The sequence below is a fragment of the Flavobacterium sp. GCM10023249 genome (genome assembly GCF_042653365.1).
Lineage (GTDB): Bacteria > Bacteroidota > Bacteroidia > Flavobacteriales > Flavobacteriaceae > Flavobacterium.
The window spans coordinates 519043-576713 of sequence record NZ_JBHSHZ010000006.1; the positions used below are offsets into that span (position 1 = coordinate 519043).

Sequence of the window (57671 nt, forward strand, 5' to 3'; positions counted from 1 at the left end):
CAAAGCCAAAGCTCTAATCTTAGACATATGGACATCTTTATCTTGATGATGCTTGTTCTGGCTTACCAATTTCACATATCCGTCCTGTTCTGATTTTTGAATGTATTTTACTGTAACATACTCTTCACCTCCCATATCGATACTCAACAAGTACATTTCGCCCCAGAAAATCTCATTCTGCACATCATTTACTTGTTTGTACAAAACAATATCGCCACTTTTCAACAACGGATACATACTGTCACCAGTCACATAAACCGCTCCATCGCATTTTGGCAAATGCGGAATCGAAATATGATCCAAAGGTTCTTGTGCTTTGGAATCTTTAAACAATGGTACTAAACCAGCAACAGCCTCAATATCATACAATGGAATTTGTTGACTTTCCATGTCGTGATCAGTCTTTAGTCGGTACGTATCCATACTTGCAGTGGAGGTCGGAGCAGTATCCGAAACCAACATCTCACCTTCACCAGTCAATAACCAAGTAGGATTCAAATCAGTATACTTTGTAAGAATATTTTCCAACATATTGGAACCAATACTCTTCCCTTCTTTTACCGCTTTAGAAATACTTCCCCTACCAGCATCTAAACTGTTTTCAAAGGCATAATAGCTAATTCCTTTCGCATCTAAATATTGCCCTAAACGTTCTGAAACCATGATAATCAAATTTATAAAGCCAAAAGTATGAATATTTTCTTTATATACAAGCTTTATTTCTAACAAAATCAAAACATTGTGAAATAATTCATCTTTTAAAAGAATATTTTCTTCTTTTCATTTGCATATTAGATTATATTCTTATATATTTGCATTGTAATTATTCCGAAAGACATTTTTACAAGAATATATTCTTCTATTGATGCAGATGCGCAACTCATCAATACCAAAAAATCATTTATACAAAAACATTTTTATGAGTACAAACAATTCACAAACATTATTCAGATTTACAAGCATTCGTAACCCACAGTTACCTGCATCTGACACACAAACCAATTTAGGCTTTATTTATAGACCATCCGGAATTTCTGGAATTTTCGATGACGCATTGGGCGATTGGAACGGAAAAAACGGTACAAAAATAGAATTCCTAGAAAAAGCCGCCAAAAATATTCAAGCAGCTCCACCTTCAATTCTTGAATTCAAACAATTGAAAACCGTTGAGGAAATCAAAGCTATCTATGCTAATTATTTAGCTATCGGAGAAAGTCTTGCTCAAAACAAAACCATCAATCTAGAGGATGCATTGTTAGTTGATAATGCAATAGAACTAAGCAGAATACCGGCTCAAGTAGATCCTATTGAAAACTTATGGAGCAATCTAGTGTTCCAGATGCTCACTCAGGCTGATTTTTACGTAAAAGAAGCTATCATTCAGACACTAAAAGGAATTCATTATGCAGATAATCATACAGAATCCAATGAGGAGATTCTAAAAAACGCAAAAGTGGTATTACCTGCACATTTATTTCTAGATGATGTAAATCCAATTGCTTCAGGTGAAACGCTAAACAACACTTTGCAAATTCTTCCTGAAAATTTGGAAAATTCTATCCCAGCATTAACGGAATACACAACTTTAGAAAAACCAACATCAAAGCAAGATAAAAAAATGATGGAGGTGGCTGCTGCTGAGTATACCAAAAAAAGATTAGAAGCACTAAAAAGTGAGATGGACAAACTTTCTAAAAACTATAAGGAAAGTTATGCGGCAGCTTATGAAACCGCACAAAGAGAACATCAAGCGGCCATCAAACCTATTCTAGATCTATATGAATCGAAACTCTTAGAATTAGAAGCCACTTTCACTGAAGATGTTAGTGAAGCAAAAAGGGACTTAGAGAGAAGTAGAATTGAGAAACCTGTTATTCCAGAATTCGTATTCAACTACCAACAGGAAATCGATCTTGCCGAATTACAAATACGATTATCTGAATCATCAAGAGAGTTATTCGAAACACTCTTCGTAGAAGGTCCTAGTATAAGACCTAGTGATGACATCATAACTGAAATGCGTTTTATCGACGAATTACCAACAGTAAGAACTGAATTTCAAACGTATAGTGCCATCGAAAACTATCTAGGCGAAAAAATTACAGATTCAGCGAACAGCATTTTCACCAATAGCACAATGGAGAAAGAGGAATTCATGAGTCTAGGAGGTGTAATCGTTCCAGTAGTAAACAGTGGAAGCGCTTTACCCAATTTTACTTGTAAATTAACTCCAAGAAGAACCCTTTTACTAGCTGACATAGATAGAGCCGATGGGTTAACACAAAATTTAGTTGATTCGCCAATTTCAACTACAGCAAAATATAACTTTAGCTTGTCTATAGAAATCGCTGATCCAAATTATCAAATTGCCAGCATTGAGTATGAAGCAAAAGAATTAATAACAACTCATACCGGAACCAGCTATACTGAAATGATAAGTGGAACTACACATAACCTGAATAATTTATTCGGTCAAGGTTTCACTTCTGCTGAGTTACGTGCTTTGAAGACGGTTTCCGCTGTTATCCGTTTTGAAAATGGTCAAGTAGCAAGGGTGGCTTTCAACCCAACAAGCTTAAGCTTTGTGGTAGGAACTACTTATCAAAACACTTTGGTATTCGACATCTTAGATACGGGAGGAAATTCAACCCCAATTTTAGTTCCACTTCAATATACTTTGTGTCCTGTAAATGTATCGCAAGGCACGCATAAATTGGAATTGACGTTAAACATGCCTGATCCAAATTGGGAAGTAACATCTATGACCTATACCCTATCTAAACCCAACAGTATAGCTATGATAGATGATTATTATGTGTTGACTAAATCTGGAAACCAATTACTCTTCAAAGATTTATTTGGAACAGGACTACCGGACACATCACTTATCAATGGAATTGTAAATTTCTCTATTGTATTTAATAACGGTAAAAAAATTACTTTTAAAACGGCTACGATCAATTTAAATGCTTGTATTAACGGAAATTTTATAGTGATTGACAACCCTGGTAGCGGATCTTCAGGTTCCGGAACAACTTCGGGCACAGGTAACACTGCAACTACACCAAAAAGCTTCATTCCTAAAGGATTTGGAATAAAGAGATTGGGTATTGCTGATTATCTTAAAGTAGAACAAAGTATCCAAGGGTATGTTGAAGGTGAAGTAGCACATATTGAAAATGTCATGGCTAGGGAACGCAGAGAAAAATCAACGCGTAAAACTACAAAAAGCGAAATTTCATCATTAGAATCTACAGATACCGAAAAAGAACAATTACGAGATACGGCTTCTACAGACAGATTTGAAATGCAATCTGAAATTGCTAAAGCGATACAACAAACGAAAGACATGAATATTTCGGCTCATGTTGACGGTTCGTATGGCCCAATTAGCTTTGGTGTTGCCGGAAGTTATGCTACACATTCTTCTAAAGAAGAAAACACCAAACAAGCGCTAACGCAAGCGAAAGAAGTAACACAAAAAGCGTCTGATAAAATCGTAACTAAAGTTCACAAAGAGCGAACAGAAAAAATGATCGACGAATTTGAAGAGAATAATCTTCATGAATTCGACAACAGAAAAGGAGACAAACACGTCGTGGGTGTTTATCGATGGGTAGATAAAGTATTCAAAAACCAAATTTACAATTTCGGGAAACGCATGATGTTTGAATTCATGATTCCAGAACCCGCTAAATTACACAAACTGGGCATGGAGGTTTCACAAAAAGACAGTAAATCGTTCTTGGTGAAACCAGTCGATCCACGTACTGAAGGATTATTCCGCTTGAACGATTATACAGATGTTTCTGATCCAAACAAATTAAAACATTGGCTGAAAGAGTACAATGTTAAAATTGAAGATATGTTGGAAAACAACATTACTGTTGGTGCTTCAATGAAAATGAAGTACGAAGGGAAATCCATCGGTAATTATGAAGGAAACTCAGATAAAATTGAAGTCGAAATCCCAAAAGGGTATAAAGTAAAAAAAGCAGTAGGAAACGTATTTGCTGCAAAAGATTATGATGCTGCAGTTTTCAGTGGTGTGAATGTAACTCTGGGAGCCAAAAGTTATATGATTGCTCCGAAAAGTCACTATGCGGTTACGCAAACCACACACGGTTGGTGGATATTCAGTCATACGCACTATAATGTAATTTATTATACGGATGGAAATGTGCAAATGACATTTGAAAATGTTGATTCAACCAATTATAACACTACGTTCCCTGTATCGTATACAATGTCGAATTTCTTCGATGGAAATTTAAATATTGAATTGTACTGTGAATTAACACCAGAAGGAAAAATCCAAGAACAACAACGTATTTTCAATTTAATCATTGAAGGATATGAAAAAGCATTGGCAAAATACGAACAAAAAGTAGCCGCTGAAGAAGCTAAAGGAGTTCGAATTTCAGGCGAAAATCCAGGGTTTTACCGCCAAATTGAAAACATGGTTTTACGAAAAAACTGTATTTCTTACTTGATTTCTCAAAATCAAAATGACGATTTGACCTTTGGAAAAGACCATTATTACAACCAAAACAATCAATTGGTGGAAAGTTTTACCGGAACCGATATTAAAGTAACCGACAAATTGGATCAATATGCTGAATTGGTAAAATTCATGGAACAAGCCTTTGAGTGGAACATCATGAGCTACTTCTTCTATCCTTATTATTGGGGTAACAGAAACAATTGGTCCAAAATGTATCTAAATGACAACAATGATCCAATTTTCCGTTCCTTTTTACAAAGTGGAATGGCTAGAGTAATTGTAACCGTAAAACCTGGATTCGAAAATGCAGTACAACTGTACTTAGCTACGGGTAAATTATGGAATGGTGGTGAAGTGCCGGTAATTGGAGATCCAATGTACTTATCTATTGTTGATGAATTACGTGAACCGGAAGGCCAAAAACAAGGAAAAGCGTGGCCAACGAGAATCCCAACTACGTTGACTATTTTACAAGCGGAAAGTATCGGATTAAAGGTCGAAAAAGCATTGCCTTTCAATGAAGATTTATCTGATTTTGAGAACCCGGCAGCAGTACCTCAAGGTAGTAATTTCATTCTGAATGACGCTCAAATCGGTCAAAGCGAGGAAATGACCGGAAAGAAAATACAGTTTGCTTTCAAAGGATGGGATAGTTACCAAACCATAGAAGAATTCGACGCTGATGTGTCCTTCCCTATAGTTTATGAATGTATGGGTGAAACGATTGAAGTAGATCGCGATGCAGCCTGGTTATCAAGTAGCTCTTCTCAGGTAATTTATCAGGAATTGGCAGAACAGCTTTCCGGTATAGATGGTGTAAAGGCAGATGCCTTGCCGGAAAACCAAAACGGTATTTTATTCACTGTTGATACCGATAAAATCAAAACTTTTCAATTCCGAAAACCTGGAGGTAATGATGCTTTCGATTTCTTAAAGATTGTGACCGATGGCAAAAGCTATGTGAAATTAATCTCACCGAACGATACACAGTACATTAACGTGAGATTGACAGACAAATTCGGACAACATTTAGTGGCAAACGAAATCAACAAACCTTTGAACTTCAACCGTTTTGCAGTTTAATTCTAACAAAAATCCCTATGAGTACAATAAAAAGGGAGTTTATATGGCAGCACGATCAAGTGCTGCCGTATATTCTTCATGACTTAAAAGAAGAAATAGAAAAAATCACTCCAATAGAAAAAATTTACCTTTTTGGAAGCCGCGCCAGAAAACCATTCGAAGAATGGAATACACTGGAAGGCAAAGACTGGGACATCATCATACAAACAAAATACAAAATCATCAATACTGCAGTTTGGACTTCCGCAAGAAACTACCACATTGATTTGTTTGTGCTCAATGAAAATGATACAAACCGTCTTTTGAAAAGTTCCAAATGTTGCAAAGAACTTTATCCTAAATACGAATTGGAGGTAACCTTAAACACCGAGAAACATGGCAACAATTGATAGAATCGACTTATATACACTCAATTCCAATTCCCCATTAAATCATATCATCTATCCGGTTGTCAAAAAATTTGACGCCAACAAACACCGAATTCTTTTGCGAGTGGAAAATATAATTTATGATGTTTTGGATAATAATTCATCCAAAAAAATATACCTCCCAATGGATTCCAAAAAAGGATTCCAAAACGCCATGAGTTTTAGTAAGCCGGAATTGAAAACTGTCACCATTTATGCACAGTTGTACGATTATCAGAAGGATGTCATTTTAGACACCAAAAAACAGGATTTTACTGAAGCGTCCTTCTTCAAAATATACAATAAGACTGGAGTAATCACATCCACCTTAGCCAACACTTTCAGCACCTACTGGAATAAAACACGCAGAGTCGAAAAAGTGGAAGGTCCTTTCACAACAGCTGAATGCACCACTTTGGCCACCGATATCAAAACGGATGTCAAATACTATTTTGCCGCAACTCCCAAACAGTATTTAAATCCAACGGAATTAGTATTGATGAAATGGCAATACCGCTATGATGATGGGGAATTCACAGATTTCAATTATGCTATTGAAACCCAAAACGGCCTTAAAAATGTAATGAGTTGTACCTTTCACAAAAATCCCTCAAAAATTCAGGTATACGCGTTCTTTAAGAAACCGAGTAATGATGTGTCAATCGCATTAAACGTAAGTAATTCACAAAATACAGAAACTCAAAACCAGAACACAGGCAATGAGGCGTCTGAAAATCAAGAAACTCAAAATTCAGGACAAGCCATTAAAATCACAGAAGAACTTCTTGATCTATTCATGTCTAAAACAGGACACGGGAGTATTAACAAAAAGAGTCCTTACAATAGACGAATACCGTCTTATATTGAATATCTAAACTTATATATGCAAAAGTTTGGTTTGAATGAAAATAATTTAAGAAAAGCACATTTCTTGGGTCAGATAGCAAAAGAAACCAAATTCTGGAGTTATAAAGAAGATTTCATTTACAAAAAAAGCGCTTTACCAAAAACTTTCAAAAATTTCAATTCTACAGAAGGCCTACAAAAAGCAAATCTTTTAGGTTATGAAACCAATAAAAATGCTGTAACAAAGTCAATGCAAATTCAAGTAGCTAACTACGCCTATGCTACAGGCGCAAAAGCTGGCGAATTGGGTAACACAACCTGTCCTGAGAACAAACTCTCCGACCCGCTTCAAGACGGTTATAATTATAGGGGAAGGGGGTTATTACAGGTAACAGGAAAAAGCCATTATAAGCTTTTTCAAAAATGGTATGACAAACAACGAGAAGAGTTACAATTAGAAGAAGTTGACTTTGTTGGAAATCCCGACAAAATATTGGAACCAAAATTTATTGTACTATCAGCAATATATTTCTGGGATTCAAACAAATTGAATGAACTGGCAGATAAGGGAATAGAAAAAAGTCATATATTAGCCATATCGAATATAATCAACGGGAATGAAGACAATACCAAAAAGGTAATCCGAAGAGACTATGTTCTAGCCGCCTATGATGTATTAAAAGCCACAGCAACAGAAACATCAAGGAGCCAAGTAACTTCAGGTACATGGCATGAACCTGTAGATAATCCAATCTGTACCCTTCATACACAGAATGGTTATGGAGGAAAAGGGACTGAAGGTGAATATTGGGGCTTATTTGGCAATACTAGAAACGGTGGCCCTCATCAAGGGCTGGATTTATTTGCGAAGCCGGGCAGTAATATTTATGCATGTGTTAAAAGTGAAGTTCATGAAATAGCACGATATAATGGTTATGGAAATACCATAACATTAAAAGTTCTAGACAAAGAAGCATTTCTTGCACATAGAAGAGATTATGTTGTAGACTATAGTGCAAAAGGTGAAATTGTTCAAGGTGAAGGTTTTGATAAAACAAATGATATTTACCTTTTTTACGGGCATTTAAGCAATGTTTTAGTTGAAAAAAAAGACCCTAATGGAAATCCAACGGTAGTAGATTCTGGAAAAGTGATTGCAGAAAGTGGTGTGTCTGGTATTAAAAATAATGGAACTTGTGCCCCTCACTTACATTTCGAAATATTTACAAGTCCAACAGCAATAGGTAAAGGACTAAAATACAGATGTAATCCCGGATTTTATGTGCATTTCAAAAAAGCAAACGAACAAAATAATGATGACATTGACAAACAAAAGAAAACAGCTCAAGCTGGAAGAATTAAAGAATAGGTTAATAACTGTTTTATTGTTATTCGTTAACCTTTGTTTTTCACAAAGCAAGATGAATCAGACAGAATTTAAACAAATTGTATCCAAATATGAAAGCGATTACTCAAATGAATCTATAAAAAGTCTAAATATCAAGTCAAATGATAAAACTTTTTTAATCAGATACATCGGGGAAGAGGCATACATTGCTTTAATTAAAAATGGAAAAAAACTAATGGATTGGCAGAGAATCGTGATAAATTTCACTTACGACTCGAGTTATGAATTTGCTGAGAAAAAAATAAAAATTTTCTACAATCAAGAACAAAGTGTCGGCTATATTGTAACACCTTCCTTCACAGAAGGATTACCGCGATTCAACCTCTATCACTTGTCATTAAAAGGAATGGAAGATCTTGGTGAATATTATATCCCTGAAACGAAAGAAATGTTCGGGATAGGATCTTTTGAGGGTTATAATCTAAATATTTTGAACACAGGCTCAACTATACAACTGGTTTACATTAAAAATAAATCCGTGATACCACTTGAAAAAGATACGGCTCCAGTGAGTGTAAACGAAAAAAAAATACCTTTAAAACAATTAACGGATTCAGAGAAAATTTAACTTCGAGGATGCCCCCGATAGCGCGGATTTGCACTCGAGCGTAGCGACAGCCGAAGGAATCCGTGCTCATTAAAACAAAAAAACCTTGCAACTAACAATTGCAAGGTTTTTTTATCATGAAATCTGTTTCAATATCTCCCGTTCCGAATGCCGTACCAAAAGCTTGAATTTCTCATACCATTCCTTCCAGGCCTGCGCACTCATTTCCCGCGCTAAATCAGTCTCAAAAGCCGCCAATGACGCATAAGGCGATTCCAGTATAAATCGGTACCCTTCTCCCGTAAAATCCGTCAAAATCCTACCACCAGTAGGCAATACAATCAATCCCACTTTGGTAGCTTCATCTACTAAGGCTTTGGCCTCTTTGAAACGGCCAAACTGCAAATAAAAAATTTCCCGGACTATAAACATGGTGCTAAAAATTAAGTGAACAAAAAAAGAATGGCAACCAAACGGCGCGAAATGTATCCGTAAATTTACGGATAAAACACTTTAAATCAATGACTTAATTTAAATCAAGAAAAATAAAGTATTGCATCACGCAACCTTTTTCATTTTTATTTACTTAATCGTATAACCTTTAAACTATAAAAATGAAAAAAATCCTGACTTGTTTCATCACACTTATAATCGCTTCCTGTTCTTCCGAAGATTCCGGAAATCAAGAAAGTGAATTAATTTCCATATCCAGAAATTATTATTCTGGAAGAAGCCAACAGCCCTACTATTTCCATAAATTGAACTTTTGCAACAATAAACTAATGAACATTCAGGAAAAAAACGGTGACCACACTGATTTTGAATACAATGACCAAAACCTGGTTTCAAAATACCAGTCGTTCAACGCTAATCCCGATTTACAGGAAACCAGAACATACCAATATGATGAGCGGGGAAGAATAACAGCCATAGACCGGAAAACACAATATCAAAACCAACATTACACCACCAATTTTGAATTCATCTATGAGCCAAACCGAATAATGATATTCCGGGACGGTGAAGCGGTAAATGAACTGGGGCTAGACAAAAACTACAACATCATAACTAATAAATTACTATCAATAAACTTAAACTATCACACCGTTTTTTCATACACTAACGGTAACTTGATGCATTTTGAACCGAATACCGAAGTTTCTCCAAACCTGATTCCTTCAACATGTACCTATTCTTATACCAAACACAAAAACAATTTCAACTATCAAAAATACCTCTTCGGAAAGGAATGGAAAAAAAACGTTTGCCTTGATTATTTCACCGGAACCAATAACATTACACAACTCCTTGACACCACTTCTGATAATGCAATAGCTGAATCCCTTTTGACAATTGGACAAACTTGGCACAAAAATAAATACTCCTATTATTTTAAAAAAAACGGGGAAATACTGAAAGAAATAACCGAAACAACCTTAAGTTTTGGCCCGATTGTACGAACCGAACTGACCTACGAATACAAATAAATAAAATAATGTCTGTACAGCCAATTATAAAACGCTATTGGTCTGTATTGACGACTTGTTCATAAAACTTAGTTTTCAATAAGTTTAAAAGCTGCCTGAGGGTGGCTTTTTTTGTAATACCACTTACAACTTTGGCAACAAACAGTGAAAAGTAAATAGTAACTATTGCAAACCCTCTCAAACATAAAGAATCAATATAAATAAGATTATTTTCTTAATATATAATTGTAAATAAGATTATTTTCAATTATATTTGTATTGTAAATGCGAAGAACTGGTAAGAAAACCCAATATACTCTAAGAAAAAAATCACGTTATGAAAACATTATTTAAAATTACTGCCGTCTTTTTGATCCTTACCTCCTGCCAAATCACAAAAATAGCAGCATACGACAGTTACTCGCACCAAAAGACAGTGGCGTTAAAAGTCAGGACCTATCAACTAATTTCGAAATCACAGGAAAACTATGCAATCCATCAAACCGAAGCCACAGCTTTATTACTGGAACTGCAACAACAGTATGCCTACGAAAAAAGTAAACCCAACAATGCTATTACGGTTGCCATGTGGTCTAGAGTCATAGGAAGCGAAAAAACATTGCTGTCACAATTATTCGCGCTCTGGCATCAAAAAGAAAAACTCCATCCTGATTTTTCCAAAGAAGCCGCAAAACAAATCAACGAAACTTTCGATCAAATCATCACCCTTGAAACTCAAAAAATAAAATAAGCCATGCACACTCATCCATTTATCGCCGAAATTAAAACAAATATTTTACTGTCATTTGACGAAAATCATCTAACTTTTCCTCCAAAAATTGAAAGGGAAATCAACCGCTATTTGGAACAGTCGGAAGATAAACTCAACAAATGGCAGGCGTTGTACCAAGAAGGTCTATTGTCTTTGGAAGAAATCGAATGGTTAATCATCAGCCAAAAGGAATTGATCAACCTCGAAGCCTTGAAAGAAGCAGGATTGAGCCAAATTAAAATCAATGCGATACAAAACAGTATCCTTAAAATTATTTTAAAATCGATTATTATTAGAATATAAACATGACTAAAAAAATCAGAATATTAAGTTTGGATGGCGGTGGTATCCGGGGAATTATCACCTGCGTCATCCTAAAATACATCGAGGAACAACTCCAGCGAATCGACAATCCCAATGCTAAAATTGGCGATTATTTCGATTTGGTGGCAGGTTCCAGCACGGGCGGACTCATCACTGCTCTTATACTCTTCCCGGACAATAATAAAAAAGCGAAATACTCCATCACCGAAGCGCTTGAATTGTATGCTAAAAAAGGGGATTCTATCTTCAATGTTTCGTTCTGGGAACGATTAATCAATCCTTTTGGTTTATTCAATGAAAAAATTTCCCAAAAGAACCTCGAAAAACAACTCGATGAGGTATTTGGTCAATTGGAGCTTAAAGACCTTATAAAACCCTGTTTAATTACGTCATACGACATTAGTTCGCGCAAAGCCAAGTTCTTCTGTAGCCATGAAGCAAACGCACCTTTGGAAAATTTCTACATCAAGGATGTTTGTCGAGCAACCAGCGCCGCGCCAACCTACTTTGAACCTGCCAAAATCAAATCGCTTTACGGCCAAGAATACACTTTCGTTGATGGCGGTGTCTACGCCAACAATCCTGCAATGTGTGCTTATGCTGAAGCTAGAAAAATTCCGTTTTCGAAAAAAATACAGGAAAGTGACAAACCCGACTACCCGAGTATCAAAGACATGATCATAGTTTCCATTGGAACCGGACAGGTATTAAAACCTTACTCTTTTAAAGAATTTGAAAATGCCGGAAAAATCAAATGGGTGTCTCCGTTAATTGATATCTTACTAACCGCCAATGCCGAAACCGTAGACTATTACCTCACCAAAATGGCACAGACTTTAGGGCCAAGAAACCGTAAAAACTATTACCGTATCATGCCAGATCTAAAAAATGCTTCTTCGGAAATGGATGATACTTCCAAAAAGAATATTTACGAACTCATTCAGGCTGGCTTGTTTTATATCGATAACAACAGAGAACAACTCAATGAAATCGCAAAGAAACTGGTTAAAAACAAATAAGAGGCTCAATTGAGCCTCTTATTTTTAAAGTAATTTAATACCTCTGATCGTATAAAATACGCGGTACGTATTTGTTTTGTTATCGAAGAAAGTCTCTTCAGCAAAAGAAATTTCAACTTTATCGCCTTTGGCCACTTTGTTTTTCAATAGTAAAGAATCTCCTTCAAACTGTGTCAACCAAATGAAATCTCTAGACATATTGCTTTCATCTTTCAATTTGATGGTTTTAAATTCATTCGCAACTACGTCTTCAATTACTCCTGAAGCAGTAAAAGTAGAAGCTCCTCCATCTTCAAAAAGAGGCTTTCCTTCATCATCTTTCATGTTTTTAAAAACTTGAGGACATGTTAATGCCATCTCGATACCCACACCTTCAGCAATTTTTTCAATGGATTCCATTTTTTTGTTAGGGTTGATTCCCATGATTTTTTGCTCTTTCTCATCCAAAGTACCTACCGCTTCGAAAATACAAAGCCCTAATTCCATATCACCGATATTAGGTCCTTTCTTAATGGAACAATCACACGTTTTCTCTGCTAATTTTTTATAGATAGCGTCTTTCTTTTGAGCTGAAACAGTTAAAGAAAATAAAGCCACCACTACTCCAAGTACAACTTTTCTCATAAATATATTTTTAATGTTACGAAAATAGAAATTTAAATTCGGCAATTCCTTTTTTCCATAAAAAAATTTTCAAATGAATAGTTACCTTTGCGGTAATGAAAAACACTTACCCCAAACACGAAAAGCTGAAAAGCAAAAACACGATCGACTTACTTTTCTCGGAAGGAAAGTCGGTATCAAAATATCCTTTGCGTTTGGTGTATGCAGCAACTCCACTAGAAGACGGTGCCAAAATTAAGATGGGCGTATCCGTATCTAAAAAACATTTCAAAAAGGCAGTAGATCGAAATTATTACAAACGTGTCTTACGTGAAACGTATCGCTTGAATAAACAAATCATTATAGAGAATTTGGACCAATCGTATGCCGTCATGTTTTTTTATCAAACCAAAGACCGATTGACCTACCAGGAAATCAATGAAAAAACAATCCTCTTATTCGAAAAATTTATTGCGGAAATCAAAAAGGAATAACGTTGAGGTTCGCAATCGATTCCTTTATCCTAAAACTAAAGAACTAGTATAAAAACAAAAAAGAGTTGCCTTATGAGCAACTCTTTTTCTAACAATAATAATAACCGTATTATAATTGCGGTCCAGCTTTAACTAAGCTTTGACCTTCTTCATTGTCAGTATATTGAACGAAGTTCTTAATAAATCTTCCAGCAAGATCTTCTGCTTTTGCATTCCATTCAGCAGCATCTGCATAGGTATTTCTCGGGTCTAGAATGTTAGTGTCTACGTTCGGTAATGCAGTCGGTACATTAAAATTGAATACCGGTACAATAGCTGATTCTGCATTTTCAATAGAACCATCCAAAATCGCATCGATAATCGCACGGGTATCTTTAATGGAAATACGTTTTCCAGTACCGTTCCAACCTGTATTTACCATATAGGCTTTTGCATTGTGCTCTTCCATTTTCTTCACTAACTCTTCACCATATTTGGTAGGGTGTAATGATAAAAACGCCTTACCGAAACATGCTGAGAAAGTAGGCTCTGGTTGCGTTACACCTCTTTCTGTTCCAGCTAATTTAGCTGTAAATCCAGACAAGAAATAGTATTTGGTTTGCTCTGGTGTCAATTTAGAAACCGGAGGCATAACTCCAAAAGCATCTGCCGTTAAGAAGATTACTTTCGTTGCATGTCCCGCTTTCGATACCGGAGTCACAATATTATTAATGTGATGAATTGGGTAAGAAACACGAGTGTTTTGAGTAACCGAACCGTCTTTGAAATCAATTTTACCATTCGCATCAACCGTTACGTTTTCTAGCAACGCATCTTTTTTAATGGCTCCGTAAATATCAGGCTCGTTTTCTTTACTTAAATCAATTGTTTTCGCATAACAACCACCTTCAAAGTTGAAGACACCATCATTGTCCCATCCGTGCTCATCGTCACCAATCAATTCACGTTTAGGATCTGTTGATAAAGTCGTTTTTCCTGTACCAGATAATCCGAAGAATACTGCTACATCACCATCTTTACCTTTATTTGCCGAACAGTGCATTGAAGCCATTCCTTGTAATGGCAAGTAATAGTTCATCATTGAGAACAATCCTTTTTTCATCTCACCACCGTACCAAGTACCACCAATCAATTGGATTTTTTCAGTAAGATTGAACGCAATATATACTTCCGAATTCAATCCGTGATTTTTAAAATCTGCAAACCCTTTTTTCGAAGCATTCATTACCACGAAATCAGGCTCACCATATGATGCTAATTCAGCTTCTGTCGGACGGATGAACATGTTTTTAACGAAATGCGCCTGCCAAGCTACTTCAACAATAAAACGCACTTTCAAGCGGGTGTTTTCGTTAGCACCACAAAAAGTATCTACAACAAATAATCTCTTTTCAGACAATTGCGATACTGTGTTTTCTTTTAATGCATTCCACGTATCCGTAGAAATGGGTTTGTTATCGTTTACTGCTTTTTCAGAAGTCCACCAAATCGTGTTTTCTGTAACGGCATCTTTAACAATGTATTTGTCTTTTGGGGAACGACCAGTAAATTCTCCAGTCATTACATTTACAGCACCAAGCTCGGTTAACTGTCCTCTTTCAAATCCTTCTAAGTTAGGATTTAGTTCTTCCTGATATAATAGCTCGTATGAAGGATTATATACAATTTCTTTAACGCCTTTGATTCCGTACTTTTCCAACGAAATCGTTTTCGTAGTTGGGGTGTATGTTTCCATAAATTACTAGTTGTGTTGCACTATAATATTTGCGCAAAAGTATAAATTTATTTTTAATGCTTAACAGATTACGCTCTTTTTGTGATAATGTAATAGAAAAGCATTGACCATGAAAGGATTAACAATAATCCGCCAATAGGCGTAATCGGACCCAAGAACTTTAAATTCAAACCTGTTATTGCTGTTGTAGAAAGTAAGAAAATAGACACAGAGAAGAACAAAACGCCAAACAAGGTCAGTGTAAATACTATGTTTTTTTGTTCCGGTAAAATCAGTTGTGTGGTACCCAAAAACAACAAAAACAAAGCATGGTACATCATATAACGTACGCCTACTTCAAAAGAGTTCAATTGATCTGCATTCAATACTTTTTTTAAAGCATGCGCCCCAAAAGCACCCAATACAATCGAAACCATACCAAAAACCAAAGCGGTTAATACAATCTTCTTTTCCATTAAGATATTTTTCTTCAAAAATACGACAGGATCATTAATTTATTTGCTTTTCTAACAACAATACTTTCATAAATATAACATTTTGCTACTTTTGTGTGATTTTTTATAGCAACCAACCATGAGAAACGTATTAATTATTGGAGCAGGACGCTCGGCGTCGTCGCTTATTAAATATCTTTTAGAGAAGTCGGAAAGTGAAAACCTACATCTTACCATTGGCGATTTGTCACAAGAATTGGCCTTACGCAAAACAAACGGTCACAAAAATGCCACTGCCATTGCATTGGACATTAACAATGAATCACAACGTCAAGCCGAAATCCAAAAAGCCGATATCGTAATATCCATGCTTCCGGCTCATATGCATATTGAAGTAGCTAAAGATTGTATTACTTTCAAAAAACATATGGTCACTGCATCATACATCAGTGATGCCATGCAAAGTCTGGATGAAGCAGCCAAGGAAAACGGATTGGTTTTTATGAATGAAGTCGGTCTTGATCCAGGTATAGACCACATGAGCGCCATGAAAGTATTGGATGAAATCCGTGAACAAGGCGGAAAAATGATTTTATTCGAATCTTTCTGTGGCGGTTTAGTGGCTCCTGAATCTGACACTAACCTTTGGAATTATAAATTCACGTGGGCGCCACGAAATGTAGTACTGGCAGGACAAGGTGGTGCTGCGAAATTCATTCAGGAAGGTACTTACAAATACATCCCGTACAATAAATTATTCCGAAGAACAGAATTTCTTGAAGTGGATGGTTATGGCCGATTTGAAGGGTACGCCAATCGCGATTCGTTAAAATACAGAAGTGTGTATGGTTTAGACGATGCGTTAACCGTTTTCAGAGGAACCATTCGCCGTGTTGGCTATTCTAAAGCATGGGATATGTTCGTACAACTTGGAATGACTGATGATACGTATGTTATCGATGATTCTGAAAACATGAGCTACCGCGAATTCATCAACTTGTTCCTTCCCTATCATACCACGGATTCTGTGGAAATCAAATTACGCCACCAATTGAAAATCGATCAAGACGATGTAATGTGGGACAAATTAGTCGAATTGGACATCTTTAACCCGAATAAGACACTTGGCCTGAAGAATGCCACTCCAGCGCAAGCTCTCGAAAAAATCCTAACCGATTCGTGGACATTACAACCGAATGACAAAGATATGATTGTGATGTACCATAAATTTGGGTATGAAATCAATGGTCAAAGAAAACAAATAGATGCCACTATGGTGTGTATTGGCGATGATCAAACCTATACAGCCATGGCCAAAACAGTAGGTTTACCGGTAGCAATGGCAACTCTGCAAATCCTCAATGGAACAATTAAAACTCCGGGTGTACAACTGCCAATCAAAAAAGAAGTATACCAAACTATTCTGGATGAATTGGAAGACTATGGTGTCGTTTTCCACGAAAAAGAAGTACCATACAAAGGATACAATTAATAAAAAAGCCTATTTCAAATGAAATAGGCTTTTCTTTTATGAGGCATTCAATGCTTTGCTATTCTTTTGCTTATTAATCTCATCTTGTAACAACCGACTTATTTTCTGTTCTCTTTCAATCGATTTCTGCTTGTAGTTTTGGTATTCTTCTTCCAATTCGGCTAAAACACTTTTTGAGTGCGCGGTAACTGCATTCGATTTTTTGTACCGTAACGCAAAAAACAACACCAAGGCTACCGACCCGAAAAGCAACAGTGCAAATGTCGTGGCAAAAACTTTCTGATTGAATTCAATGCCCAAAAAGGTAACTGTAGGACCAGCATTCGTATAGGTCGAAAGTGCAGCATTCAAACTTGTCATTTTTGCTTGTAAACTTTGAATTTGACTTTGCTGTTCAGACAGCGTGGTTTTGGAACTATTCAATTCCGTTTCAATTTTTGAAAGAGATCCCAACACATCCCGTTGTAAACTCTCAATCAATTTTCGCTTGACAATTTTTAAATCCTGATAACTCTCCGATTTTTGCAAGATATAGTCAAACTGAGTAGCAATGCGATTAGATGTGGCATTCTCCTGTCCGTGTGCCATTGCAATTCCTATAAAGGAAACCGCAAAAAGCAATAGTTTTTTTAGTGTATTCATTTCTTTTTGATTTGAAGATTAAACATAGTAGGTTGATTATGAAACGTTAACCTATTTCTTTTTATTGCTTTATTGCCAATTTTAACACAATTCACGACTTTCAATACTACATTATCAATTCAAACAAAATTTGTACTTTTAACTATCAAATTTTAAATCATGAAAATAAATCACTTACAGATTGAAATTGACGATTTGATATTAAGAGGAGAATGTCCAGTGGACATTCGGTAAATATTTAATCATAAAATTGCTTTTAATTTATTCCTATGAAAATAAATCATCTACAAATAGAAATTGACGGTATAGATAAAGAGATTCTTCGCTACCTGATGGATGATGCTCGAAAACCCATTTTACAAATCGCCAACAAGATTGGTATTTCGGGGGCTGCCATTCATCAAAGACTACGCAAACTGGAAGAAGCCAAAGTAATTTCCGGTTCAAAATTTACGGTAAACAATAAGGTTTTGGGTTACAGCACCATGGCTTTTGTGGGTATTTATCTTGACAAGGCCGCACGTAATCCTGAAGCGGTTCGTGAGTTGAAAAAAATTCCCGAAGTATTGGAATGTCACTACACCACTGGAAATTGGAGTATTCTAATTAAAATCATTTGTAAGGACAATGAACATTTAATGAACTTGCTCAATACAAAAATTCAGGCGATTGAAGGTGTTTCCAGAACCGAAACCTTTATCTCCCTTGACCAACAAATTGAGAGACAAATACAATTATAAAGTGTCCAAAAAAAATCCCAAACTCCATTCTTGGAATTTGGGATTTGTATTCGTATTTGTATTTGTATACGTTTAAAATTAATCGCGTCGGCCGAAAACTTGCATCGCCCAATACAACATCGAAGCCACTGCACCAATAGCCGCTACCAAATAAGTTCTCGCAGCCCATTTCAAAGCATCTTCAGCACCGGCATATTCTTCCTGACCTAACATATGTTTGTTTTTCAACCAAGCCAAGGCACGATTACTAGCATCGTACTCAACAGGTAATGTTATCAATGAAAAAGCCGTAGCTACACCCATTAAAACCAAACCGATAACGGCAACTATATAACCTAAATTCAAACCTTGAGAAGCAATTCCCAATATCAAACCACCCATAATCAACCATTGTGACAATGTTGATGATACATTCACCAAAGGTACCAATTTCGAACGCATCGTTAACCAGCTATAAGCAGTAGCATGTTGAACGGCGTGGCCACATTCATGGGCCGCAACCGCAGCCGCAGCCGCATTGCGTTGATTGTAAACCGCTTCCGACAAATTGACTGTCTTATCCACAGGATTATAATGGTCCGTCAATCTTCCTGGTGTCGAGATTACTTTAACATCACGAATCCCATGATCCGCGAGCATTTTTTCAGCTATCTCCGCTCCACTCATCCCATTGCGTAATGCTATTTTGGAATAATGATCAAATTTACGCTGTAAACGATTACTCACTAACCAACTTAACAAAGCAATTCCTCCGATTATAATATAATATCCTAACATAATAAAATTCAATTAATTAATACTAAAGCTACAAATTTTGAACCAATTTTAAAACATGTCATTATGACATTTTTACTGTCCTTTTTTAGATAATTTATAGATTTGCATTCAAAACAATAAAAAACCTACGTAGCCAAAAATGAGGAAACTATTATACCTGACACTTATACTACTTTTTTCAAACCTAACTCTTGCCAATACAATCTTCGTAAACAATGCTGCAACAGGAAGCAATAATGGTACTTCTTGGATCAATGCCTATACCGATTTGCAAAACGCAATAAACAATGCTGCTGACGGTGATGAAATTTGGGTTGCCAAAGGAACCTATTTCCCAACACGACCCGCCGATAATTTAAATACCGTAGATCCCAACAATAGAAAAAATTCATTTACTGTTTTAACGAATGTAAAATTATACGGAGGATTTATTGGTAATGAAACACTACTGAATCAAAGAGATTGGAATACAAATCAAACGATTTTAGATGGAGATATTGGTAATAACTCTAATCTAGACAACTGCTACCATGTTGTAATATTGGGAAACACTTCTGCAACCCTCGATGGATTTATAGTTCAAAACGGAAGGGCAGACGACTTTAGCAATAGCTTTATTCTAATTCGTTCAACAGCATTATATGCTGATGAAGGTGCCGGAATAGCATCCTATGCAATTGTTAATTCGTTTAAAAATCTTATCGTTCGAAAAAACTATTGTGTTAAAAGAGGAGGTGGAATCTATAGCCATGGAGCAGCAGATAATAACTTTGATAACCTAGTGGTTGAGGAAAATATTTCCAACAGTGGAGATGCGGCCGGAATCTTTGATGATGCTTATTCTTCAAGCAATTATTCCAATCTTAAAATCATTAACAATACTTCCTACAGAGATCCTGGTGGAATCTATATTTTCCAAAGATTTTCTGGTAATCGGTATTTGAGAAACTTAATTGTACAAGGAAATACAGGCGGGATTTATATTGATGCTCCAAGTGCCACGATTTCTAACTCACTATTTACAGGAAACATGGGTAGTGCAATCTATTCTGACAATGCCAATATTACCTTATCCCATATTACAGTCACTGGAAATAATAGCAATTCAATGGGAGCTGTCCATTTATTTGGAAATTCACACAAAGTATACAACTCGATACTTTGGGGAAATTCTTATCCTGATATTACTGTATATGTGACTTCGACTATAGATTATAAAAACAACACTATCAATTTTGGATTACCCATTACAGCGACCAATAGCAATCAAAATCCGTTATTTATCAATCCATTACCCATCGGATTAAATTCTGGAGGAGATTACCGTCTTTCTTGCGGAAGCCAATGTATTGATGCAGGTAATAATGCTTACATCATCAGTGGTACTGTAACCGATTTGGACAACACCAATAGAATTTTAGGTAGTGCTACTGATATGGGTGCTTATGAGTTCAATGGGACCAGCAAACCTATTACACCTAACCCTTTTCCTTTCTATTGTCAAAACGAAATTGCCTCGGCACTGTCTGTTTCGGGAACCAATGTTTTATGGTATACTACACCAACCGGTGGCATAGGATCTACAAGTGCACCAACACCCAACACTTCTATTACAGGAACAACCACCTATTATGTCTCACAAACCGTAGCAGGTTGTGAAAGCCCGAGGACTGCAATATCCGTTGAGGTAAAAGCACCGTCTGCAATGCCAAAAGTAACACCTAGCGTCAACTATTGTCAAAACCAAACGGCTTCAGCTTTATCGGCTACAGGAACTACACTTTTATGGTATACAACATCTGCGGGAGGAACGGGAACTGCAATTGCTCCAATACCTGATACTTCCATTGCCGGAACCACAACGTATTATGTATCCCAAAACACGAATGGTTGTGAAAGCGCCAGAGCAGCTATCAACGTAATTGTTGACAACGCACCTGTAGCTCCTTCTGTTACGCCGCAAATCACTTATTGTCAAAATGAAACTCCTTCAACACTGACCGCTTCGGGAAACAGCTTGTTATGGTATTCAACACCTACTGGAGGATCAGGTAACACAACGGCTCCAATTCCTAATACATCAACTTCAGGAACCACCACCTATTACGTAACGCAAACCGTGGGTTGTGAAAGTCCAAGAAGTGCTATCACAGTTACTGTAAATGCTCAACCGCAATCACCGGCTGCAACATCTTCTTTAAGTTATTGCCTTAATGAAACGTCCAATATAGTAACTGCAACAGGAACGAACCTTTTATGGTACACTACACCAACCGGTGGCACAGGAAGCACTATAGCTCCAACTCCGTCTACTACGACTGCAGGAACTACCGTGTATTATGTTTCTCAAACTATTGCAGGTTGTGAAAGCCCGAGGACTGCAATATCCGTTGAGGTAAAAGCACCGTCTGCAATGCCAACAGTAACACCTAGCGTCAACTATTGCCAAAACCAAACGGCTTCAGCTTTATCGGCAACAGGAACTACACTTTTATGGTATACAACATCTACCGGAGGAACGGGAACCACAATTGCTCCAATACCTGATACTTCCATTGCTGGAACTACAACATATTATGTATCCCAAAACACGAATGGTTGTGAAAGTGCCAGAGCAGCTATCTCCGTAATGGTTGGCAGTGCTCCATCAGCACCAGTAACTACTTCAACTGTAAGCTATTGTCAAAATCAATCTGCTTCTCCGCTAACAGCTACCGGATCCAACCTATTATGGTATTCGACACCTACCGGTGGAACAGGAAGTACAACAGCTCCAACACCCAATACTTCTAATCCAGGAGTGACTACGTACTACGTAACACAAACCGTGGGTTGTGAAAGCCAAAGAAGTCCAATTGCAGTAACCATTGTACCACTCCCAAAACCAATTTTGGCTGGCGGTAGTATCTGCAAAGACAAAAACAATGCTCTAGTTCCATTCGTTATCAATACCTATTTGGATCCTGCTACCTATTCCTTTCAATGGTATTCGATTCAATCGGGAATTGCGACAATTATTCCCAATGCAACGCAAAACAACCTTTCAGTAACACTTCCTGCCGAATACGGTGTAATTACAAAAGACAGGAGCACAACACTCGGATGTGAATCTGATATGAGCAAAACAATCGTGAACCTTGAAAACGAACCTATTGCCATAGCCGTAACACAATCCGATTATTTCGCTCAGCAAACTTCAATTAAAATTGAAGTGCTACCTGCAGGAAATTACAATTACCAACTAGACAATGGTGCACCACAGTCCAATAATGTATTTACCAATGTAAAACCAGGTGAACATATAATTACAGTAACCAATGCTTGTGGAAGTATAACGGAAAACGTTTTATTGGTTGACTACCCTAAATTTTTTACTCCCAACGGGGATGGTTTCACCGAAACTTGGAACATAAAAGCACTCCAAGACCAACCGGAAAGTAGAATCGAAATCTTTGATCGTATGGGTAAACTTTTAAAAGTGATCCAACCAAGTGGATTAGGCTGGGACGGTACCTACAATGGAAAAGAATTACCTTCGACCGATTACTGGTTCGTAGTACATTATTCCGACGCGAACGCAATCCCGAAAACCTTCAAAGCGCATTTCACCCTGAAACGCTAAAAAAAGAAATCCCAAATTCCCGATCTCTGATCTTGTCAGAATGGGAATTTGGGATTTTTATAGTAAATAGAAAACCTATCCTACTAAATTGATAATCTTTCCAGGAACGATAATCACTTTATTAGGAGTTCTTCCTTGTAACTGATTTTGAGTTCGTTCATCGGCCATAACGATTGCTTCAATTTGAGCCGCTGTCAAGTCCAATGGCAATTTAATCGTGAAACGCATCTTCCCATTGAAAGATACCGGATATTCTTTTTCAGATTCCACTAAGTATTTTTCTTCAAATTGAGGAAAAGCCACGGTCGAAATCGATCCTTCATGACCCAAAGCACTCCACAGTTCTTCAGCAATATGCGGCGCATAAGGTGAAACTACAACAGCCAACGGTTCTAAAATAGCTCTGTGAATACACTTTTGCTGCGCCAGTTCGTTTACACAAATCATAAACTGTGATACTGAAGTATTGAAAGAGAAATTCTCGATATCTTCAGTTACCTTTTTGATGGTTTTGTGTAACGATTTGTACATCTCAGCAGTCGGTTCGTCATTAATGACTATCAAACCATTATCATCGAAGTACAAACGCCATAGTTTTTTCAGGAATCCTGAAACTCCGGTAATACCAGCTGTATTCCATGGTTTCGCTTGTTCCAATGGTCCCAAAAACATTTCGTACAAACGCAACGTATCGGCTCCGTACTGTTCGCAGATATCATCAGGATTAACTACGTTGTATTTTGATTTGGACATTTTCTCGACTTCACGGCCTACTATGTATTTTCCGTTTTCCAATACAAATTCTGCATTGGCATAATCCGCATACAATGGATGTGCCTTGAATTTCTCGATATCCAATTCATTCGTAATATCATTGATTACTGATAAATCAGCATGGATTGGGGTAAAATATTTCCATTCCAACGGTGAACTTACAATAACCTTATGAGTCGATATTAATTCGGAGTGAAATTTATTTGCTTGTTCGTTTAAATCATCAAACATTAAATTTTCTTTAACTGCTTTTTCGATTAAATTTTTAGATACAAAAACAACTTTTCTCTTTTGATTTTCGGCTTCTATTCCAATTCCATATTCATATCTATATACAAACGCACTATTCCCCAAAATCATTCCCTGATTGATCAGTTTTTTGAATGGTTCTTCCGTAGGCGCAAAACCTTTGTCTTTTAAGAATTTATTCCAGAAACGCGAATACAACAAGTGGCCGGTTGCGTGCTCGCTTCCACCAATATATAAATCCACATTTTCCCAGTATTTCAAGGCATCTTGGCTTGCAAACTCATCTGTATTGTGTGCATCCATATAACGCATCCAATACCAAGACGATCCTGCCCAACCTGGCATAGTGTTCAATTCCAATGGAAATACAGTGACGTGATCGATCAATTCATTACTCACGACTTGATTGTTCATCGTATCCCAAGCCCAAACCGTTGCATTTCCTAATGGTGGCTGCCCGTCTTCAGTTGGCAAATATTTCTCCACTTCCGGCAATACAACTGGAAGGTGTTCTTTGGCAATCATTTGAGGCATTCCGTTCACATAATATACTGGGAATGGTTCTCCCCAATAACGTTGACGCGAGAAAACAGCATCACGCAAACGGTAGTTCACTTTGGCCGTTCCTGCGCCTATCTTTTCCAATTCCTCAATAACTTTCTTCGTACCCGCCTTATAATCCAATCCGTTTAAGAAATCAGAATTGACCAATTCGAAACCACTTTTTTCTCCGAAAGCCGCTTCTGAAATATCTTGGTTAAAAATATTTTTAATGACTGGCATGCCGTTCGTTCCTTTAAAGAAATTCGCAAACGCATAATCACGCTCATCACCACATGGTACTGCCATTACAGCTCCGGTACCATATCCTGCCAATACATAATCTCCAATCCAAACCGGAATTGGTTCCTTAGTGAATGGATGCTCGGCATAAGCGCCCGTGAATACACCTGAAATAGTTTTCACATCGGCCATTCTTTCTCTTTCCGAACGTTTTGCAGTCGCTTCAATATAGGCTTCCACAGCAGCTTTTTGCTCAGGAGTAGTGATTTTGGCAACCAATTCGTGTTCCGGCGCCAATGTCATAAACGTGACACCAAAAATGGTATCAGGACGCGTGGTAAACACATCAATCACCGCATCGTGATCTTTCACTTGGAAAGTAACCGCAGCACCCACCGATTTTCCAATCCAGTTGCGTTGTGACTCTTTCAATGATTCGGTCCAATCAATTGCTTCTAATCCTTGTAACAAACGTTCTGCATAAGCTGAAATACGCATCGACCATTGGGTCATCTTTTTACGAATAACCGGATGTCCTCCACGTTCTGAAACTCCGTTCACAATTTCGTCATTGGCCAAAACCGTTCCCAATGCCGGACACCAGTTTACTTCGGTTTCTGCCAAATATGTTAAACGGTATTGTAACAGTATTTTTTGTTGTTGTTCTGTAGAAAAAGCATTCCATTCCGAAGCTGAAAAAAGAGCAATGTTGTCATCACAAACGGCATGCACATTTGCATTTCCTTCCGTTGCGAAAATAGCCGTCAAAGTTGAGATATCTTCAGCTTTGTCGGTATTTTTATTATACCATGATTCAAATAACTGGATGAAAATCCACTGGGTATGTTTATAATACTCTGGATTGGAAGTACGTACTTCTCGGCTCCAATCAAAAGAAAAACCAATTTTATCCAATTGCTCACGGTAACGGGCAATATTCTCCTTAGTGGTTTTTTCAGGATGCTGACCAGTTTGAATAGCATATTGTTCTGCTGGCAAACCAAATGAATCATATCCTTGTGGATGCAACACATTGAATCCTTTGTGTCTTTTATATCGCGCTACGATATCCGAAGCGATATAACCCAGCGGATGCCCCACATGGAGCCCAGCCCCTGAAGGGTAAGGAAACATATCCAACACATAGTATTTCGGTTGATCAGAATTAGTTGCAGCAGCAAACGTTTGATGGTCTGCCCAGTACTTTTGCCATTTGGCTTCGATTTGTTCGTGAAAGTATTTCATCTTAAGAGTTACAAAGTTTCAAAGTGGAAAGTCGCAAAGTCCTTCCGCACTTAAAATTTAAGTCGCAAATTTACATTTATTATAAGAAACTGGAAATTTTGAAGGCTATTAAGTTCATTTAAAGCAATTCCTTAATTCACACCATGTCTTCGGGTTTGACCCATGCGTCAAAATCTTTGGCAGAAACATAACCGAGGCGGATGGCTTCTTCTTTTAGTGTTGTTCCGTTTTGATGGGCAGTTTGTGCAATTTCTGCGGCTTTATAATAACCTATTTTGGTATTCAAAGCCGTAACCAACATTAATGAATTATCAACCAATTCTTTGATTCGGGCATGATTGGGTTGGATACCTTGGGCACAATGTGCATCAAAAGACACACAGGCATCGCCCAACAATCTCGCCGACTGTAAGAAGTTTGCCGCCATAACCGGTTTGAAAACATTCAGCTCGTAATGTCCTTGCATTCCTCCCACAGTAATTGCCACATCATTCCCTAATACCTGCGCACATACCATTGTGAGTGCCTCACACTGGGTCGGATTGACTTTACCCGGCATGATAGAGGAACCCGGTTCATTCTCGGGAATAAGAATTTCACCAATACCCGATCGCGGACCTGAAGCCAACATTCGGATATCATTGGCTATTTTGTTCAAGGAAACAGCCAACTGCTTCAAAGCGCCATGTGTTTCAACAATGGCATCGTGCGAAGCCAAAGCTTCAAATTTATTGGGAGCGGTCACAAAAGGATGACCTGTAAATTGCGCAATGTACGATGCAACTTTCATGTCATACCCTTTCGGAGTATTCAATCCGGTACCAACGGCTGTTCCACCCAAAGCCACTTCCGAAAGATGAGGTAGGGTGTTTTTAAGAGCTTTCAATCCGTAATCCAACTGGGCCACATAACCGGAAATCTCCTGACCCAGAGTTAACGGAGTAGCATCCATCAAGTGGGTACGTCCTATTTTTACGATAGTGGTAAAGGCTTCTGCTTTGGCTCGCAGTGTGTCACGCAATTGCTCAATTCCTGGTATCGTAGTTGTTACAATCATTTTGTAGGCGGCAATGTGCATTGCTGTTGGAAAGGTATCGTTCGAGGATTGCGATTGATTCACATCGTCATTCGCCTTGATGATTGGATCTCCTTCCCCAATCTTATCTCCGGCCAAAACCTGAGCCCGATTGGCAATCACTTCATTCACATTCATATTGCTTTGTGTTCCGGATCCGGTTTGCCAAATTACCAAAGGAAATTGATCGTCTAATTTTCCAGCCAATAGTTCATCGCAAACCGCGCTTATAGCATCTCTTTTTGCTGAAGAAAGTACGCCCAAATCACAATTGGCAAACGCCGCCGCTTTTTTCAAATACGCAAATCCTTCAATGATTTCTTTAGGCATAGATCCCGAAGGACCAATCTTAAAATTATTTCGAGAACGTTCGGTCTGCGCACCCCAATATCTATCCGCAGGAACCTTTACTTCACCCATGGTATCTTTTTCGATTCTGTATTCCATTTTTTGTCTGTTTTGCTTTATTTTTTAATTTTCCGAGGATAAAACGGCTTATAAATTTACATTTATTATAAGAAACATGAAACTTTGAGCGTTATTAACTTTATATAAAGAAATTCTTTGTTATTTTTACCCCAAATAATTTTATTGTATGAGTTCATCTTTTGAAAAATTTCAAAAACGCAGATTAATTACGTCGTATTTTTCTGTGGTATTGAGTGTGTTTTTAGTACTTTTTATGTTGGGTTTATTGGCACTTTTTGTCGTAAATTCTAGAAAACTGTCTAATGATTTCAAAGAAGGCATTGCGATGTCTATCTATTTCAAAGATGAAGCCCAAGACACTACATTACAAAAATTCGGCGATAGTATTAAAGCAACGAAATTTGCAAAAACCGTTGATTTTGTAACCAAAGAACAAGCCGCAAAAACCCATTCGGATATTATTGGTGAGGATTTTATGGAATTCTTAGGCGTAAACCCATTACAAAACTCTTTCGATATCCATATCAAAGCAGCCTATGTGGAAAGCGACAGTATTGCTAAAATCGAAGCCAAACTAAGAGAAAACAAATTGATTTCGGACATCATTTACGACAAACAGTTGGTAAAAATGGTGAACGAAAACGTGAAAAAAGCCAGTATGTGGATTTTAATCATCAGTGGATTTTTAACGGTAATTGCTGTTTTACTCATCAATAGTTCATTACGATTATCGATATATGCCAACCGCTTTATCATCAAAACAATGCAAATGGTGGGAGCTACAAAAGCTTTCATCAGAAAACCATTCATCTGGAGAAGCGTAAGACTGGGTATGATTGGTGCTGGTGTGGCCATCATCGCCTTACTGGGTGTATTGTTCTATGTTGATTCTAATTTTCCAAACTTAGGCATCATGGAAGACAAATTCTCCATCATCATGATTTTATTAGGTGTTTTCGGAGTTGGAGTACTAATAACGTGGATAAGCACCCATTTTGCTACACAACGTTTCTTGAATTTAAGAACAGACGATTTGTATTAAAATAAAACGTGACTTCGAGAACCTAAGCCAAAATGGCAAAAGGCAATAGAAAACAACACAAAATAGAGTTAGATGGAAGATAAAAAAAATGAATTTCTTTTCGAAAAGATCAATTATAAATTTCTCTTAATTGGATTAGCGGTTATTACCATTGGTTTCATACTAATGACTGGCGGTGGAAGCGATGATCCGAAAGTGTTCAATCCTGATATTTTTAATTTCAGAAGAATCCGATTAGCGCCTACAATGGTTTTGGCTGGATTTGGAATTACAATATATTCGATCTTTAAAAAAACTAAATAATTACAGTGATTGGTTTGGTTTCTTGACCAAAACGCTCCACTGAAATTTAAGACGTGTCTATGGATATCCTACAAGCCATACTTATCGCTATAGTAGAAGGCCTAACCGAATATTTACCGGTTTCTTCTACTGCACACATGATATTTACCAGTTCGTACTTTGGTATACAAGAAGATGATTTTGTGAAATTATTCCAAGTATCCATTCAATTTGGGGCTATTTTGGCTGTTGTTGCTTTATACTGGAAAAAGTTCTTCGATTTTTCGAAATGGAATTTCTTTATCAAACTAGCATGTGCCGTGGTTCCAGCCCTGGTTTTAGGTAAATTATTCGATGATAAGATCGAAGCCGTTTTAGGCAATCCCATCCCTATTGCTATTGTTTTGATTGTAGGCGGAATTATCCTATTGTTCATTGATAAGTTCTTCCAAAACCCAACTGTAGCTACCGAAGAAGAAATTTCAATCAAAAAAGCGGTAACTATTGGTTTCTGGCAATGTTTAGCAATGATGCCGGGAACAAGCCGAAGTGCAGCCTCTATCATTGGCGGAATGCAACAAGGATTGAGCCGACATGCTGCCGCTGAATTTTCTTTCTTTTTAGCCGTTCCTACCATGTTGGCCGTTACGTGTTATTCGGTACTGATCAAAACTTACGAGCACAGCCAAATGAAAGGCTATGAATTAATTCTACAATCCAAAGAAACCATCACCATGTTTTTGGTGGGAAATCTGGTTGCTTTCATAGTAGCTGTTATCGCTATCAAATTTTTTATCGGTATTATCAAACAATACGGATTCAAACCGTGGGGCTGGTATCGTATTATTGCAGGTACTCTACTACTTTTCTATTTCACTTATTTTAAATAATTATTACTTTGTATTCTGCGGAAGATATATTAAACGGTCAGGTTTTACTGATTGATAAACCACTGACTTGGAGTTCGTTTCAAGCTGTCAACAAACTAAAGTACGCGCTAAAAAACCGATTAGGCTTACCAAAGAAATTTAAAATTGGTCATGCCGGCACCTTAGATCCTTTGGCGACCGGGCTATTGATCGTTTGTACGGGGAAATTCACCAAAAAAATTACCGAAATTCAAGCTCAAACCAAAGAATACACCGGAACAATAATGGTTGGTGCTACAACTCCTTCCTACGATTTGGAAACCGAAATTGATGCCACTTTCCCAACAGAACATATCACCGAAACACTAATTCAGGAGACTGTACATCAGTTTCTAGGGGAAATCGATCAAAAACCACCGGTGTTTTCAGCCATAAAAAAAGACGGAAAACGCTTGTATGAACACGCCCGTGCCGGTGAAGAAGTGGAAATTGCATCACGAAAAACCACTATTTACGAATTTGAAATTACCCGTATTGCACTACCTGAAATCGATTTCAGAGTGCAATGCAGCAAAGGCACTTATATTCGTTCGTTAGCTTATGATTTTGGTTTATCTTTGCAATCTGGAGCGCATTTAACAGTATTACGCCGAACCAAAATTGGCGATTATTCGGTTGAAGAAGCGGTTACTCCTGAAGCATTTGATAAATTGATACCAAAAAATGAAAAATAAGTTTTTATTTCTTTTTTTACTTTTATCAACACTCGTCTTTTCCCAAGACACAATACCTTATGGTTTAAGCCTTAAAGACTCCATAAAACCGAAATACGAAAGAACCAAACCGATAAGTCCTGTTTTTAAACAGTTTGAGATAACAACATCTTTTAGTATTAATGATGAGGATGATAATCCAATGACAGAGGATGACGAGAGTAAGCCATTATTCATTCCAAATAGTTTGGGATTAAAATATGGTGTAGGGCTACAAAAAAACAAATGGCTTGGAATTAGCGTCAATACCGGCATCGACATTCGATTAAAACTTAAATTAGTGGCGGTACCTGTTTTTGGAAATTTACGTCTTAGTCCTTTTTTTAGGGATGAAAAAAGCAGAATAGCCCTTAATTTGGGTTATGGAAGAGGTTACGCCATAGGACGCGGCGATATGCAAGGCCGATATCGTAGGATAAACTTGTCTTTTGAAAGCTACGATGATGTTGGTCTTTTAATTGAACTGTCTGAATACAACTTTAATTTTAACAACAAAACATCAACTGTAATCTTTAGTATAGGTGGTTATGTACGGATATTTTAAAGCTTCTGATGCCCCAAATGCTCTAAATGCTCTAACAAATTGGCCAACTCCATTTGGGTACTCAAACCTTTATCTTTCAAATACCAAAGTTGTAATTCCGTCTTAGCCGTTTCATCCACCACACCATACTGCGCTTTGTAACTTTTGATAAGATGGGTGGCTCCCTCTGGTCGTGGTCCCCAACTCGATTTTACTTCTAAAGTCTCAGCATCCAAAATAATGACTTTAGGGATTGATTTACTGCCATTGGTAAGGAAATGGTTCATTAATGTCTCATTCTCGTCTCTAAAGACCAATTTCAACTGTATGCGGTCCGATACAGATGCCATTTTAAACAAGATAGGAACAATTTGTGCCGCATCACCACACCAGCCTTCTGTCAACGTCAACCAAATGTACTTTTTCTTCAGTAACTGGATTTTATGAACAACCTCATCAGGAACCTGTATCGTTTTGTCCAAACGATTCATGCGGGTTTCATTCAATTGACTGTAATGCAACAATTCTTCCGTTTGTTCATTACCCGACGATTTTCCTTCCGCCAGTAAGTTAGAAACTCTCTCACGATATTCGGGATACGAATAGCTATTCAAAAAACACTGCGCAATTTCCGTTTTCATTTCCATCATAATTTGATGTAAATTTACGATTAATTCAAAATTCAATTGGTAACCAAAGACACAAAATATGGAAAAAAAACGCTGCGGTTGGTGTGAAAAAGACGATTTATACCGCAACTATCATGATAATGAATGGGGTAAACCGGTGTATGATGATGCAACTATCTTCGAATTTCTGGTTCTGGAAACCTTCCAGGCTGGACTAAGCTGGTACACCATCTTGGCCAAACGCGAAAACTTCCGAAAAGCTTTTGACAATTTCGATTATAAAAAAGTAGCTGCTTATAACGAAACCAAAATGGAGGCTTTAAAAGAAGATGCTGGTATTATTCGAAATGGACTCAAAATCAAAGCTACGGTCAGCAATGCGCAGGCTTTCATAAAGGTACAGCAGGAATTTGGAACTTTCTCCAACTACATCTGGGGCTTCGTAGGTGGTAAACCGATAGACAACAAACCTAAATCCTCACAAGATGTGGTGGCAACGAACGAAATCTCTGACAAACTAAGTAAAGACTTGAAAAAACGCGGATTCAAATTTGTGGGTTCCACAGTAGTTTATGCACATATGCAAGCCACCGGAATGGTGAACGACCACGTGGAAGATTGCTGGTTACGAAACTAAAAAAGGAGGTCAAAATTATTGACCTCCTTTTTTATACTATTGTACCAATTACTCTTTTATCAATTGGATTGTTTTTACATTTCCAGTACTGGTAACCGCTCGTAAGATGTATATCCCTTTCGAGTAGCGACTCAAATCGATTAAATTCGTTCCAGAATTTAAATTAGAGCTATAAATCGATTGACCAAGTACATCAAATATTTCCACCTTTAATGCTTCGTTAAAATTCAATGTAAAACTATGCTTAGAAGGATTCGGATAAACCAATAACTCTTTGGAAGTAAAATTATCGGTATTTAATGCAGTACATTCATCAGAAGAAAAAGTACTACTTGCATTCGTATCAGTAAAAACCCAGCCGTCACATGGTCCAAAAGGAAGAGTAGCCGAGTTCGTCCCATAATTATCTGGATTAAAACTGGCAACATTTTCACAGGAAGTGAACAACCAAACACAACCTACTGGTTTTAAAACCCATGCACTATTATCCCATACTATTTCATAGGATTCCGGAAAAGTACAGCTAGTTTCTGCAGTAAAAAAACTACAGTCAAGGTCATTGTCTGTAGCATAACGAGGTTTACCGTTTACTTCTCCTGAATAATAATATTTACCCGCATAATTTCCTGTTACAGTAATCGGTGGATGTGCAGGAGTTGTACTACAACCTGAGCCAGTAACAAAAGAAAAATTTCCATATCCAAAACCGTGCTTATAGGTTGAGTTTACCGCTCTATTGAGAATTACACCATTGTTGGAACCGTCAAAATTCACATCCAATTCCAATCCTTGTTCAGTGTTACTTACACAACTAGAATAATTGTCAAAGATCTCTGTACTGGTTCGTAAATCGTTCCAGATTCGTAAATTATCGAATTTACAATTATTAGTACCACTAAATGAACCAAGATTTATTCTCGTATAATTAGAATTATTATCATAAAATTCAATAGGTTGTGTAAAAACAGCATCCAATACTTGAATTCCGTTGACATACATTTTTATACTTTTAGTAGCGGTATTGTTCACTACAAATGCAACGTGATACCATTGTCCAACAGCAAACGAAGGAGTGCCGGCAATGGTCTCGAAAGTAGTACCATTACCCAATTTTAAAACCGATACTCCTGAAGCATCAACATAAAATTCAATCGGTTTTGCAACTGAAGAAATACCTGGCGCGCATAGGAATCTACCGTTACCATCGCTCGCTGAATTCAAATAAAAGTCATACTCAAAGGTAAACGAAGTTATATTAAGTGGAAATTGCGGACATCCGTTACAACCGGAAATCGTAAATGCCGAATTGGTAGCTAAATTAATCGCATTATTTTGTGCATTAGAGCCCAAAAAAGTGAAGAAGAAAAGAATAAGGCTGAAAAAATAATGTTGCTTCATAGATTAAGATTTATATTCGGGTGTAAAAATAAGAAAATTGCAAGGAAAGAGATTACTTATTATAAATCAAATTGTTAACGATTAAAAAAGACGTAAGATTTCTCCTAAATACGACAAATCGGAATACGTTAAAACCCTTTCTTTCCTTCCTGAAAAAAAAACAATCCATTTTTAAAAAGTGGGAGATGTAGCACTGATCTAGCACTGATCTAGCACTGATATAGCACTCTTTTAGCACATTACCCTTCAACAAGAAGGTTAGATTATTCGGTTATTGGGTTAGTATAACTTTAAGATAACCTCAACAACCATAAACCATAAATAATAAACTCCTAAATTCTAAAAAGTCGAACCATCTTAAATAAAAAAAACATACATTTGTCTCGCTTTAGGGGTGTCTACTCTCGTTTTCGGGAATGTAGGCTGAGATTTTACCCTCTGAACCTGATCTGGTTAATACTAGCGTAGGGAAAAGTAAGATGACTTCATAATGTGCTTTTAGGTACCATTGTAGCCATTCCTAAAGTTTTGTTATCTACTTAAAACAACAGGAATGGAACTAAAAATCAACAATCAAACCAAAATTTTCGAAGCAACAACGCTTTCCGTTCAGGCTTTGCTCGATCTCGAGCTGCCCAACAAACAAAACGGCATCGCTTTTGCCATCAATAATTCGGTAATTCCCAAAACCGACTGGGCAACTACAGTCCTGTCTGAAACCGACGATATTCTAATCATCACAGCCACACAAGGCGGATAATAAGGCTGCACGGGCGGGCTGTAAGCTACAAGTCCGCAGTCAAAAGCCTCAAAACACAGCCTTGCAAGCTGCTTCCTCTGGTCGCCACTTTCAAAACCTGTTTCTTACGGCTTTTACCTTTACGTGCTATCCGCTTCCATCCCTGGCAGGAAATCAACGCTTTTAAGAACTCATAACATATCATTCATAACGCATAACAAACATGACCAACGAAGAAAAAATCTCCAGAAAACCCTTTCCCAACTCAACAAAAGTCTATATCGACGGTGAAATCCACCCGATAAAAGTCGCTATGCGCGAAATTCAGCTACACGATACGAAATTATCGAACGGTGGTATCGAAAAAAACCCGCCGGTTACCGTTTACGATACATCCGGCCCCTATACCGATCCCAATGCCGATATCGATGTGCGCAAAGGATTGCCCCGTATTCGCGAACAATGGATTTTAGACCGTAATGATGTGGAGGAATTATCCGAAATCTCTTCAGACTATGGCAAAATGCGTTTGAACGACGAAAGTCTGAATCATTTGCGTTTTGAATACCTACACAAACCGATGCGTGCTAAAAAGGGAGCCAATGTAACCCAACTATACTATGCCAAGAAGGGCATCATCACTCCGGAAATGGAATATATCGCCATTCGTGAAAACCAACGTATAGAACAACTGGAAACGGCACAAAAAGCAATGCAATGCCAACACGCCGGAAACAGTTTTGGTGCCAATACACCGAAAAGCAAAATCACACCCGAATTCGTCCGTAGTGAAGTAGCCGCCGGTCGGGCCATCATTCCCAACAATATCAACCACCCGGAAAGCGAACCCATGATTGTGGGAAGAAACTTTTTGGTGAAAATCAATGCCAACATCGGGAACAGTGCCGTAACCTCATCTATCGAAGAAGAAGTGGAAAAAGCAGTCTGGGCTTGCCGTTGGGGCGCCGATACCATCATGGATTTATCGACAGGTAAAAACATCCACGAAACCCGCGAATGGATTATACGTAATTCTCCGGTGCCTATCGGAACTGTGCCTATTTACCAAGCGTTGGAGAAAGTAAAAGGAGTGGCCGAAGATTTAACCTGGGAAATCTTCCGTGATACACTGATTGAACAAGCTGAACAAGGAGTTTCCTACTTTACCATTCATGCCGGAGTTTTATTGCGCTTCATCCACTTAACAGCTAACCGTGTTACCGGAATCGTTTCTCGTGGTGGTTCCATCATGGCCAAATGGTGTTTGTTCCATCACAAAGAAAACTTCTTGTACACGCATTTCGAAGAAATCTGTGAAATCATGAAGCAATACGATGTGGCTTTCTCATTGGGCGATGGATTACGCCCGGGATCTATAGCTGATGCCAATGATGCCGCTCAATTTGCCGAATTGGAAACCCTAGGAGAACTGACCAAAATAGCATGGAAGCACGATGTGCAAGTATTCATCGAAGGACCAGGTCACGTACCTATGCACATGATCAAAGAAAACATGGACAAACAATTGGAACATTGTGCCGAAGCACCGTTTTATACATTAGGTCCATTAACAACAGATATCGCTCCGGGTTATGATCATATTACCTCAGCCATCGGTGCAGCAATGATTGGTTGGTATGGTTGCGCCATGTTATGTTATGTAACACCAAAAGAACATTTGGGCTTACCCAATAAAAAAGACGTAAAAGACGGGGTGATTACCTATAAAATCGCAGCTCATGCAGCCGATTTAGCCAAAGGGCATCCCGGCGCACAATACCGCGACAATGCCTTAAGTAAAGCCCGATTCGAATTTAGATGGGAAGATCAGTTCAATTTGGCTTTGGATCCCGACACCGCAAGAGAATTTCATGATGAAACACTACCTGCCGATGGTGCTAAAGTAGCGCATTTCTGCTCGATGTGTGGACCGAAATTCTGTTCGATGAAAATCTCTCAGGAAATCCGCGATGTAGCCGCCGCTGAAGAAGGCATGAAAGCAAAGTCAGAAGAATTCATAGAAACCGGTAAAGAAATTTACATCTAAGATGATTGTAATCACTAATCCAACGGCTGTTGCCAACGAAATCAATCACATCCATTCACTTTTTGACAATGGATTGAGGTTGCTACATGTACGAAAACCTGAATATTCAGAAGCAGCAATGATCGCGTTGCTGACAGCCATTGGAAGAGATTGTTGCAATCAATTGGTGTTGCATAGTCATCATCATTTGGCTGAAGCCTTCGGAATTACCCGATTGCATAACCCGAAAACAGGGACAGATGCGTCTGCATTTAGTTTCTCGATTGCAACACATTCTATCGAAGAATTCAATGCCTTGCACAACGATTATGACTATGCTTTTCTAAGCCCTATCTATCCCAGTATTTCAAAGCCAAATTACCAATCACAAACCAATCTCTTGACTGATATCAAACACCGAACCAATTGGAATACCAAACTAATAGCTTTGGGCGGAATAGCGCTTGAAAACATATCCGAAACCCTACAATCCGGTTTCGATGAGGTAGCCCTTTTAGGATACATTTGGAACAGTAGTAACCCTTTAGAAAGTTTTAAAAAATGTCAGCAAATCGCCCATTCGTTCTAACAATTGCAGGTTTTGATCCCTCTGGGGGCGCTGGTATCTTAGCCGATATCAAAACATTCGAACAACACCAGGTCTACGGCTTAGGTATTATGAGCGGAAATACCCTTCAAACGGAAGAAGCATTCCACGCAATGCATTGGACCGATATCGATTTTGTGCTTCAATCCATTCAAACTCTTTTTAAAAAATACGAGATCAAAGTGGTCAAGATTGGCATCATGCCTTCTTTGGAGTACTTGCAATCTTGTATTGCTGAAATCCGAAAACAGTCAACCCAAGTCAAAATAATCTGGGATACGGTTTTGAAATCTACCACCAATTTCAACTTCATTACAGTTGAAAGTCAAGCAGTACTTCTCGGAATTTTAAAACAAATCGATCTAATTACACCCAATTATATCGAAATTCTAAAATTGACATCACAACAAAATACACCGGAAAATAATGCCCAAATGCTTTCAAACTACTGTGCTGTTTTACTCAAAGGAGGTCATAATTCAGCAGCCTTAGGAACCGATTATTTATACCGTCAAAACAACCGAATTACGTTATCTCCAAACCTTTCCACTGTTATAGAAAAACACGGATCAGGCTGTGTATTATCTTCAGCTATTGCTGCTAATATGGCCTTAGGCTTTTCATTAGAAACTTCCTGTCAAAAATCAAAACAATACATAGAAAACTATTTAAACACAAACAACACATTATTAGGATACCATCATGCTAAGTAAACTACAATACATTTCTCAAGGAGATTCCTTCGAAGAGCAAACCTACAACATCAGGCAAGCACTAGACCACGGTTGCGACTGGATACAATTACGATTTAAAAAGGCACAGAAAGAAGAATTATTGGAACTTGCCGATACGGTAAAACTACTTTGTGACACTTACTCCGCGACATTTATCATCAATGATCATGTTGATATTGCTCATGAAATCAATGCTGATGGAATCCATTTAGGGTTAACCGACATGAAAATAGAAACAGCCCGAGCAATTTTAGGAAAGGATAAAATAATCGGCGGAACCGCTAACACACTCGAAGAGGTCCTGCAAAGAGTAGAAGAAAAATGCGATTACATCGGTTTGGGGCCGTTCCAATTTACCACAACAAAAGAAAACCTTAGTCCGATTTTAGGGTTGGAAGGCTATAAAAAAGTGGCTTCAAAACTAGCGACGAAAAAAATCAAAACACCAATCTATGCCATCGGAGGAATCCAACTCGATGATGTGCATCCTATACTAAAAGCGGGTATTTACGGCGTTGCCGTCTCCGGTTTACTCACTCAAAATCCTCAACTCGTTCCTCAACTCAACTCAAAATTATATGACAACATTAAAAATCGCCGATAAAGAATTTAGCTCCCGCTTGTTTTTAGGAACAGGAAAATTTGGTTCCAACACACAAATGGAGGAAGCGATTTTAGCTTCTGAAAGTGAATTAGTCACTGTAGCATTGAAACGTATCGATTTAGAAACCGAAACCGATGCTATTTTGTCCCATATCAAGCATCCGCATATCAATTTATTACCCAATACTTCGGGAGCACGAAATGCCAAGGAAGCCATTTTTGCAGCGCAATTGGCTCGAGAAGCATTAGAAACCAATTGGTTGAAACTGGAAATCCATCCCGATCCAAAATACCTGCTTCCCGACCCGATAGAAACCCTTAAGGCAACAGAAGAATTAGCCAAACTAGGATTTATTATATTACCCTATATTCATGCCGATCCGGTATTGTGCAAACGATTGGAAGATGCCGGAACAGCTGCGGTTATGCCTTTGGGTTCCCCCATTGGAAGTAATAAAGGAATAAAAACCGAAGACTTTCTAGAAATCATCATTGAACAAAGTAAAGTGCCTGTAATCGTTGATGCGGGAATTGGTGCTCCATCACACGCCTCCCGTGCCATGGAAATGGGCGCTGATGCTGTTTTAGTAAACACCGCAATTGCTGTTGCTGGTAATCCGAAATTAATGGCAGAGGCATTTAAAGAAGCTGTAATTGCAGGTCGTAAAGCGTATCAAGCGCAATTGGCACAATCCATCAACCGAGCAGTTGCATCTAGTCCGTTAACTGCTTTTTTAAATGAATAATATGGCCCATTTTGCATCCATTTTTGAACAGTACGATTGGGATGAGGTACAAACTTTGATTTATCGAATGACTTCAAAAGAAGTTGAATCGGCATTGGCAAAAAACAAACGGAATCTCAATGATTTTATGGCATTGCTATCGCCTTCCGCACAACCCTATTTGGAACAAATGGCACAAATGAGTCATCGATTAACCCAAAAACGTTTCGGTAAAACCATTCAGATGTATGCGCCTATGTATTTGAGCAATGAATGTCAAAATATCTGTACCTATTGCGGATTCAGTCTCGATAACAAAATCAAAAGGAAAACCCTGACCGACAAGGAAATTAAATTAGAAGTAGCCGAACTGAAAAAAGCTGGATTTGAACATGTTTTATTAGTAACAGGAGAAGCCAACTATACCGTAAACATCCATTACTTTCTAAATGCAGTTGAACAAATTAAAAATGATTTTGCCAATATTTCGGTAGAAGTTCAACCCCTTTCTCAAGAGGAATATGAACAATTGCATGAAGCGGGCGTTCACAGTGTATTGGTCTATCAAGAAACTTATCATCGGGACGTTTATAAACAATATCATCCGAAAGGGAAAAAATCCAATTTTGATTACCGACTTGAAACTCCGGACAGAATTGGAAAAGCGGGTATCCACAAAATCGGTTTGGGTGTTTTATTAGGATTGGAAGACTGGCGCACCGATAGTTTCTTCAATGCATTACATTTAAATTATCTCCAGAAAACCTATTGGCAGAGTAAGTATTCGGTTTCATTCCCGCGTTTGCGTCCTGCCGAAGGCATTATCGAACCGAATTTCATTATGGACGACCGGGATTTACTCCAATTGATTTGTGCTTACCGTTTATGGAATGAAGATTTAGAGATTTCTATATCAACGAGAGAAAATGAAAAATTCCGTGACAATATAATTCCAATCGGAGTTACTGCAATGAGTGCCGGTTCCAAAACCAATCCGGGTGGTTATGCAGTCGATCTGCAGTCATTGGAACAATTTGAAACCAGTGATGAACGTTCCGCCAACCAAATTGCGCAAATTATAACTCAAAAAGGCTACGAGCCGGTTTGGAAAGATTGGGACAAAATGTACATGTAGTAATTTCAAACGCTTAATTAAAATTGACAATGCTTACAATCACTGATATTTTACGATATGGAAAACCGATGCTTTTGCCGGAAGTAGGCGAAGCTGGACAATTACAAATAAAAAAAGCCAAAGTGCTGGTTATTGGTGCTGGCGGATTGGGCTGCCCCATACTACAATACTTAGCTGCTTCCGGAGTAGGCACCATCGGAATAGTTGATTTCGACAAGGTGGAGTTACACAATTTACATCGTCAGGTTTTATATACCGAAGAATCAGTGGGTGTATTAAAAACAAAATGTGCAAAAGTAACATTAGAACGTTTGAATCCAAATGTGAATTACCTAGTGTACAATGAAAAACTAAACGTTGATAATGCAGATGAAATAGTATCTTCTTTCGATATCATTGTAGACGGTTGTGACAATTTTACTACCCGCTATCTGGTAAATGACACTTGTGTGAAACTAGACAAGCCTTTGGTATATGGTAGTATTTTAAGATTTGAAGGACAGATGGCTGTTTTTAATCATAGCGGCTCCAAAAATCTACGGGATCTATTTCCTACTCCACCCAACCCTGAAGATGTCCCAAATTGCAGTTTAAATGGTGTTTTGGGCACGTTTCCCGGTATTATAGGAACAATGATGGCACAGGAAACATTGAAATTGATTTTGGATTTACCTGTATTAGATAATGAACTGATACTTATCAATACTCTAGACTGGCAATTCCATAAGTTGAAATTTTAATACCTTTGTCGTTAAATAAAACCATTGCAATGAATAAAGACCCACTACATGGTGTTACTTTAAAAACAATCGTTGAAACCTTAGTCGATTTCTATGGTTTTGACACTTTGGAAGAACTGATTCCGATTAATTGTTTCAAAATAAACCCATCAGTAAAATCTAGTTTGACGTTTTTACGCAAAACTGATTGGGCCAGAAAAAAAGTGGAAGAATTATACATCAGAACCCTACCGAAATTAAATGCTTAAACGTGTTCTTTCAGTATATCTAAAAAATCTTCACGATCAATTTCTCGACATCCCAAACTAGCCAAATGATCATTATATACCTGACAATCCAATAGTTTATAATCATTGGCTTTTAGATATTGAACCAAGTAGGCAAAAGCAACTTTGGAAGCATTACTGACTTTCGAAAACATACTTTCTCCACAAAAAACATGATCCATATCTACTCCATACAAACCACCAACTAATTCATGATTCAACCAAACCTCAACCGATTTAGCGCGACCAATTTCATGTAGAAAAGTGTACGAATCAATCATTTCATCGGTAATCCATGTTCCGTATTGATCCGGACGGTACACTTGTTGGCAATTTTGCATCACCTGTTTAAAGCACTTGTTCATCGTTACTTTAAAAATTCCTTTATTGATAAGACTTCGCATACTTTTGGAAGGTTTGAATTCGTCTGGAAACAAAACCATACGATCAGCCGGACACCACCACATTATGGGATCACCGTCATCAAACCAAGGAAAAATACCACTTTTGTAAGCTAAAAGTAGTCTTTCTGGAGATAAATCACCACCTACAGCCAATACGCCTTCTTTGGACGTCTGCTCCACAGGTGGAAAGTACAATTCTTTATCGATTAAATACATTCTGATAGATTTTCAAATTCCAATTTATGAAACTTAAAATAGAAAATCCCAAAGCCTTTTAGAATAGAATTTGGGATTTGAAATGATTTTTGTTCTTTTTCAATCAATGATTAGAATGGAAGATCATCATGCTCTTCTTCGTTAAAAGAAGTTGCCGGTTCAAAAGCCTGAGCTGCAGGCATTGGAGGCATTTGTTGTGCCGATGGAGCTTCCTGTTGTAAACGTTCAATTCTCCAACCTTGGATTGAATTGAAATATTTGGTTTCACCTTGAGGGTTTGTCCACTCACGGCCTCTTAAGTTGATCGAAACTTTCACTTGCTCACCCACTTGGAAGTTATTCAAATCATCCACTTTTGCTTGAGTGAATTCAATCATAATATGTTGTGGATACTGCTCTTCGGTGGTAACCACCAACTCTCTTTTCTTGAATGATGCGCTAACGTCCTGTGTAGGGTTAATCACTTTAATTCTTCCTGTTACTTCCATTTTCTCTAAATTTATTGCTTTGCCAATAATACTTTCCATGCTGAAAGTATGTCTTGTTTATCTAAATATTCTTTCGCTAACTGATTGACCTTCTGACGATCATCTGCACTCAAAACCGCTTTCACGGTAAAATTTTCTTGGACAAAGATAGCAATTTCTTCTTCAGTTGGCAATGCTTCTATATTTCCAAGCATGCCCAAATCATTACCCGAAAAATCGCTACTTTTCTTAATGAAATTAGGAATAGCATCTACACCAACTCCTAATGTTACCAAGGGTTTTGGCACTTCAAACAAACCTTGGTTCGAACGCGAATACCAATTGCCACCTAAACGGGATACCAAGTCAATTTTGTATTGATCAATCACGCCATTTTCGTCCAAAACGTCTTCATTCACATGCACACGCACCACTTCACAAATGATTAGGTTTCCAGCACCACCTTCGGTTCCCAGATGAATAATTTCATTCACTTTACACTCAAATTGAACTGGTGATTCAGCTACACGAAATGGTTTTACTTCATCCGAAGGAATAGGCGTTAATCCTGCTTTTTCAAATTCATTAACACCTTCAGCATATTCTGTACTCGATAAAGACATTTGCTGTACAATATCATAGTTCACCACGTTGATCACCACTTCTTTCGTTGCCATTGCATTTTCCAATGTATGCTTTGTTGTATTCCCTCTTACTCTTCTGGCTGGAGAAAAGACTAAAATGGGTGGATTGGCACTAAACACATTGAAAAAACTAAATGGAGATAAATTCGGTCGTCCTTGTTCATCCATTGTACTGGCAAAAGCAATGGGTCTTGGCGCAATAGCACCTTGTAAATAGCCTTGTAATTGTTGAGTTGGAATATCTTTTGGAGAAAAACTTTTCATTTTGTATTGGTTTGGAACAAAAGTACTAAACGATTTTGTTATCAGAAAGATTATTAATTATAGGTTTTTCTGAATTTCTTAAATTTTTGGGTCTTGGTTAATGTTGCTTTTTTTCCATCCCATGTGTACGTTTCTTTTGATTTTGTTATATCGTAGACTTCAAAAGTAGATTCGACACCTTCCACTACCTCTGCTTCTTCAATATTTTTAAAGATCAAATTGGGTTTGCCTCCGGGTTCATTTGGAAAAACAAAAGTTTCAGAATGATAAAATACACCGGCGTCACCTACTCCCATCTTCTCGGGTAACATCAAAAATTCGGTTCCTGTCCATCCAAAATAAAAGTAGTAACTGGGAACGCCACAAGCTTCACCGCTAAAACTGATTCGGTAAATATCTTTCAGATTATTCATCCCCAAACTTCCTATAGCTTTATTCTCAAAGTAACGACTTTCAAGTATCGGTTTTTCTATGGTCTTTTCTGCAACAATCCTCCTTTCATTATCAAGAAGAAAAACATTTATCGATAAAACCTGTTCTGTGTAATTATCTTTGTCCTTCTTTTGTCTAATTTTAGTGATGTTGGTCAAAAAAGTGCCTTCCTTTCCAGATACAAATCCCAAAGCTATAAATCCTTTCCAGACATACCCAATTTTCGAATCACCTCTTGGTGTTTTGTATTGAATTTCAGCCCAATTCGTAGTAATTCCTTTTATTTTCAATAGATTTTCTGTACTCTTTATTACTCTAACTTTGTTGCCAATTTGAAGCGAATCCAAAAGCAATCCAGATGTACTAGGCTCACTTCGGATGTAACAATTTTTAACTCCTATTAAAGCTTCTTCCGAATCGTTTGGCCAATAACCACTGTGATCGAAATCTTCCTGCCCATAGCTTATTAATTGACACAAACCAAAAAATAGAATAAGTTTTATTTTCATTACCGTTGGTTTTTAACAAAGATAACAATTGCATTTTTACTATATTTAACCACTCAATAAATTCTATGAATTTCTCAGACAGAAGTAATACTACACGCTGGATTTTAATAATCGCTTCGTTCCTAATCACGGTGCTGATTTTGTGGAACACGTACACCTTTTTTCAAATCTTTAAGAACGAAGAACGCAACAAAATGGAGCTTTGGGCTACAGCGCAAAAAACGCTTCAAAATGCCAGCGACAACACAGACGTTGACTTACCGTTGCAGATTATTACGAACAATAGTACCATTCCCAATATTCTAACTGATGCCAATGATAGTATACTAGGCGCCAGCAACATTGATGAAGAAATCATTAGTAATCCGAAGAAAATAAGAGACTTACTGAATGTCTATAAAAATTCGAACAATAAAATTGCCATTGAATACGACAAAGGAAAGTTCAGGTATTTGTATTATGCCAATTCACCGTTATTGACCAAATTAAAATACTACCCAATCGCTTTGTTACTCATCATTTTGCTATTTGGTGGATTGGTATACAATTATTACCGCGCAAGTAAAGTATCTACCGAAAATAAACTTTGGGCAGGTATGGCAAAAGAAACGGCACACCAAATTGGCACACCATTGTCTTCATTGATTGGTTGGTTGGAAATTATGAAAGCCGACAACATTGATCCGGTCATGATAGAGGAAATTGAAAAAGACATTGACCGACTTCAGAATATCACCGACAGATTTTCTAAAATTGGTTCGGAACCCATATTGGAAAGCCGAGATTTAGTTGAGGAAACTCGAAAATCGTTTGATTATTTACAAACCCGATTTGCCGGTCAGGTCGAATTTACCTTTAAGGCACCAGAGTACGAAATCCCAATCAAAATGAATCATACACTTCATGGCTGGACGATTGAAAACTTGGTAAAAAACGCCATCGATGCCATGAAAGGAAGAGGTAATATTGATATACAAATCGATGACGATGGAAAAGTAGCGAAAATCAAAGTTAGAGACAATGGAAAAGGGATTCCAAAAAACCAATTCCGAACAATTTTTGAACCGGGTTTCACTACCAAAAAAAGAGGTTGGGGATTGGGACTTTCTTTAACCAAACGTATTGTAGAAGAATACCACAAAGGAAAAATCAGAGTTTTGCATTCGGATATTGGAAAAGGCACAACATTTCAAATTAGTTTTAAGCGATGAATTTAAGTTATTGGGAATTAAAAAATTGGTTTACAAATGTCGACTATACAATTGTGGGTAGCGGCATTGTTGGTCTTCATGCTGCTATTGCCTTGAAAGAACGATTTCCACAATCGAAAGTTTTGGTACTGGAAAAAGGAACTTTACCAGAAGGTGCCAGCACAAAAAACGCAGGTTTTGCATGTTTCGGAAGTTTATCGGAAATCATTGACGACTTAAAATCAAATACAGAAGAAGAAGTGATAGAACTCGTTAAAAAAAGATGGACCGGCCTTCAGTTGTTACGCAAAAACTTAGGCGATGAAGCGATCGATTTGAAACCACATGGCGGATATGAATTGTTTTTAGAAAACGACGACAGTACTTACAATGAGTGTTTGCAAAAATTACCATTCATCAATACTATTTTGCGTCCATTATTTAAAAGCGATGTATTCGAAAAAAATGTTGATCGCTTTGGATTTAAAAACATTAAAGAATATACCATTTTCAATCCGTTTGAAGCCCAAATTGATACCGGAAACATGATGCAGTCTTTACTGAAAAAGGCGCAAATAAATGGTGTGCAGATTTTAAACCATCAGAATGTAACGAATTTTACTGATTCTGGAAATGGAGTAACAATAGAAGTCAACAACTTCGAGTTCAAAACCAAAAAATTGTTATTTGCTACCAATGGTTTTGCAGGAGATTTGACGCAAGGAGAAGTAAAACCAGCCAGAGCTCAAGTCTTGATTACCGATCCGATTCCGAATTTAGATATCAAAGGTACATTCCATTTGGACAAAGGATATTATTATTTCCGAAATATTAATGACCGTATTTTGTTTGGAGGAGGCAGAAATCTGGATTTTGAAGGTGAAACTACTACTAGTCTTGCACAAACAGAATTAATACAAAACAAATTGGAGGAATTATTAAAAACTGTAATTTTGCCCACCACCGAATTTACTATTGCTCACCGTTGGAGCGGTATCATGGGCGTTGGTTCGCATAAAAAACCTATCGTAAAACCGCTTTCTGAAAATGTGTACTGTGGTGTACGAATGGGCGGAATGGGTGTCGCAATCGGAAGTTTAACCGGACAAGAATTAGCAGATTTAGTATAAAGTAATGGCAACAAAAAAAACAACCAAGTCAAATTCAAAACCAAAAGCAAAAGCAAAAACAGCTCCAACGACTTTCTGGGGTAAAGTAAAACGCTTTCTTTATAAGGCTTTCATATGGTTTAATATTATTTCTGTGGCATTGGTTTTGTTGTTCAAATTTGTACCCGTACCCATTACGCCATTAATGATTACCCGTGCCATTGAACACAAATTAGCGGGTAAAGAAATGGTTTGCAACCATGATTGGGTTCCGCTAGAAAATATATCCATGAATTTACAAAAAGCGGTTGTGGCCAGTGAAGATGGAATGTTTTTAAAACACAGCGGTTTTGATTTTGGTGCTATGAACAAAGCCATGAAAGGAAATTTAAAAGGAAAAAAATTGAAAGGCGGAAGCACCATATCGCAACAAACGGCTAAAAATGTTTTCCTGTGGCAAGGTAGAAGTTACATCCGTAAAGCTTTTGAAGCCTATTTCACCATGCTTATCGAATTGATTTGGGGTAAAGAACGTATCATGGAAGTCTACCTAAACAGTATTGAAATGGGAGATGGTGTTTACGGTGCCGAGGCAGCGAGTAAATACTGGTTTCACAAAAGTGCCGATAATTTGACCAAATATGAAGCAGCTTCTATTGCTGCAATTCTACCCAACCCTAGAAAATATAAAGCGATTAATTCTTCGTCTTATGTGGAACGCCGCAAAAACAAAACATTACGTGTAATGCGCCACGTGGGGAAACTGAACTATTAGAAATCAAATTCGGGATTCACTCCTTTTTTTTGGCTAAGTTTTTGATATAGACATTTGTAACTTAAACCTTATAAATTCTATATCTTATGCGTATTCCATTTTTATTCCTAACAATGGCCGTAGTTGCCATTTCTTGTCAAGAGAAAGCTGAAAGTTATGATGAAGCTGTTATGGTTTCTGAAGTGAGTCTTATGAAACCAGATGCTAAAGCCAAAAACTACGAAGCGGCGGCTGACTATGAAATCGCTGTGGATTCTGCTGCTGCAGCTGTTGAGGCCTCTCCACAAAAAGCATCAGTTAAAATCATCAAGACAGCCAATTTAAGTTTTGAATCTTCCGATTTGAATGCTTCCTATGAAAACCTTCAGAAAGGCATATCGAAATACAATGCCATTGTTCAAAATGACGAATCGGGCAAAAATGATGCTTCGGTTTATCGCAATTTAACCATTCGCATACCGAATCAACATTTTGATGCTTTTATTGCTGATATTAGTAAAGGCGTACAACATTTCGATCGTAAAGAAATTTCACAACAAGACGTTACGGAAGAATACATCGATGTGGAATCAAGAATGAAGTCAAAAAAGAAGCTTGAAGAACGTTATTTGCAATTGCTTTCCAAAGCCAATAAAGTATCTGAAATGTTGGAAATTGAAAAAAAATTAGCAGAAATCAGAGAAGAAGTGGAAGCCAAAGAAGGCCAATTAAAATACATGCAAAATCGAATTTCGATGAGTACAATACAAATTGAAATGTATACTAAAAATGCTTCCGAAAGTGGTGCAACCGTTTCCTACGGAAGTAAAATTTGGAATTCTATCAAAGAGGGTTTCAATGGTTTATCCAATTTTATGTTAAGTATCATCAGTATTTGGCCGTTTATTCTTATTTTCGTAGGAATGTTTGTCTTCATTAAACGAAGATTCTTCAAGAAAAAAGAGTAGTTATGTTAGCTTCAATCAAGAAAAGATATATACTTCCTGTTATTGCGGGAGGGTTTTTATTTGTGGGTGTAAGTTTTAAAGAAGATTTCTTCGAAATCGCCAAACAAATAGAAATCTTTACGACACTATTTAAAACGGTCAACATGAATTATGTGGATCAGACCAATCCGGCCGATTTAATGGATAAAGCCATTAAAAGCATGCTGAATGATTTGGATCCGTACACCGTATATTTCAATGAAGCCGATGTGGCGCGTTTTAAAATCAACAATACGGGAGAATATACTGGTATTGGAGCAATGACCACACGCAAAGATGGTAAATTAATTTTACGCGAAATCTATAAAAGTTACCCAGCTGACAAGGCCGGACTTAAAGCCGGTGATGAAATCATTCAAATTGGAGATGTTCTATTATCTGATTTCAAGGAAGACGCTTCACAGCTCTTGAAAGGAAGTCGAAATACAAAAATTGATATTAAATTCAAGCGCAACAATGAAACGAAACAGGCGCAAATTATTTTGGATGAAGTAGATATCAAAGCTGTGCCTTATTTTGGGAAAGTAGATGACAAAACTGGATATATTGTACTTACACAATTCAATGCCAAAGCATCAACCGAAACCAAAGATGCGTTGGAGAAACTAAAAGATCAGGGCGCAACACAAATCATTCTAGATTTGCGTGGTAATCCAGGCGGATTATTAGGCGAAGCCGTGAATATTTGTAATTTATTTGTACCCAGTGGTGAAGTGATTGTTACTACAAAATCGAAAATTCAAAAACACAATAATACCTATAAAACCAACAGAAGTCCGGTGGATACCAATATCCCATTGGCCATATTGGTTGATGGTAAAAGTGCTTCAGCCAGTGAAATTGTTGCGGGTGCACTTCAGGATTTGGACAGAGCGGTTGTAATTGGTTCACGAAGTTTTGGAAAAGGATTGGTACAACGTCCTTTGGAATTAACTTACGGAACTCAGCTAAAGGTAACCATTTCGCGATATTATACCCCATCGGGCAGATGTATTCAGGCCTTGAATTATTCTAAAAAAGACGCCAACGGCAAGGCCATCAAAACCGATTCGAAAAATTACAATGCTTTCAAAACCCGTGCTGGACGAACTGTTTATGATGGTGGAGGAATTCAACCGGATGTCGAACTGGAAGAAAGTAAAAAAAGTGCAGTTATAGAGGCGTTACAGAGAAATGATGCCATATTTGATTTTGCGACGCAATGGGTGAACAAAAATTCAGCTTTCAGAGAATTGACAGAAACCGATTTTAATCAATTTAAAGCCTATTTAAAAGCGAAAAACTTCAGTTTTGACACCAAGCCGAAAAATTATTGAAAGAAACCTTAGAGCAGGCTAAAAAGGATAAATTGGATGGTGCTATCAAATTACAATACGAACAATTATTAGCCGCAATTCAAAAAGCGGAAGAAACCGAATTGGACAAAAATAAAACCGAAATTTTAAATCAACTTCGAGATGAATTGATATTAAGATACCAATACAAAGAAGGATTATATCAGTATTATTTGAAAAGCAATTCGGAAATTAAAAAAGCAACGCAATTGTTAGCCAATACCGCTGACTACAATAAAATACTGAAAAAGCAATAGTTAAACTATTGCTTTTTCATTTCTATATGCGGTATATCATCTTCAAGATACATTTCTGAGGTTTTCACAAAACCATGGCCTTCATAAAACTTTTGCAAATACAGTTGCGCTGAAATGGTTATTGTATTTGTGTTAAATTCTTTATTAATGGCTTCAATAGCGACTTTCATCAGTTCGTGTCCCAATTTTTTATCACGGTGTTTTGGTGAAACAATTACTCTCCCGATAGAACTTTCATCAAAATAATCACCTGCTGTAAACAAACGACAATAAGTAGCTAGATCTTCTCCAAGATATCCTAATACATGAATAGCCTTTTGATCTTTACCATCAATATCTTGATATACGCAGTTTTGCTCCACTACAAAGACCTCACTTCTCAGTTGAAGTATTTCATATAGCTCATGTATTGAAAGTTCGTTAAAACGCTTTATTTTAAATTGCAATCCCATTCTTTTACTTTTGGACAAAATTATAATAAAAAAGGGAATCATACGATTCCCTTTTTTTTAGATTTTTAACTTCATGCCAGGTTGAAGATCATTATCCTGTATGTTATTTTTCTTTTTAATTTCTGCAACGGTTGTGTTGTGCTTTTGAGAAATCTTAAACAAAGAATCTCCTTTTTGTACAACATACAATACTTGCTCTTCGTATTTACCAACTTTCTTCTTAGTAGTTTCAGCAATAGCGTTTTGTTCTTTATTAATTTTCAGCTCATCACCCACATTGATATTGGTAGTAGTCAAATTGTTCCATTTCAAAACATCATCAACCGTAACTTTATAGGTTTTAGCGATAAGAAAAATACTTTCTCCTTTTTTTACTGTGTGAGTTATATCTGCAGCAGCAATGGACTCTTCTTTAACATCTGTAAAAACTTCAGTTGATGCTTTTAACTTCAACTTCTCACCCACTTTAATATTTCCGTCTTTCAGATTGTTGAATTTCTTCAAATCGGCTACATACATGCGGTGCTTTTTTGCGATAGTTACCAAAGTTTCACCTTCGGCAACAACGTGTTCAGGAACGATATTCGATTCAGCATCCGAAATCTTCGGCAATTTCTTATCTGCCGGTTTTTCAACTGTCGCGATTCCATCAGATTTGATTGGCAAGTCCGCTTTTTTAACTTTTTCGGCTACTACATCTTGATCGTCTACTTTTATTTTAAGTTTTCTACCTGCCTGCAATGAACTCGATTTAATATTGTTCCAATCTTTTACTTCTCTGATAGTAACACCATACTTATTAGCAATTGAAGCTAAATTATCTCCTCTTTTAACAGTATGGATTTTGGTTCGACTGAAAGATTTGGTCTTTTGATTTGATGCTGCAATAGCTTCTTCTGAAGATGCGCCTGTTACCAAAGTATCGCGAATAATTTTTGATTTCACTTTAGGAGTAGGTACAAAACGCTTTTCGCGTTTGCTTTCTTCATAATCAACATACGCATACAATTTGCTTTCATTCGATGCAAATACAGCGATTTTTTTCTTTGGTAATGTTACAAAATTAGTTTTTCCAGTTACATAAGGAATCACTTTCATTTTGTAAGATGGATTCAAAAACTCGATGTCTGAAGTGGGAATATCCAACAAATCAGACAATTGTTTGAAGGAAATTTTTCGTTTCACAGCAATAGTATCCACTTCCAAATGGTTTGCTACTGGCTTTTGTGGAACGATTCCGTGCTCTTTATGGTATTCGAAAATATACATTGTTGCTAGGAAAGCAGGAACATAACCTTGTGTTTCTCTAGGCAATTTATTTTTAATATTCCAGAAGTTTTGGTGACCACCCGATCTACGAATGGCTTTTGAAACGTTTCCAGCACCCGAATTGTACGAAGCCAAAACCAATTCCCAATCACCAAATATTTTGTACATCCCAGCCATATAACGTGCAGCTGCATCTGAAGCTTTATACGCATCGCTTCTTTCATCAACATATGAATCGATTTTCAGACCATATTGTTTACCTGTTTCATACATAAATTGCCAAAGACCTGTAGCACCGACGCGTGAAACCGCTTTTGAATTTAGAGCCGATTCAACAATTGCAAGATATTTGATTTCCAAAGGGACATCATATCGCGCCATTGCCTCTTCAAACATAGGGAAATAATATTGTGACAAACCCATCAAACGCTCGTACGAACGCTTACGGTTTTTAAGAAAACTCTTTACTAAATTTTCCAATTGAGGATTATAATCGATGTTAAAAGGTGATTTCTCATCCAATAAACGCAATCTTTCTTTGAATACATCAGTCGGTAATTCAAAATCTACTGGAGTATTTAAATCGAGTGTTTTAATATCAGTTAATAGTCCATCAAAAATTTCTTGTGTTGAGGTTAATTCCTTGATATATTGATTTTCGATACAATCTGTAGTAGCATCTACCACGAATGTTTTCTTAATCGAATCCAAATAGGAAATCTTTATAACTGGCTTAACAATAGAATCTTTCTGAATTGTTTCTTGTGAAAATGCACTATAAACTGGCAATAGAAATAGCAGCGTTAGGGCAAAACCTTTTTTAATCATAAGCTTATTTATTGTAAGTGATTATGAATCAATTAATTGTGTTACGTTTGCAAACATAAGAAGTTAAAACGTAAAAAATCGATAAAAAGTGTTAAAAATCGGATAATTAACACATTATCGCGGAAATTCCAGGTAAATTCTTACCTTCCAGCATTTCCAACATGGCACCTCCACCGGTTGAAACATAACTCATTTTTGCTTCAAAACCGAACTGTTTTACCGCAGCTACACTATCGCCACCTCCTACAAGAGAAAAAGCGCCTTTTGAAGTAGCCTCAGCGATAAAATTACCCAATTCAATTGTACCGTTAGCAAAAGAATCCATTTCAAAAACACCCAATGGGCCGTTCCAAAGAATAGTTTGAGATTCAAGGATAACCTCTTTAATAGCAGATAAAGACTTTGGACCTGCATCCAGACCCTGCCATCCATCAGGAATGGCATTTACGTCAACGATTTGAGTTTGAGCATCGTTGGCAAAAGTGTTAGCAGCAACAACATCAACAGGAAGAAGAATTTTTACATTTTTCTCTTTGGCTTTTGCCAAAATATCCAATGCCAATTCTAATTTATCATCTTCACAAATGGAGTTTCCAATTTTACCGCCTAAAGCCTTAATAAAAGTGAACGTCATTCCACCACCGATAATCATGTTATCGATTTTATCCAAGATGTTTTCGATAACTGTAATTTTGGATGAAACTTTACTTCCGCCTAAAACAGCCGTAACCGGCTTAACGCTATTATTAAGAACTTTATTTAAACTTTCAATCTCTTTCGCCAACAAAGTACCAAAGCACTTATTATCGTTGAAAAATTGCGCTATAATTGTTGTTGAAGCATGTGCTCTGTGAGCTGTTCCAAAAGCATCGTTCACATAAATGTCTCCCAAAGAAGCCAATTGCTTTGCGAAATCTACATCTCCAGCTTCTTCTTCTTTGTAAAAACGGAGGTTTTCCAACAAAAGGATTTCACCAGGTTTTAAATTCTGTGCCGCATTTTGGGCAATGTGTCCGATACAATCTGAAGCAAAAGTAACAGGTCTGCCGAAGATCTCGGCAGTTCTGTCAACTATATGTCGTAATGAAAATTCATCCTGAACCCCTTTAGGACGGCCTAAATGCGACATTAAAATTACGCTTCCACCATCGGCTAGAATTTTGTCTATGGTTGGTTTTGCAGCATCGATACGAGTAGTATCGGTTACTTCAAAGTTTTCATTAAGCGGAACATTAAAATCTACACGAATAATGGCTTTTTTGTCTCTAAAGTTGAAGTCTGATAAAGTTTTCATTTTGGCATTTAAATTTATTTGAATTAATCTTCTGCAACAGCAGTTTGAGTACATGGACAGTTACTAATTCCTTGGAAGAAATCCCATCCTAAAGTTAACATATGAGTACCTGATGAATAAGCTTGAATTTCACCAGTGAAAATCTGGTAAGAATACCCTACATAGAAGCCTCCTTTTTTCAAACCTAGCATTGGACCAATAGATAACGGTTTTAATGGTTGATCATTCAACATACGGTAGGTAACACCTCCCCAAAAATAACCGGTACGTTGATAATCCAACCAACGCGCTTTTAAGTTGATATCCGTAGAAGAACGACCGTCACTTTCAAACAATTGAAAATAAGCCGAAGGTTCAAACTCCATTTTACTACTGCGATTTCCTCTGAATGTATATCCAGTGTAAATTTGATAATTTCTTAAAAGATTCGGTTCATTAAGACTTGTTGCAAACTTCTTGATGTCTTTGTTAACTAAGTTACTTGCATTGAAAGCTGCAAAGAAACCACCTCTTCGGTAAAGAATACTGGCATCAAAGTTCGTATTCGAAGTATAACGGTCATTGGTTACACTTGGATCAACAGTCGTGAAATTCGGGTCAATTCTAAAGTTGTTCAAATTTACCGACATACCAAACGAAAGGTATTGTTTCGTTGGATAATCCAAAATGATATGGTGAGCAAACGAGATTTTACCTCCCGTTTGCTGCGTATTACCATTCTTATCGTTATATAAGTTAAGTCCAACTCCAGATTGATCAAATATCCTAAAATCAGCATATAATGCTTGATTGGCTGGAGCATCATCAATTCCTACCCATTGGAAGAAACCGTTCAATCGCAATCTAAAATTATCACCAATACCTGCATAAGTAGGAGAAATCACATAGGGATTATCAGCTAAATATTGTGTAGCTGCAGGTAAGTTTAACTCTTGAGCATAACCATTAGAAAAAGAAGCGATCAAAACTGCTAAAAAGAGTCTTTTCATGTTGCCTGTTATATTATTAAAATTCATAGCTCTGAGTTAAATTATCTATACAATGTGAAATGTCCAACAAATTCGTCGTCATCATTACCATTAATTTTGATTACATACCAGTAATCTCCAGATGGTAATTCTTTTCCTTCATATTTACCATCCCAAGACTGACCTTGTTTCAATTCAGCAACCTGACGTCCGTAACGGTCGTAGATGCGTGTTTTCAAATTCGGATAAATATCGGCACATCCTGGTTCCCATGTATCGTTGTTTCCGTTACCGTCAGGTGTAAATACATCTGGAATACAGATAGGAACAAATGTTACTGGAATATTCGCCGTAGCATTACAGCCTGAACTATCGGTTACTTCAACAGTTACAGTGCCTGACTCACGGTAAACGAATACATTCTCAGATCCTGACTGACCAACATTGCCATTCAGATAGAAAACATACGTGTAATTTCCAGATCCACCAACCGCTGTCGCTGTTACAGTATTTAAAGCAGTTTGTGCTAAAGTAACCTGTAACGGAAGTACTGGAGTAATAGTAAATTGTGGAGTGTCTTTCTGACAAGCATTTGGTCCAGTAACCGTAATGGTAAAGTTTCCACCTGCAAGCAATGTAGCTCCATAAACCGGATTAGTCGACTCAAATACTGGGCTTGATTGTGCAGGGAAAGCACCCAAAGCGAAAGTATATCCAGGACCGAATGTATTATTAGTGGTTAATGTATTCAATACAGTCACTTTAACACCTGGAGTGTTATTGTAACATTCTTCCTCAACAAGTGCAACAGCATCAAAACTATCACCACTTCCGATGATTTGATCGAAGTTAGTAGCACATCCGTTGGCATCGTTTACGTAAATCACATAGATACCACCATTCAAATTCGCAAACTGATACGTTGAAGTACCTAAAGGTAAATTCACAGTTGAACCAATCACCGGTGTAGAAGAACCAGGATACAACACTTCATAATGTAATGAATAAGGACCTGTACCACCTGTTATTGCAACATCAATACTTCCTAAGTCTTGTTCAGAACATTCTTCGTCCATGAAACCAGTAGCACTAGCATTTAATGGTGCCAATGGCTGACCAACAGTCACTATCGATTGAACACTACAACCGAAATCTTGATCGATAACATTCACTACATAAGTTACCCCACCGTATAAACCAGTTATTACATATGGTTGTGCAGGATTTGTTACTGTAAATGTTTCCACAGGATCTGTTGTTCCTTGAGGACGAATATTGAATTGAACTGTTCCTCTATATCCAGAGAATGTCATCGTAATCGTTCCATTTGGTTCACCGAAACATTTAGCATCACTAGGTGTAAATACAACAGCGAATGGCTGAGTTGGTTCAGTAATTGTTATATTTCTAGTAACCGGAGTACAGTTCCCACTAATTACGCTCACCACATAGTTACCAGCAGTTAAGTTAAGGAAATCACCGTTCGTTTGAGGACCAACAGTTCCGCTAGGACCAGTCAATGTATATTGGTAACCACCAATTCCACCACTTGCTAAAACGTGAATGTTTGCATCATTATCACCAAAACAGTTGATTACAGTATCAGTATTTGCTGATATACTCAATGTTAATGGCTCTAATTGATCAATTTTCACTTCATTAGTTACAAAACTGATACATCCGTTAGCATCTTGAACATAATAACTGTGAGTACCTACAGGAACGTTAGTCAACGTAATTGATGGGTTGAATGAACCAGTAAATGGACCAGTAGCCGAAGTACTGTAGCTGTAAGGTGCAACACCTCCAGAAGCAGTAATTGTTAACGAAGCTGAGCTATCAGCACATTGCTGTGAATTTGCAACCATAGCAACTGTAGCTTGTACTTGTGTTCTTGGTAAAATGGTTACCGGGATAGGATTAGAAGCACAGTTGTAACCATCGTTGATGATAACTTCATATGTTCCAGCACCTAAATTACTGAATACATTTGATGATTGTGGTCCAGATGATGAAACCACAGGAGTCAATGTATTCAATGTATACGTATAATTAGATCCTTGACCACCTGTTACACCAGTTACAGTGATCGTCATATTTTGATCTCCAAAACAATTTACAGTTTGAGTTGCAATTGCATTTGCTGTAATTTGAGTTGGTCTCACTAATGTGATTGTAACATTATCTGTACAACCGTTAGCATCAGTTACAGTAATTGTATATGTACCTGCCGGCATGCCTGAGAACACATTGTTTGTTTGTGTAGCACCCGCTGGTAAAGAATTAATAGTATAAGTATAGTTAGTGTCCCAACCACCTGTAGCTGTTGCAACAATTACACCTTGATTATTATCACAAGTTACGTTAGCCGTTTCTTGCGCAGTGATATCAAGTGGTAAAGATGGAGTTGCCACCGTCACACTATTTGACGTTGCAGAACAGAATGGAGTAGCAGACTCAGTTACTAGTACAGTATAACTTCCACCTGTTAATCCAGCAATTGTCAATGGATTCGTTGAAGTATTTCCAGTACCGCTCAACACAGCTGTATTAGTACTGTCTAAAACTTGATAGCTGTATGCACCTGTATAACCAGTAACATTGATAGAAATTGAACCGTTAGTTCCTCCAAAACAAGTTACAGGACTAACCGCAGTAGCATCAACTACAATCGTATTAAATGGAGTGATTCCATAAACTGGTAAGTCTAAATAACATCCCGTTACAGCATCTGTAACTCTTAAGTAATATGAACCTGGAGCTGTAATAGTGAAAACATTATCGTTAGGAGCAATACCTTGAGTAATATTTGCAGCGCTAGCAGGTAAATAAGAATAAGTATAACTTCCAGAACCTCCTGACGCAGTAACAGTAACTGTTTCTGGTCTTGTACAGTCGATTGTTACAGTCGAAGTTGTAGCAGTCAATGGTACAATTGGGTTAACTGTAGCCGTACTTGTTTCGATACATGCATTGAAATCTTTAACATAAACAGTGAAGTTTTGAACCGAACCGTTATCAGCGATTTGGAATACATTCGATGCTGTATAGTTAGTTCCATCAATACTGTATGTG

51 protein-coding genes, 1 pseudogene and 1 riboswitch (2 of these 53 only partly in view) are annotated in these 57671 nt (G+C 37.4%); of the genes and pseudogenes, 32 read left to right on the forward strand and 20 right to left on the reverse strand.

Going from position 1 to position 57671, the window contains the following annotated elements; translation table 11 throughout:
* Positions 1 to 663: the 5' portion of a S24 family peptidase gene (locus ACFO7M_RS03885; RefSeq protein ID WP_379717901.1), read on the reverse strand. Its footprint begins 36 nt before the window's first position; only the first 663 of its 699 coding nucleotides appear in the window; its start codon is at positions 661 to 663; the stop codon falls past the left edge of the window.
* Between the two features lie 256 nt (positions 664 to 919).
* Between ACFO7M_RS03885 and ACFO7M_RS03890 the strand changes: the two genes are divergently transcribed.
* From ACFO7M_RS03890 to ACFO7M_RS03905, 4 genes are read left to right on the forward strand one after another with little or no spacing between them, the layout of a single operon-like run.
* The gene (locus ACFO7M_RS03890; RefSeq protein ID WP_379734122.1) at positions 920 to 5587 is read left to right on the forward strand and encodes a hypothetical protein; all 4668 of its coding nucleotides are present in this window, start codon (positions 920 to 922) and stop codon (positions 5585 to 5587) included.
* Positions 5588 to 5604: 17 nt separating this feature from the next.
* On the forward strand, positions 5605 to 5976 hold the full coding sequence (locus tag ACFO7M_RS03895; RefSeq protein ID WP_379717897.1) for a hypothetical protein: 372 nt from the start codon (positions 5605 to 5607) through the stop codon (positions 5974 to 5976).
* A complete protein-coding gene (locus ACFO7M_RS03900) occupies positions 5963 to 8209 on the forward strand; it encodes a hypothetical protein (protein WP_379734124.1) in 2247 nt (748 codons plus the stop codon). The genes ACFO7M_RS03895 and ACFO7M_RS03900 overlap by 14 nt, the downstream gene beginning before the upstream one ends.
* A 52-nt stretch (positions 8210 to 8261) precedes the next feature.
* On the forward strand, positions 8262 to 8816 hold the full coding sequence (locus ACFO7M_RS03905) for a hypothetical protein (protein ID WP_379734126.1): 555 nt from the start codon (positions 8262 to 8264) through the stop codon (positions 8814 to 8816).
* A 114-nt stretch (positions 8817 to 8930) separates the two neighbouring features.
* Here ACFO7M_RS03905 and ACFO7M_RS03910 read toward each other — a convergent pair whose 3' ends face one another.
* Positions 8931 to 9227 (reverse strand): hypothetical protein, encoded by a 297-nt coding sequence (locus ACFO7M_RS03910; protein ID WP_379734128.1) that lies wholly within the window; start codon positions 9225 to 9227, stop codon positions 8931 to 8933.
* A 182-nt stretch (positions 9228 to 9409) separates the two neighbouring features.
* On the opposite strand from ACFO7M_RS03910, the gene ACFO7M_RS03915 reads away from it, so the two are divergent.
* From ACFO7M_RS03915 to ACFO7M_RS03930, 4 genes are all read left to right on the forward strand, one after another.
* Positions 9410 to 10282: a hypothetical protein gene (locus ACFO7M_RS03915; RefSeq protein ID WP_379734130.1), complete on the forward strand. Its 873-nt coding sequence runs from the start codon at positions 9410 to 9412 to the stop codon at positions 10280 to 10282.
* A gap of 316 nt (positions 10283 to 10598) precedes the next feature.
* Positions 10599 to 11012: a hypothetical protein gene (locus ACFO7M_RS03920; RefSeq protein ID WP_379717887.1), complete on the forward strand. Its 414-nt coding sequence runs from the start codon at positions 10599 to 10601 to the stop codon at positions 11010 to 11012.
* A gap of 3 nt (positions 11013 to 11015) precedes the next feature.
* Positions 11016 to 11336 (forward strand): hypothetical protein, encoded by a 321-nt coding sequence (locus tag ACFO7M_RS03925; RefSeq protein ID WP_379734132.1) that lies wholly within the window; start codon positions 11016 to 11018, stop codon positions 11334 to 11336.
* Between the two features lie 2 nt (positions 11337 to 11338).
* Positions 11339 to 12376, forward strand: a complete 1038-nt coding sequence (locus ACFO7M_RS03930) for a patatin-like phospholipase family protein (protein ID WP_379734134.1) — start codon at positions 11339 to 11341, stop codon at positions 12374 to 12376.
* 24 nt (positions 12377 to 12400) lie between these two features.
* Here ACFO7M_RS03930 and ACFO7M_RS03935 read toward each other — a convergent pair whose 3' ends face one another.
* The gene (locus tag ACFO7M_RS03935; protein ID WP_379734136.1) at positions 12401 to 13000 is read right to left on the reverse strand and encodes a hypothetical protein; all 600 of its coding nucleotides are present in this window, start codon (positions 12998 to 13000) and stop codon (positions 12401 to 12403) included.
* Positions 13001 to 13095: 95 nt separating this feature from the next.
* Between ACFO7M_RS03935 and rnpA the strand changes: the two genes are divergently transcribed.
* Positions 13096 to 13473 carry a ribonuclease P protein component gene (gene rnpA, locus ACFO7M_RS03940; RefSeq protein WP_379717877.1) on the forward strand — a complete coding sequence of 126 codons (378 nt, stop codon included), beginning with the start codon at positions 13096 to 13098 and terminating at the stop codon, positions 13471 to 13473.
* Between the two features lie 109 nt (positions 13474 to 13582).
* On the opposite strand, the gene pckA is transcribed toward rnpA, so the two are convergent.
* The gene (pckA, locus tag ACFO7M_RS03945) at positions 13583 to 15208 is read right to left on the reverse strand and encodes a phosphoenolpyruvate carboxykinase (ATP) (RefSeq protein WP_379734139.1); all 1626 of its coding nucleotides are present in this window, start codon (positions 15206 to 15208) and stop codon (positions 13583 to 13585) included.
* Between the two features lie 68 nt (positions 15209 to 15276).
* The gene (locus ACFO7M_RS03950) at positions 15277 to 15663 is read right to left on the reverse strand and encodes a DUF423 domain-containing protein (RefSeq protein WP_379717873.1); all 387 of its coding nucleotides are present in this window, start codon (positions 15661 to 15663) and stop codon (positions 15277 to 15279) included.
* 118 nt (positions 15664 to 15781) lie between these two features.
* On the opposite strand from ACFO7M_RS03950, the gene ACFO7M_RS03955 reads away from it, so the two are divergent.
* Positions 15782 to 17134, forward strand: coding sequence for a saccharopine dehydrogenase family protein (locus ACFO7M_RS03955; protein ID WP_379717871.1), 1353 nt, complete (start codon positions 15782 to 15784; stop codon positions 17132 to 17134).
* Positions 17135 to 17170: 36 nt separating this feature from the next.
* Here ACFO7M_RS03955 and ACFO7M_RS03960 read toward each other — a convergent pair whose 3' ends face one another.
* Positions 17171 to 17776 (reverse strand): hypothetical protein, encoded by a 606-nt coding sequence (locus ACFO7M_RS03960; protein WP_379717869.1) that lies wholly within the window; start codon positions 17774 to 17776, stop codon positions 17171 to 17173.
* 269 nt (positions 17777 to 18045) lie between these two features.
* Here ACFO7M_RS03960 and ACFO7M_RS03965 point away from each other — a divergent pair, with 269 nt between their 5' ends.
* Complete coding sequence (locus tag ACFO7M_RS03965; protein ID WP_379717867.1) at positions 18046 to 18516, forward strand: Lrp/AsnC family transcriptional regulator; 471 nt, start codon at positions 18046 to 18048, stop codon at positions 18514 to 18516.
* 78 nt (positions 18517 to 18594) lie between these two features.
* Here ACFO7M_RS03965 and ACFO7M_RS03970 read toward each other — a convergent pair whose 3' ends face one another.
* Positions 18595 to 19293, reverse strand: coding sequence for a zinc metallopeptidase (locus ACFO7M_RS03970; protein WP_379717865.1), 699 nt, complete (start codon positions 19291 to 19293; stop codon positions 18595 to 18597).
* A 139-nt stretch (positions 19294 to 19432) separates the two neighbouring features.
* Between ACFO7M_RS03970 and ACFO7M_RS03975 the strand changes: the two genes are divergently transcribed.
* On the forward strand, positions 19433 to 22915 hold the full coding sequence (locus ACFO7M_RS03975) for a T9SS type B sorting domain-containing protein (RefSeq protein WP_379734141.1): 3483 nt from the start codon (positions 19433 to 19435) through the stop codon (positions 22913 to 22915).
* Positions 22916 to 22990: 75 nt separating this feature from the next.
* Here ACFO7M_RS03975 and ACFO7M_RS03980 read toward each other — a convergent pair whose 3' ends face one another.
* On the reverse strand, positions 22991 to 25966 hold the full coding sequence (locus tag ACFO7M_RS03980; RefSeq protein WP_379734143.1) for a leucine--tRNA ligase: 2976 nt from the start codon (positions 25964 to 25966) through the stop codon (positions 22991 to 22993).
* 136 nt (positions 25967 to 26102) lie between these two features.
* Positions 26103 to 27488: a class II fumarate hydratase gene (gene fumC, locus ACFO7M_RS03985; RefSeq protein WP_379734145.1), complete on the reverse strand. Its 1386-nt coding sequence runs from the start codon at positions 27486 to 27488 to the stop codon at positions 26103 to 26105.
* 148 nt (positions 27489 to 27636) lie between these two features.
* Between fumC and ACFO7M_RS03990 the strand changes: the two genes are divergently transcribed.
* The 5 genes from ACFO7M_RS03990 to ACFO7M_RS04010 all read left to right on the forward strand — a co-directional run bounded on the left by ACFO7M_RS03990 (position 27637) and on the right by ACFO7M_RS04010 (position 30980).
* Positions 27637 to 28512, forward strand: a complete 876-nt coding sequence (locus ACFO7M_RS03990) for a cell division protein FtsX (protein WP_379717857.1) — start codon at positions 27637 to 27639, stop codon at positions 28510 to 28512.
* A 72-nt stretch (positions 28513 to 28584) separates the two neighbouring features.
* Complete coding sequence (locus tag ACFO7M_RS03995) at positions 28585 to 28815, forward strand: DUF3098 domain-containing protein (RefSeq protein WP_379734147.1); 231 nt, start codon at positions 28585 to 28587, stop codon at positions 28813 to 28815.
* Between the two features lie 59 nt (positions 28816 to 28874).
* Positions 28875 to 29684: an undecaprenyl-diphosphate phosphatase gene (locus ACFO7M_RS04000; protein WP_379734149.1), complete on the forward strand. Its 810-nt coding sequence runs from the start codon at positions 28875 to 28877 to the stop codon at positions 29682 to 29684.
* 8 nt (positions 29685 to 29692) lie between these two features.
* Positions 29693 to 30397, forward strand: coding sequence for a tRNA pseudouridine(55) synthase TruB (gene truB, locus ACFO7M_RS04005; RefSeq protein WP_379734151.1), 705 nt, complete (start codon positions 29693 to 29695; stop codon positions 30395 to 30397).
* On the forward strand, positions 30387 to 30980 hold the full coding sequence (locus ACFO7M_RS04010) for a hypothetical protein (RefSeq protein WP_379717849.1): 594 nt from the start codon (positions 30387 to 30389) through the stop codon (positions 30978 to 30980). Before truB ends, ACFO7M_RS04010 begins: the two co-directional genes overlap by 11 nt.
* On the opposite strand, the gene ACFO7M_RS04015 is transcribed toward ACFO7M_RS04010, so the two are convergent.
* Positions 30977 to 31600: a thioredoxin family protein gene (locus tag ACFO7M_RS04015; RefSeq protein ID WP_379717847.1), complete on the reverse strand. Its 624-nt coding sequence runs from the start codon at positions 31598 to 31600 to the stop codon at positions 30977 to 30979. The two genes, ACFO7M_RS04010 and ACFO7M_RS04015, sit on opposite strands and share 4 nt — an antisense overlap.
* Before the next feature lie 67 nt (positions 31601 to 31667).
* Between ACFO7M_RS04015 and ACFO7M_RS04020 the strand changes: the two genes are divergently transcribed.
* Positions 31668 to 32225 carry a DNA-3-methyladenine glycosylase I gene (locus tag ACFO7M_RS04020; RefSeq protein ID WP_379734153.1) on the forward strand — a complete coding sequence of 186 codons (558 nt, stop codon included), beginning with the start codon at positions 31668 to 31670 and terminating at the stop codon, positions 32223 to 32225.
* A 48-nt stretch (positions 32226 to 32273) separates the two neighbouring features.
* On the opposite strand, the gene ACFO7M_RS04025 is transcribed toward ACFO7M_RS04020, so the two are convergent.
* Positions 32274 to 33623, reverse strand: a complete 1350-nt coding sequence (locus ACFO7M_RS04025; RefSeq protein WP_379734155.1) for a LamG-like jellyroll fold domain-containing protein — start codon at positions 33621 to 33623, stop codon at positions 32274 to 32276.
* A 380-nt stretch (positions 33624 to 34003) separates the two neighbouring features.
* Positions 34004 to 34111, forward strand: a riboswitch (TPP riboswitch).
* Between the two features lie 65 nt (positions 34112 to 34176).
* Here ACFO7M_RS04025 and thiS point away from each other — a divergent pair.
* The 9 genes from thiS (at position 34177) to ACFO7M_RS04070 (ending at position 41180) form a co-directional block, all read left to right on the forward strand.
* Positions 34177 to 34383: a sulfur carrier protein ThiS gene (gene thiS, locus ACFO7M_RS04030; RefSeq protein ID WP_379734157.1), complete on the forward strand. Its 207-nt coding sequence runs from the start codon at positions 34177 to 34179 to the stop codon at positions 34381 to 34383.
* Between the two features lie 202 nt (positions 34384 to 34585).
* Positions 34586 to 36409, forward strand: coding sequence for a phosphomethylpyrimidine synthase ThiC (thiC, locus tag ACFO7M_RS04035; RefSeq protein WP_379734159.1), 1824 nt, complete (start codon positions 34586 to 34588; stop codon positions 36407 to 36409).
* Between the two features lies 1 nt (position 36410).
* Positions 36411 to 36977 carry a thiamine phosphate synthase gene (locus tag ACFO7M_RS04040; RefSeq protein WP_379734161.1) on the forward strand — a complete coding sequence of 189 codons (567 nt, stop codon included), beginning with the start codon at positions 36411 to 36413 and terminating at the stop codon, positions 36975 to 36977.
* The gene (locus ACFO7M_RS04045; RefSeq protein WP_379734163.1) at positions 36950 to 37708 is read left to right on the forward strand and encodes a hydroxymethylpyrimidine/phosphomethylpyrimidine kinase; all 759 of its coding nucleotides are present in this window, start codon (positions 36950 to 36952) and stop codon (positions 37706 to 37708) included. The genes ACFO7M_RS04040 and ACFO7M_RS04045 overlap by 28 nt, the downstream gene beginning before the upstream one ends.
* Entirely contained in the window at positions 37698 to 38333 is a 636-nt protein-coding gene (locus tag ACFO7M_RS04050; protein WP_379734165.1) for a thiamine phosphate synthase, read from the forward strand. Before ACFO7M_RS04045 ends, ACFO7M_RS04050 begins: the two co-directional genes overlap by 11 nt.
* A complete protein-coding gene (locus ACFO7M_RS04055; protein WP_379734167.1) occupies positions 38308 to 39078 on the forward strand; it encodes a thiazole synthase in 771 nt (256 codons plus the stop codon). The genes ACFO7M_RS04050 and ACFO7M_RS04055 overlap by 26 nt, the downstream gene beginning before the upstream one ends.
* Position 39079: 1 nt before the next feature.
* Positions 39080 to 40192: a 2-iminoacetate synthase ThiH gene (gene thiH, locus ACFO7M_RS04060; RefSeq protein WP_379734497.1), complete on the forward strand. Its 1113-nt coding sequence runs from the start codon at positions 39080 to 39082 to the stop codon at positions 40190 to 40192.
* Between the two features lie 29 nt (positions 40193 to 40221).
* On the forward strand, positions 40222 to 40932 hold the full coding sequence (locus ACFO7M_RS04065; protein WP_379734169.1) for a HesA/MoeB/ThiF family protein: 711 nt from the start codon (positions 40222 to 40224) through the stop codon (positions 40930 to 40932).
* Between the two features lie 29 nt (positions 40933 to 40961).
* The gene (locus ACFO7M_RS04070; RefSeq protein WP_379717825.1) at positions 40962 to 41180 is read left to right on the forward strand and encodes a VF530 family DNA-binding protein; all 219 of its coding nucleotides are present in this window, start codon (positions 40962 to 40964) and stop codon (positions 41178 to 41180) included.
* On the opposite strand, the gene aat is transcribed toward ACFO7M_RS04070, so the two are convergent.
* The 4 genes from aat to ACFO7M_RS04090 form a co-directional block, all read right to left on the reverse strand.
* Positions 41177 to 41818, reverse strand: coding sequence for a leucyl/phenylalanyl-tRNA--protein transferase (aat, locus tag ACFO7M_RS04075; RefSeq protein WP_379734171.1), 642 nt, complete (start codon positions 41816 to 41818; stop codon positions 41177 to 41179). The two genes, ACFO7M_RS04070 and aat, sit on opposite strands and share 4 nt — an antisense overlap.
* Positions 41819 to 41928: 110 nt before the next feature.
* Positions 41929 to 42306 carry a DUF3127 domain-containing protein gene (locus ACFO7M_RS04080; RefSeq protein ID WP_379719025.1) on the reverse strand — a complete coding sequence of 126 codons (378 nt, stop codon included), beginning with the start codon at positions 42304 to 42306 and terminating at the stop codon, positions 41929 to 41931.
* Between the two features lie 11 nt (positions 42307 to 42317).
* Positions 42318 to 43193, reverse strand: coding sequence for a flavin reductase family protein (locus ACFO7M_RS04085; RefSeq protein ID WP_379734173.1), 876 nt, complete (start codon positions 43191 to 43193; stop codon positions 42318 to 42320).
* Positions 43194 to 43246: 53 nt separating this feature from the next.
* The gene (locus ACFO7M_RS04090) at positions 43247 to 44134 is read right to left on the reverse strand and encodes an SH3 domain-containing protein (protein ID WP_379734175.1); all 888 of its coding nucleotides are present in this window, start codon (positions 44132 to 44134) and stop codon (positions 43247 to 43249) included.
* Positions 44135 to 44199: 65 nt separating this feature from the next.
* On the opposite strand from ACFO7M_RS04090, the gene ACFO7M_RS04095 reads away from it, so the two are divergent.
* From ACFO7M_RS04095 to ACFO7M_RS04115, 5 genes and pseudogenes are all read left to right on the forward strand, one after another.
* A complete protein-coding gene (locus ACFO7M_RS04095) occupies positions 44200 to 45345 on the forward strand; it encodes a sensor histidine kinase (protein WP_379717817.1) in 1146 nt (381 codons plus the stop codon).
* A complete protein-coding gene (locus ACFO7M_RS04100) occupies positions 45342 to 46454 on the forward strand; it encodes an NAD(P)/FAD-dependent oxidoreductase (protein ID WP_379734177.1) in 1113 nt (370 codons plus the stop codon). The genes ACFO7M_RS04095 and ACFO7M_RS04100 overlap by 4 nt, the downstream gene beginning before the upstream one ends.
* A gap of 4 nt (positions 46455 to 46458) precedes the next feature.
* Positions 46459 to 47208: a monofunctional biosynthetic peptidoglycan transglycosylase gene (gene mtgA, locus ACFO7M_RS04105; RefSeq protein ID WP_379734179.1), complete on the forward strand. Its 750-nt coding sequence runs from the start codon at positions 46459 to 46461 to the stop codon at positions 47206 to 47208.
* An 86-nt stretch (positions 47209 to 47294) separates the two neighbouring features.
* The gene (locus ACFO7M_RS04110; protein WP_379717811.1) at positions 47295 to 48155 is read left to right on the forward strand and encodes a DUF4349 domain-containing protein; all 861 of its coding nucleotides are present in this window, start codon (positions 47295 to 47297) and stop codon (positions 48153 to 48155) included.
* A 2-nt stretch (positions 48156 to 48157) separates the two neighbouring features.
* Positions 48158 to 49785, forward strand: a pseudogene (locus tag ACFO7M_RS04115) (S41 family peptidase).
* A gap of 5 nt (positions 49786 to 49790) precedes the next feature.
* Here ACFO7M_RS04115 and ACFO7M_RS04120 read toward each other — a convergent pair.
* From ACFO7M_RS04120 to ACFO7M_RS04140, 5 genes are all read right to left on the reverse strand, one after another.
* A complete protein-coding gene (locus tag ACFO7M_RS04120; protein ID WP_379734180.1) occupies positions 49791 to 50237 on the reverse strand; it encodes a GNAT family N-acetyltransferase in 447 nt (148 codons plus the stop codon).
* A 57-nt stretch (positions 50238 to 50294) separates the two neighbouring features.
* Positions 50295 to 52334: a LysM peptidoglycan-binding domain-containing protein gene (locus ACFO7M_RS04125; protein ID WP_379734182.1), complete on the reverse strand. Its 2040-nt coding sequence runs from the start codon at positions 52332 to 52334 to the stop codon at positions 50295 to 50297.
* Between the two features lie 106 nt (positions 52335 to 52440).
* Complete coding sequence (locus tag ACFO7M_RS04130) at positions 52441 to 53628, reverse strand: phosphoglycerate kinase (RefSeq protein WP_379734184.1); 1188 nt, start codon at positions 53626 to 53628, stop codon at positions 52441 to 52443.
* A 23-nt stretch (positions 53629 to 53651) separates the two neighbouring features.
* The gene (locus ACFO7M_RS04135) at positions 53652 to 54644 is read right to left on the reverse strand and encodes a type IX secretion system membrane protein PorP/SprF (protein WP_379717799.1); all 993 of its coding nucleotides are present in this window, start codon (positions 54642 to 54644) and stop codon (positions 53652 to 53654) included.
* Positions 54645 to 54658: 14 nt separating this feature from the next.
* A protein-coding gene (locus ACFO7M_RS04140) for a T9SS type B sorting domain-containing protein (protein WP_379734186.1) crosses the window boundary here: on the reverse strand, positions 54659 to 57671 show its 3' end. The gene runs 10283 nt beyond the window's last position; only the last 3013 of its 13296 coding nucleotides appear in the window; the start codon falls outside the window, past its right edge; its stop codon occupies positions 54659 to 54661.

Bases quoted from the DNA above. Each gene is read 5' to 3' on its own strand.
- ACFO7M_RS03890 (WP_379734122.1), top strand. From the start codon at position 920: ATGAGTACAAACAATTCACAAACATTATTCAGATTTACAAGCATTCGT.
- ACFO7M_RS03895 (WP_379717897.1), top strand. From the start codon at position 5,605: ATGAGTACAATAAAAAGGGAGTTTATATGGCAGCACGATCAAGTGCTG.
- ACFO7M_RS03900 (WP_379734124.1), top strand. From the start codon at position 5,963: ATGGCAACAATTGATAGAATCGACTTATATACACTCAATTCCAATTCC.
- ACFO7M_RS03905 (WP_379734126.1), top strand. From the start codon at position 8,262: ATGAATCAGACAGAATTTAAACAAATTGTATCCAAATATGAAAGCGAT.
- ACFO7M_RS03910 (WP_379734128.1), bottom strand. From the start codon at position 9,227: ATGTTTATAGTCCGGGAAATTTTTTATTTGCAGTTTGGCCGTTTCAAA.
- ACFO7M_RS03915 (WP_379734130.1), top strand. From the start codon at position 9,410: ATGAAAAAAATCCTGACTTGTTTCATCACACTTATAATCGCTTCCTGT.
- ACFO7M_RS03920 (WP_379717887.1), top strand. From the start codon at position 10,599: ATGAAAACATTATTTAAAATTACTGCCGTCTTTTTGATCCTTACCTCC.
- ACFO7M_RS03925 (WP_379734132.1), top strand. From the start codon at position 11,016: ATGCACACTCATCCATTTATCGCCGAAATTAAAACAAATATTTTACTG.
- ACFO7M_RS03930 (WP_379734134.1), top strand. From the start codon at position 11,339: ATGACTAAAAAAATCAGAATATTAAGTTTGGATGGCGGTGGTATCCGG.
- ACFO7M_RS03935 (WP_379734136.1), bottom strand. From the start codon at position 13,000: ATGAGAAAAGTTGTACTTGGAGTAGTGGTGGCTTTATTTTCTTTAACT.
- rnpA (WP_379717877.1), top strand. From the start codon at position 13,096: ATGAAAAACACTTACCCCAAACACGAAAAGCTGAAAAGCAAAAACACG.
- pckA (WP_379734139.1), bottom strand. From the start codon at position 15,208: ATGGAAACATACACCCCAACTACGAAAACGATTTCGTTGGAAAAGTAC.
- ACFO7M_RS03950 (WP_379717873.1), bottom strand. From the start codon at position 15,663: ATGGAAAAGAAGATTGTATTAACCGCTTTGGTTTTTGGTATGGTTTCG.
- ACFO7M_RS03955 (WP_379717871.1), top strand. From the start codon at position 15,782: ATGAGAAACGTATTAATTATTGGAGCAGGACGCTCGGCGTCGTCGCTT.
- ACFO7M_RS03960 (WP_379717869.1), bottom strand. From the start codon at position 17,776: ATGAATACACTAAAAAAACTATTGCTTTTTGCGGTTTCCTTTATAGGA.
- ACFO7M_RS03965 (WP_379717867.1), top strand. From the start codon at position 18,046: ATGAAAATAAATCATCTACAAATAGAAATTGACGGTATAGATAAAGAG.
- ACFO7M_RS03970 (WP_379717865.1), bottom strand. From the start codon at position 19,293: ATGTTAGGATATTATATTATAATCGGAGGAATTGCTTTGTTAAGTTGG.
- ACFO7M_RS03975 (WP_379734141.1), top strand. From the start codon at position 19,433: ATGAGGAAACTATTATACCTGACACTTATACTACTTTTTTCAAACCTA.
- ACFO7M_RS03980 (WP_379734143.1), bottom strand. From the start codon at position 25,966: ATGAAATACTTTCACGAACAAATCGAAGCCAAATGGCAAAAGTACTGG.
- fumC (WP_379734145.1), bottom strand. From the start codon at position 27,488: ATGGAATACAGAATCGAAAAAGATACCATGGGTGAAGTAAAGGTTCCT.
- ACFO7M_RS03990 (WP_379717857.1), top strand. From the start codon at position 27,637: ATGAGTTCATCTTTTGAAAAATTTCAAAAACGCAGATTAATTACGTCG.
- ACFO7M_RS03995 (WP_379734147.1), top strand. From the start codon at position 28,585: ATGGAAGATAAAAAAAATGAATTTCTTTTCGAAAAGATCAATTATAAA.
- ACFO7M_RS04000 (WP_379734149.1), top strand. From the start codon at position 28,875: ATGGATATCCTACAAGCCATACTTATCGCTATAGTAGAAGGCCTAACC.
- ACFO7M_RS04010 (WP_379717849.1), top strand. From the start codon at position 30,387: ATGAAAAATAAGTTTTTATTTCTTTTTTTACTTTTATCAACACTCGTC.
- ACFO7M_RS04015 (WP_379717847.1), bottom strand. From the start codon at position 31,600: ATGAAAACGGAAATTGCGCAGTGTTTTTTGAATAGCTATTCGTATCCC.
- ACFO7M_RS04020 (WP_379734153.1), top strand. From the start codon at position 31,668: ATGGAAAAAAAACGCTGCGGTTGGTGTGAAAAAGACGATTTATACCGC.
- ACFO7M_RS04025 (WP_379734155.1), bottom strand. From the start codon at position 33,623: ATGAAGCAACATTATTTTTTCAGCCTTATTCTTTTCTTCTTCACTTTT.
- thiS (WP_379734157.1), top strand. From the start codon at position 34,177: ATGGAACTAAAAATCAACAATCAAACCAAAATTTTCGAAGCAACAACG.
- thiC (WP_379734159.1), top strand. From the start codon at position 34,586: ATGACCAACGAAGAAAAAATCTCCAGAAAACCCTTTCCCAACTCAACA.
- ACFO7M_RS04040 (WP_379734161.1), top strand. From the start codon at position 36,411: ATGATTGTAATCACTAATCCAACGGCTGTTGCCAACGAAATCAATCAC.
- ACFO7M_RS04045 (WP_379734163.1), top strand. From the start codon at position 36,950: ATGTCAGCAAATCGCCCATTCGTTCTAACAATTGCAGGTTTTGATCCC.
- ACFO7M_RS04050 (WP_379734165.1), top strand. From the start codon at position 37,698: ATGCTAAGTAAACTACAATACATTTCTCAAGGAGATTCCTTCGAAGAG.
- ACFO7M_RS04055 (WP_379734167.1), top strand. From the start codon at position 38,308: ATGACAACATTAAAAATCGCCGATAAAGAATTTAGCTCCCGCTTGTTT.
- thiH (WP_379734497.1), top strand. From the start codon at position 39,080: ATGGCCCATTTTGCATCCATTTTTGAACAGTACGATTGGGATGAGGTA.
- ACFO7M_RS04065 (WP_379734169.1), top strand. From the start codon at position 40,222: ATGCTTACAATCACTGATATTTTACGATATGGAAAACCGATGCTTTTG.
- ACFO7M_RS04070 (WP_379717825.1), top strand. From the start codon at position 40,962: ATGAATAAAGACCCACTACATGGTGTTACTTTAAAAACAATCGTTGAA.
- aat (WP_379734171.1), bottom strand. From the start codon at position 41,818: ATGTATTTAATCGATAAAGAATTGTACTTTCCACCTGTGGAGCAGACG.
- ACFO7M_RS04080 (WP_379719025.1), bottom strand. From the start codon at position 42,306: ATGGAAGTAACAGGAAGAATTAAAGTGATTAACCCTACACAGGACGTT.
- ACFO7M_RS04085 (WP_379734173.1), bottom strand. From the start codon at position 43,193: ATGAAAAGTTTTTCTCCAAAAGATATTCCAACTCAACAATTACAAGGC.
- ACFO7M_RS04090 (WP_379734175.1), bottom strand. From the start codon at position 44,134: ATGAAAATAAAACTTATTCTATTTTTTGGTTTGTGTCAATTAATAAGC.
- ACFO7M_RS04095 (WP_379717817.1), top strand. From the start codon at position 44,200: ATGAATTTCTCAGACAGAAGTAATACTACACGCTGGATTTTAATAATC.
- ACFO7M_RS04100 (WP_379734177.1), top strand. From the start codon at position 45,342: ATGAATTTAAGTTATTGGGAATTAAAAAATTGGTTTACAAATGTCGAC.
- mtgA (WP_379734179.1), top strand. From the start codon at position 46,459: ATGGCAACAAAAAAAACAACCAAGTCAAATTCAAAACCAAAAGCAAAA.
- ACFO7M_RS04110 (WP_379717811.1), top strand. From the start codon at position 47,295: ATGCGTATTCCATTTTTATTCCTAACAATGGCCGTAGTTGCCATTTCT.
- ACFO7M_RS04120 (WP_379734180.1), bottom strand. From the start codon at position 50,237: ATGGGATTGCAATTTAAAATAAAGCGTTTTAACGAACTTTCAATACAT.
- ACFO7M_RS04125 (WP_379734182.1), bottom strand. From the start codon at position 52,334: ATGATTAAAAAAGGTTTTGCCCTAACGCTGCTATTTCTATTGCCAGTT.
- ACFO7M_RS04130 (WP_379734184.1), bottom strand. From the start codon at position 53,628: ATGAAAACTTTATCAGACTTCAACTTTAGAGACAAAAAAGCCATTATT.
- ACFO7M_RS04135 (WP_379717799.1), bottom strand. From the start codon at position 54,644: ATGAATTTTAATAATATAACAGGCAACATGAAAAGACTCTTTTTAGCA.